Genomic DNA, 57,671 nt, shown 5'->3' on the forward strand with positions numbered 1-57,671 from the left:
CGGCGTCCTCGGCGGCGCCGGTCGCCAGCGCCCGCCGGGCGTCGGTGACGGCGGCCCGCAGCCGGGTGGCGTCGCGCGGTGAGCGGCCGGTGGTCAGCTCCTCGTAGCTGACGCCGAGCCGGTCCGCGAGATGGCGCAGCGCGGCCTCTGAGGGGCGCACCTTCCCGGCCTCGAGGGTGGAGACATAGGCGGCGGTGTACGCGGGCTCGGCCAGCTGCCGCTGGGTGAAGCCGCGTTCGGTACGCAGTCTGAGCACCCGGCGTCCTATCTCGGCGGTCGACTCCGCCCCGGCCGCCCCCGTCGCCGTTCCCGCCGTCCGCCCGTCACCGGCGCTTCTGTCGGCCACCGTGCCCTCTTCTCCCCGGCGGTAACTTAATCGCCGAGCTAAGTCCATTTAACGTGAGGATTGAAGGATGCAGCAGGCAAGCACAGCGGTACCGGCCGGGCCGGGCGCCGTGACGACCGTCCGTCAGCCGGAACTGCTCCTCGCCGACTATCACTTCGACGTACCGCTCGACCATAAGGCTCCCGAGGGCGCGCTGATCCGGCTTTACGCACGAGAGGTCGTCGCCGCGGGCAAATCCGCCGCCGAGCGCGAGCGGCTCCCCTGGCTGGTCTACCTCCAGGGCGGGCCCGGCTGTGGCGCGGACCGCCCGGTGGGCCGCTCCGGCTGGCTGGACCGCGCGCTGGACGAATACCGCGTGCTCCTGCTCGACCAGCGCGGCACCGGCCGCTCCACCCCGGCCAACCGCCAGACGCTGCCGCTGCGCGGCGGACCCGGGGAACAGGCCGAGTACCTCTCCCACTTCCGCGCCGACGCGATCGTCCGCGACTGCGAGCTGATCCGGCACCGGCTCATGGGGGACCGCCCGTGGACCGTGCTCGGCCAGAGCTTCGGCGGCTTCTGCGCCGTGAACTATCTGTCCCACGCGCCCGAGGGGCTGGACGCGGTAGTGCTGGCCGGCGGACTGCCCGCGATCGACCCCGGCACCGACGCGGACGCCGTCTACCGGACCGCCTATCCGCGGATGGAGCGCAAGACCCTCGCCCACTACGCCCGCTATCCGCGGGACGCGGAAACCGTACGGGCCCTGGTGCGGCATCTGGCCGACCACGAGGAGATCCTGACGGACGGCACCCGGCTCACCGTCCCCGCCCTCCAGCAGCTCGGCTTCCTGCTCGGCACCGGCGACGGCTCGCACCGGCTGCACTACCTCCTGGAGGACGCGTTCGTGCCCACCGCCGACGGGCCGCGGCTGAGCGACGCCTTCCGCGAGCAGGTGGCGGCCGTGCTCTCCCGCGCCGCCACCCCGCTCTTCAGCCTCCTGCTGGAGTCCACCTACGCCCAGGACGGCCGGGCCACCGACTGGGCCGCGGAGCGGGTCCGCGCCGAATTCCCCGCGTTCGACGCCGGTAAGGCGGTCGCGGAGGACCGCCCTGTGCTCCTTACGGGCGAGACGGTGCACCCCTGGATGCTGGACACCCACGCGGCGCTGCGCCCGCTCGCCCGCACCGCCGAACTGCTCGCCGCGCGCACCGGCTGGGGCCCGCTGTACGACACCGAGCGGCTGGCCCGTAACACCGTGCCGGTGGCCGCCGTGATCTACCACGACGACCTTTACGTGGACACCGAGCACTCCCTGGCCACCGCGCGGGCGATCCGGGGCGTGCGCACCTGGGTGACGGACGAGTTCGAGCACGACGGGATCCGGGCCGGGGGCCGCCGGGTGCTGGACCGGCTGCTGCGGCTGGCGCGCGACGGGAGGGGCTGAGCGGGGAGGGGAGGAGCGGCAGGTCGGGAGGGGGCGAGCGGGTGGTGGAAGGGGCTGAACGGGAGGGGTCGGGCGGGGTACGGGACGGGGCGCGCGGGAGGGGGTCAGCGGGAAGAGGGGAGGGGCTGAGCGGGGAGCGCGCCGCATGGTTGTGCGGTGCCCGATTTCCTAGCCACTTCCCTAATTCCCATTGCCCCCGACACCCGGACCCCTTAGGTTGAGCGGCGAATTAATCCTGCTTAACTGGCCGCTTATCGCGAGGACTTCGGGAGTCACCGTGCGCAGACGCATACGGAGCCGCATACGCAGCCGCATCACCCTGCGCACCGCGGCCGTCGCCGGAGGCATCGCCCTGGCGGCGGCCGCGGCCATGACCGCGCCGGCCACGGCGTCGCCGGGAGCGTCCGGCTCGACCGCCGCCGCTGACGCCGCCTCGTCGCGGAGCGCCCTGGACGTGGAGTACTTCACCGGACCGGGCGGCCACCCCCGCCACACCGAGGTTCCGGCCGCCACTCCCGAGCGGCTGACCCGCGCCGCCCGCTCCCTGTCCGCCAAGGAGGCCGCCGCCGACGGCCAGGTCGGTTCGGTCGTCGACAACGGCACCACGGCCGACAAGCTGGACGTCGTCTTCATCGGCGACGGCTACACCGCGGGCCAGCAGGAGGACTTCCACGCCGACGCGCGCTCCAAGTGGGAGCAGATGTCCGCCGTGCAGCCCTACGCCTCGTACAAGGACCTCTTCAACGTCTGGACGGTGGACGCGGTCTCCAACCAGTCCGGCGTCTCCGGCGACCCGTCCAAGGACGTCGTCAAGGACACCGCCCTCGGCTCGTACTTCTGGTGCGACGACATCGAGCGGCTGCTGTGCGTCGACACCGCCAAGGTCGAGTCGTACGCGGCCAAGGCGCCGCAGGCCGATCTGGTGGTCGTGCTGTCCAACTCCACCAAGTACGGCGGCGCGGGCTACACCCTCACCTCGCAGGTCGGCTATGACGGCATCGCCACCGCCGCCTCGGACCACGCCGACTCCGACCAGATCGCGGTCCACGAGACCGGCCACTCGCTCGGCAAGCTGGCCGACGAGTACTTCTACCCGGAGTACGGCACCTACACGGGCGCCGAGCCCGACGAGTCCAACGCCACCAAGCTGAGCGCGGCGCAGCTGACCGCCCAGCAGAAGAAGTGGTACCGCTGGATCGGCCAGACCTCGCCCGACGGCGGCACGGTCGGCGCCTACGAGGGCGGCCGCTACTACCCCAAGGGCATCAACCGCCCCACCGACAACTCGATCATGCGCACCCTGGGGCGGGAGTTCAACCTCCCCGGCCGCGAGGCGATGATCGCGGGCTTCTACCGCCACGCCAGCGCGCTCAGCAGCCGTACGGCCACCGCGACGGCCGTCAAGCGGTCGGCGGGCATCGAGGTGGACGTGCCCAAGGGCGCGTCGCTGAAGTGGTACGTGGACGGGGCGGAGGTCACCGCCGCGAACGGTAAGACGAGCGTGACCCCGGCGGCGCTGGGCGTCCCGAGCGACGGGACGACCCACAAGGTCACCGCGAAGGCGACGGACGCCACGAGCGCGGTGAAGGACCCGGCCCTGCGGAAGCTGCTCAGCGGCTCCCGGACGTGGAAGGTCACTGGCTGACCAACCCACTGACTGGCGCCCCGTCTATGGCGCCCCTCTGACTGGCCGCCCCGTGGACCCCCGCTGCGGGGCGGCCCACTTTTCTCGGCTGCCGTAGAGCTTCCGGCCCATGGGGCTTACCGGCGAGTGAGCCGAAGGGGCGCGTCGCTGTCGTAAGGGAGACGCGCGCAGGGAGCGAGGGCTCCGATCGATATGCGGCTCCGCCGCGCGGGCGACCGAGCACGGTCGACCGTCGACAGGGGGCACCTCCCAGCGGTAGCTGGGGGAGGCTGAAGCGCCCCGGAGGCGAACCGAGCCCTCAAAAAAGGGGGGCGGCCGCGGTCCGCCCCTCTAACATCGGCGGGTCCCAGACTTCCGTATGGCGCGCCCGTGCTCAATCGCCCGTGAGGGCGGGTCGGCGGTCCGGTGTTCGAGGGCCTCCGTGTCGTGAGGCAAGATGAGCCCATGGGTACCGGGGGAGAAGGCCGTCTGATCGCCAACCGCTACCGGTTGGCCACACGGCTCGGACGCGGCGGAATGGGCACGGTCTGGCGGGCCGTCGACGAGTTGCTGGGCCGCGATGTCGCGGTCAAGGAACTCCATGTGGACGAGGGGCTCACGGCCTTCGACTCGCAGTTGCGCGGTGAGCGCACCCTGCGCGAGGCCCGGACCGTCGCACAGATCAAGCATCCGAACGTGATCGTCCTCCACGATGTGATCGAGGAGGACGACTGCGCCTGGATCGTCATGGAACTGGTCGACGGGTGCTCGCTCGCCGACCGGCTGGGCGCGGACGGCCCCGTCGGGGCGCGTGAGGCGGGGCGGATCGCGACCGCGCTGCTGGGCGCGTTGCGCGCCGCGCATGTGCGCGGGGTGCTGCACCGCGACATCAAGCCCGCCAACGTGCTGGTGGAGTCGGGCACCGGCCGGGTCGTGCTGACGGACTTCGGGATCGCGCAGGTCACCGGGTCCACCACGATCACCGAGACCGGCTCGTTCGTGGGCTCGCCCGAATACACCGCGCCGGAGCGGATGTCGGGGCGGCGGACCGGGCCGGAGTCGGACCTGTGGTCGCTCGGGGTGCTGCTCTGCACGCTGGTGGGCGGTGAATCCCCGTTCCACCGCGAGTCGCTGGCCGGGGTGCTGCACGCCGTCGTCTTCGACGAGATCCCCGTGCCGGAGGCGGCCGGGCCCCTGACGCCGGTCATCGAGGGGCTGTTGCGACGGGCCCCGGAGGAGCGGCTGAGCGCCGACGAGGTCGAGCGGATGCTGCTGATGGCCCAGGAGGTGGGCGACACTCCGGAGATCCCGCTGGAGTACACCCCGACCCAGCCCAGCGTGCCGTTCGGGCCGGACGGCCGCGGTTCGTCGGCGTCCGTACCCGTACCGCCCCCGGTGTCCTCCCGCGCGCCGTTCCCCCCTTCCGCGCCCCCGGCGGCGTCCGCCCCCGCGTCCGCCCCCGCCGCCCCCGCCGCCCGGTCCCGTTCCGGCCGTGGCGGGCGCCGCCGTACCGTCCTTATGGCGGCCGCGGCGGTGGTCGCGCTCGCCGGTGTGGCCGCGGGCGCCGTGGCACTGCTGGACGACGGGGGCGGTGACGGCGACGCGTCGCTGGGCGGGCGTACGAGCCAGAGCGCCGACAAGGGGAGTTCGCGGAGCCCGAGCGCCCCCGAGAAGGCGCCGCAGCGGCCCGTGAAGGACTCCGAGCCCACGGCGCGCCCGTCGGACCGGATCCCGGACGGCTATGAGCTGGTCAAGGACCCGGTCGGCTTCTCGCTCGGGGTGCCCGAGGGGTACGCCCGCGAGTACAAGGCGCCCCGGGTCTACTACAACTCGCCCGGTATGGAGTTCCGGATCGGGATCCACGTCCAGGAGCAGAGCCCCGAGGGTCCGCTCGGGCTCAGCCGTAAGGCGGACGCCAAGGGCCCGCAGGACTATCCGGGCTACCGCAGCGGCCAGGTCATCGAGACCGAGCACAACGGCCGCCCCGCCGCATTGTGGGCGTTCATCTGGAACGGCTCGGCCGACGACGGCGGCTCACGGCAGACATACGACCTGAGCTGGAACGAGAACGGCAAAATGTACGACCTGTGGCTATCCGCCCCCGTGGGTGAGAAATCCCTGGGCAAGCGGCATTTCGACACCGCCGCCGCCACGTTCGCGCGCCTCGGCGCGGAGAACTGAGCGACGTCGCAACGGCTTTGTCACGAGCGCCCACGGCGTCTCCACAGGGGTGCCGCCGACTGGGTAATGATGGGCGCATGACGAACGACGGGGGACGGGTGAACGAGCCCACCAGCTACAGCCTGCGGCCACCGCACGCTCCGGCCGCCCCGGTGCCGGCGCCGCAGCCGCCACCCGAGGCGGCCGAGGCACATGAGGCGCCCCAGGGGTCCCAGCGGACCCAGGGGGCCCAGCGGCCGGGCCAGGAGGCCGAGGCCGGGGCGGCGGGGCCGTCGCGGGGCGCGTACGAGCCGACGCAGTTCGCCGATCCGCGCGGCGGCGCCCAGCCGCCCGCCGGACAGCGGCCCGCCGAAGAGCCGCCCGCCGGAGACCGGCCCGCCGCGCAGGACCCGAGCAGCGGGCGGCTCATCGGGGGCCGCTATCAGCTCGTCTCCCGCCTCGGTCACGGCGGTATGGGCACCGTCTGGCGGGCGCACGACCAGATCGTGGACCGCGATGTCGCGGTCAAGGAGCCGCGCGTCCCCGACCATCTCCCCGAGCGCGAGCGGCAGACCGTCTATCAGCGGATGGAGCGCGAGGCGCGCGCCGCGGCGCGGATCGACCACCCCTCCGTCGTGACCGTCCACGACGTGGTGGTGGAGAACGGCCGCCCCTGGATCGTGATGGAGCTGGTGCGCGGCCAGTCGCTGGGCGACCGGCTGACGGAGGGCACGCTGGATCCGCGCGAGGCGGCCCGGATCGGCCTCGCCGTGCTCGGCGCGCTGGCGGCGGCCCATGAGGCGGGCGTGCTGCACCGCGATGTGAAGCCGGACAACGTACTGCTCGGCCGGAGCGACCGGGTGGTGCTCACCGACTTCGGCATCGCGCAGATCGAGGGCGAGCAGCGGCTCACCGAGACGGGCGGCTTCGTCGGCTCGCCCGAGTTCATCGCGCCCGAGCGGGTGCTGGGCCAGCGGCCGGGGCCGGAGTCCGACCTGTGGTCGCTCGGCGTCGTGCTGTACGCGGCAGTCGAGGGCATGTCGCCGTTCCGCCGCTCCCACGCCCCCGCGACCCTCCAGGCCGTGCTCGGCTCCGAACCGCAGGTCCCCGCGCGGGCCACCGGCCCGCTCGCCACGCTGATCATGCAACTGCTGCGCAAGGACCCGGCGATGCGCCCGGCGGCGCCGGAGGTGCGGCAGGCCCTGGCGGCGGCGGTGCGGGAGCCGCAGTCGGTGCCCACCATGCTCGCCACGGCCGGATACCCGCCGGGCGGCGGACGGTCCACGGGCAGCCGCTTCGTGCCGCCGATCCTGCACAAGAACCGTAAGGCGCAGCTCGGGCTTGCCGGCCTGGTGCTGGTGGTGGCTGCCGCCCTGGTGCTCACGATCATGAAGCCGTTCTCCAGTGAGGGGCTGCCGCCGGGCTGGACGGTCCGGGAGGAGCGCGATGTCGTGGGCGCGTCCCTGGCCGTGCCGGGCGAGTACCGGCGGGTCCAGGACGACAGCGACTCGGACAACCCGGTGGTCACGTACTACGACCCCAGCGGTGTCTTCAGCGTCTCCCTGCGGCGGTCCACCCCCGACGGCGAGAACGACCCCGCGGACCTCGACGCGGCGGCGGACCAGATCGTGGCCTTCTACAAGGACGGTGGCGGGGCGACGGTCGAGGAGGCCAAGAGCGAGAAGGCCGGGTCGAAGCAGCAGGGGAAGGAGGCGCGGGACGTCACCACCTCCTATCTGCCGTACGGCACCAGCAGCAACAAGAACCCCATCCGGTATGTGAAGCACGATCACCTCTACGTCAACAAGGCCAAGGTCGCCTGGGATCTGACGGTCTCCATGCCCGCCAACGGCGACGCCCAGAGGGACGGCGAGGAGCTCTACGAGCGGATCGTGCGGAATCTGAAGATCGACAAGCTCTGAGGGAGTTGGCCGGGTCCGCCCGGGCCGGGGGACGAAAGTTGTTACCGCCGGGTACCCAAAGCCGCCGGGCGCGCCTACTCTCGCCCCCATGACGGACTCGCACATCACGCAGGGCGGCGCCGGCAACCCGGTCGCCCCCGAAGGCACCCGCACCGCCGCCGACGTCGTCACCCCCGAGCTGATCGCCCGGCTCACCCGGGGCGTCGGCGGCAGCGGCACCACCGTCAGCCACACCCCGTTCACCGGGGAAGTCCTCGCCGCCGCCCTGCCCGAGTCCACCCCCGAGGACGTCGCCACCGCCTTCGAGAACGCCCGCGCCGCCCAGCGGGCCTGGGCCGCGACGCCCGTCCGCCGGCGCGCCGCCGTCCTCCTCCGCTTCCACGACCTGCTGCTGCGCCGCCAGCCGGAGGTCCTGGACCTGATCCAGCTGGAGACCGGCAAGACCCGGCTGCACGCCCAGGAGGAGGTCCAGGGCGTCGCCATCGTGGCCCGCCATTACGGCCGTAAGGCGCCCGCGTATCTGCGTCCCAAGGGGCATCTGGGCGCGGTGCCCACCCTCACCAAGGTCACCGAACTGCGCCAGCCGCGCGGGGTCGTGGGCCTCATAGCGCCCTGGAACTACCCCCTCCAGCTCTCCGTGGGCGATGCGATCCCCGCCTTCGTGGCGGGCAACGCCGTGGTGATGAAGCCCGACACCGAGACCGCGCTGTCCGCCCTGTGGGCGCGCGAGCTGATGGTGGAGGCCGGACTTCCGGCCGGGGTGTGGCAGATCGTGATCGGGGACGGCCCGGTGGTGGGCCCCGCCGTGGTCGAGCGCGCCGACTACGTCGCGTTCACCGGCTCCACCCGCACCGGCCGCGAGGTGGCCCAGGCCGCCGCCGCCCGCCTGGTGGGCTGCTCCCTCGAACTCGGCGGTAAGAACGCCATGCTGGTGCTGCGCGACGCCGACCTCGCCCGCGCGGTCGACGGCGCGGTGCGCGGCAGCTTCGCCTCCGCCGGGCAGCTGTGCATCTCCATGGAGCGGCTGTACGTCCACGAATCGATCGCGGACGACTTCCTGGAGCGCTTCGCGGCCCGTACGAAGGCCATGCGGCTCGGCACCGCCCTCGCGTACGGCGCGGAGATGGGCTCGCTCGTCTCGGAGCGCCAGCTGGAGACCGTCACCCGCCATGTGGACGAGGCCGTCTCCAAGGGCGCCACGGTGCTCGCCGGCGGCCGCGCCCGCCCCGACATCGGCCCGTACTTCTACGAGCCGACGATCCTGGACGGCGTGGAGCCCCCGATGGCCGTCTGCACCGAGGAGACCTTCGGCCCGGTCGTCTCCGTCTACCGCTTCCGCGACGAGGACGAGGCCGTCGAGCGCGCCAACGCGACGTCCTACGGTCTGAACGCCAGCGTCTGGACCAAGGACTCCCGGCGCGGCCGCGCGATCGCCACCCGGCTGCGCGCGGGCACCGTCAACCTGAACGAGAGCTACGCCGCCGCCTTCGGCAGCGTCGCGTCGCCCATGGGCGGCATGGGCGACTCCGGACTCGGCCGCCGCCATGGCTCCGAGGGCATCCTCAGGTTCACCGAACCGCAGACGGTCGCCCAGCAGCGGCTGATGCCGCTCGGCCCGGCCTTCGGGATGACGGACGAGAAATACGCGGACTTCATGACCCGCAGCCTGCGTGCGCTCAAGGCACTGCGCCTGCGCTGATCAGCACATTTCAATGGAGGTACCAGTGTCAGGGGAGAGGTCTGCCCAAAAGCGGGTGCGAGAGCCCGGCCACGACGAGGACTTCGCCGACGATCTCAACGCCCGTGCCGGCGCCCATGCCGAGGTTGACGCCGAGATCGACGCCGCCGCCGACGACGACGGTGACTTCGACTACGACGTGATCGTGATCGGCTCGGGATTCGGCGGATCGGTATCGGCCCTGCGCCTGACCGAGAAGGGCTATCGGGTCGGCGTCCTCGAGGCGGGCCGCCGGTTCACCCCCGAAACCCTGCCCAAGAGCTCCTGGGACCTCCGCAACTACCTCTGGGCCCCGGCCCTCGGCTGCTTCGGCATCCAGCGCATCCATGTCCTGGGCAAGGTCATGGTGCTGGCGGGCGCCGGGGTCGGGGGCGGCTCGCTCAACTACGCCAACACCCTCTACGTACCGCCCGAGCCGTTCTTCCGTGACCGCCAGTGGGGGCACATCACCGACTGGCAGGAGGAGCTGAGCCCGTACTACGACCAGGCGCGGCGGATGCTCGGGGCGCGCCTGAACCACACCCTCACCCCGTCCGATGTCCACCTCAAGGCGGCCGCCGAGAAGATGGGCGTGGGCGACACCTTCCATATGGCGCCCGTGGGGGTCTTCTTCGGGGACGGCCACGACGCCGACGGCACCACCAAGGCCGCACCGGGCGGGCCCGTTCCCGATCCGTACTTCGGCGGCGCCGGCCCGTCCCGTAAGGCGTGCACGGAGTGCGGTGAGTGCATGACCGGCTGCCGCCACGGTGCCAAGAACACCCTCAACGAGAACTATCTCCACCTCGCCGAGCGGGCCGGAGCCGTGGTCCACCCGATGACGACCGTCGTCGCCCTGCGCGACGACCCCCACGGCGGGTATACGGTCACCACCGTCCCGACCGACAACCGCCGTAAGGGCAAACCCAAGGCGCTGCGCTCCCGGTACGTCGTCCTCGCCGCCGGTACCTACGGCACCCAGACGCTGCTGCACACGATGCGGGACAAGGGGCTGCTGCCGCGCCTCTCGGAGCGGCTCGGCATCCTCACCCGCACCAACTCCGAGGCCCTGGTGGGCGCGCAGACCACCGACCGCCGCTACCGCCGCTCGGGGGGCGGGGAGGGGCGGGCGGACTTCACCCGGGGCGTCGCGATCACCTCGTCCATCCACCCGGACGAGAACACCCATATCGAGCCCGTGCGCTACGGCAAGGGCTCCAACGCGATGGGGATGCTCTCCATCCTGCAGATCCCGCACGGCGGGCGTGTTCCGCGCTGGCTGCGCTTCCTGGGCGCCAACCTCCGGCACCCCACCCTGGCCGTGCGCTCGCTGTCCAACCGCCGCTGGTCGGAGCGGACCATCATCGGCCTGGTCATGCAGACGCACGACAACTCGCTGACCACCTACCGCAAGCCGAAGGGGCCGGGTAAGGGGCTGCTCACCGCCCGCCAGGGCCACGGCGAGCCCAACCCCGACCACATCCCCGAGGGCGCCGAGGCCGCCCGCCACATCGCCGACTCGATCAACGGCTTCGCGGGCAGCAATGTCGGCGAGCTCATGGGCACCCCGCTGACCGCCCACTTCCTCGGTGGCTGCCCGATCGGGGCGTCCCCGGAGGAGGGCGTCATCGACCCGTACCACCGGCTCTACGGCCATCCGGGCATCCATGTGGTCGACGGCGCCGCCGTCTCGGCCAATCTGGGCGTCAACCCGTCTCTGACCATCACGGCACAGGCCGAGCGGGCGATGTCCCTGTGGCCCAACAAGGGCGAGTCCGACCCGCGTCCGGCCCCGGAGGCGCCGTACGAGCGCCTGCGGCCCGTGCCGCCGCGCAGCCCCGCCGTACCGGCGGACGCCTTCGGGGCGCTGAGGCTCCCGCTGCTGCCGGTGCCGGAGGTCCCGCCGCGCGCCTGATCGCCGGGCAGCTGCTCGCCGGGCAGTTGAGCGCGGGCGCCTGAGCGCCGGGCGCGCCTGAGCGCCGGGCGCCGTACGGGCCGGAGACCAGCCCGTACGGCGCCCTCAGAACGTCGCGAGGACCGTCAGACCGTGGCGCGACGGCGGCGGACCACGAAGACCGCGCCTCCGCCCGCGGCCATCGCCACACCGCCGATCACGGCGATCATCGGCAGCGCGGAGGAGGAACCCGTTTCGGCCAGGCTGCCCTTCGGGCTGATCTCCGTGTCGCCCTCCGGCTTGTGCGGCAGCGGCTTCTTGCCACCCTGCGGCTTCGGGTCGGCCGGCGGCACATGGCCCGGCTCCGAACCCGCCTTCAGCACGTCGAACTCGTAGTACTCACCGGTCGAGTAGACGCAGTTGCCCTCGTCGTCCGCGTACACGCCGACGCTGATGGCGTAGCCGAAGCCCTCGGGCGCGCTCTTGGCGACGCTCAGCCGGAGGTCGACCGTAAGGGTCTCGTGGGGGCGCACATCGGTGTAGCCGATGTAGCCGGAGCCCGGGTCGCTCTCGTCGGTGGAGATCGCCTTCCAGGCGCCGGACTTGGGGTCCTTGTACTGCAGCGTCAGGTGCTTGCCCGTCCCGTCCGGGGCGGACTCGTGCACCGTGCCCGCGAAGACCCCGAAGTCGACCCGCTGGTAGGCGCGGTCCGACTCGTTCTTCACCTGGAACTTGAAACCGTGGAAGCCGCTGCCCGCCACGACCTTCGACGGCAGGCCGACCAGGGTCGTGCTGAGCTCCGGGTCCTCGTTGTAGTCCCCGTCGTCCGCGCACTCGCCGTCGCCCGGCTCCTCGGTCGAGGTCGAAGTCGGGGTCGGGGTCGGGGTCGGGGTGGCGGTCTCGGTCGGGGTGGACGAGGGAGTGCCGCCGGGGTCGCCCGGGGTCGGAGCCTGGGTGGCGCTCGTGGACGGTGCCGGGGTGGTCGGCGTGGCCTCGTCGGTCGGGGTCTCCGACGGCGCCGGGTCCTCCGGGGACGGCGTCACGGTCTCGGAGGCGGACGGCGACGGGCTCTCGCTCGGCGTCTCCGCGAAGGCAGCGGGGGCCGCGAGAAGCGCGGCGGGGGCTATGGCGGCCGTCGCTGCGGCGGCCGCCAGGGCGCGGCGAAGCTTCATGAAGACCTCTCTGGGTCCGTACGTATCCCCTGGGGGCGATACGCGTGTGGAAGGCCGTCGCGGTGGGGCGCGGGATGGCCGTGCGTTTGCACGTACATGACCAGGCGAATGGCTGAAAGGTTGCCTTCACAGTTGCTCACAGAATGGTCACAGAATCCGCGACAGGCGCCCTGCCTCGCACGTCATCACCCGTACGGCGCGTGACCGGCCCGCGCGCGGGCTCGTTGTGCCCGGTGCCGCGCCAGCCAGGAGCGGCCCGGAAAATCCACGCGTGGCTCAGTTCCGCCGCAGCGATGAGACGCGGCCCCTGTGGTGATTCAGGCGGCGCGTCGTGGGACCTCGCTCCGGCGAGGTGACCGGTCGGCAGGGGACAGCAGCCCGGTCACCACCTAAGGGCGGTCGGCCCCGGGGACGCCTGGGGCCGACCGTATCCGGTCGAAACGGTTGCGCCCGGCGCTCCGCATCCACCACGATGCTGAGAGGGAAAACGCCCCCGGTCACACCCCGACATTGGTCCGACCACGCGGGCGTACGCCGTTCAGACACCCCTGACATACGGGCCCCATAAGCCAGCGGCGCAACCCCCCGGCGCCGCCTCTCAGCACCGGCGCTGCCCTGACGCCGGTGCTGACCGCCTAGGGCCCCGGGGGCGCCCGCCTCGTTCGGGCGCTCCCGGGGCCCTTCGCCTGCCCGTGGCCGCGAAGGCGGAGGGATCTAGACGCGGGGGATCTGGACGCGGAGGGATCGGACGCGGGGATCAGACCCGGCCCCGGCACAGCTCCAGCAGCGTCATGGCGAGCGTCGTACCGGGCTTGCCCAGCCGCTGCCGGTAGCGGTCGAGGATCTCCATCTCGCGGGATAGGTGCACCCGCCGTCCGCCCGCCGCGATCCGTGCCTCCTGGACGGTGGCCGAGACGGCCATCCGCTCCCGGACGAGATCGAGGATCTGCCCGTCGAGGGCGTCGATCCGCTCCCGCGCGGTGCCGATCACATGGGCGGCCTCTGTGGCCGAAACGCTGCTGCTCATATCCGTATCTCCTGGTCCGTTTCGCGGGGCCCTGGAGCCCGGTCGAGGCCCGGAGACAAGACAGAACGCCCCGGGCCTTTGCCGGCCCGGGGCGCCTGGGAAGTCGCTGTCAGTGTTTACGCAGCACGACCATGGCAGCCGGACGGGCCGGTGCCATAGGTAAAGACGAACGTCATGCGCGTGGACATGACGTCGATTATGGGCCCGTTAGAATCGAAAGTCCAAACCTGCGGTCCCGCCCCGAAGCCGTGGCCCCGCCGCAGCCTTGTCCCACGTTCCACCGCACGCCACCACCGCCGGAAGGCCGCCGAAGTGCCATCAGCGTCCCCTGCTGCCGCCCCCGACACCGTCCTGGTCGTCGACTTCGGCGCGCAGTACGCCCAGCTCATCGCCCGCAGGGTCCGTGAGGCCCGGGTCTACAGCGAGATCGTTCCGTCCACCATGCCGGTGGCCGAGATGCTCGCCAAGAACCCCAAGGCGATCATCCTCTCCGGCGGCCCCTCGTCGGTCTACGCCGAGGGCGCGCCCACGCTCGACCGCGCGCTCTTCGAAGCGGGCGTCCCCGTCTTCGGCATGTGCTACGGCTTCCAGCTGATGGCCAAGTCGCTCGGCGGCACCGTGGACAACACCGGGGCGCGGGAGTACGGCCGTACGGCGCTCACCGTCACCAAGCAGGGCTCGATGCTCTTCGCGGGCACCCCCGAGGAGCAGCAGGTGTGGATGTCGCACGGCGACGCCTGCTCCCAGGCCCCCGAGGGCTTCACCGTCACCGCGTCCACCGACGTGGTGCCGGTCGCGGCCTTCGAATGCGACGAGCGCAGGCTGTACGGCGTGCAGCACCACCCCGAGGTGATGCACTCCACCCACGGCCAGCAGGTGCTGGAGCACTTCCTCTACCGGGGCGCCGGCCTGGAGCCCACCTGGACCACCACCAATGTGGTCGAGGAGTCCGTGGCCGCGATCCGGGAGCGGGTCGGCAGCAAGCGCGCGATCTGCGGGCTGTCCGGCGGTGTGGACTCCGCCGTGGCCGCCGCCCTCGTCCAGAAGGCCATCGGCGACCAGCTGACCTGCGTCTACGTGGACCACGGGCTGATGCGCAAGGGCGAGTCCGAGCAGGTCGAGAAGGACTTCGTGGCGGCCACCGGGGTGCAGCTGAAGGTCGTCGAGGCCGAGGAGCGGTTCCTTACCGCGCTCGCCGGGGTCTCCGACCCCGAGGAGAAGCGGAAGATCATCGGCCGGGAGTTCATCCGGGTCTTCGAGCAGGCGCAGGCCGAGCTGGTGGCCGAGGCGGGCGCGGCCGGTGAGGACGTGGAGTTCCTGGTCCAGGGCACCCTCTACCCCGACGTCGTGGAGTCCGGCGGCGGCACCGGCACCGCCAACATCAAGTCCCACCACAATGTGGGCGGGCTGCCCGACGACATCGAGTTCCAGCTGGTCGAGCCGCTGCGCCGGCTGTTCAAGGACGAGGTGCGGATGGTCGGGCAGGAGCTCGGCCTGCCGGACGAGATCGTCCACCGCCAGCCCTTCCCGGGCCCGGGCCTGGGCATCCGCATCATCGGCGAGGTCACCAAGGAGCGCCTGGACCTGCTGCGCGAGGCCGACGCCATCGCCCGCGAGGAGCTGACCGCCGCCGGTCTGGACCGCGACATCTGGCAGTGCCCGGTGGTCCTGCTCGCCGACGTCCGCTCGGTCGGCGTCCAGGGCGACGGCCGCACCTACGGCCACCCGATCGTGCTGCGCCCGGTCTCCTCGGAGGACGCGATGACGGCGGACTGGTCGCGGCTGCCGTACGACGTGCTGTCGCGGATCTCCACCCGCATCACCAACGAGGTGGATCAGGTGAACCGGGTGGTGCTGGACATCACCAGCAAGCCGCCCGGCACCATCGAGTGGGAGTGACCGGCGTCGAGTGTCGAGTGGGGGTGACCGGCGTCGAGTGGGGGCGACCGGCCCGCGCCGCGGCCCGCCCCGGACCGTCCTGACTCTGGCCTCCTGCGATACCCAGAGGTAGCTTCCGCTCCAGCACACCTGAGGAGCGGAGCTGCCGATGACGAACCAGCCGCAGACCCCCACCCCGATACCGACCGACCAGCTGCGGTTCACCATGCCCCCGCAGCACACCTCGCCCCATGACGAGCGCCGCTACCGCAAGGAGCGGCTGGCCGCGGCGCTGCGCCTGTTCGGGCGGTTCGGGTACGAGGAGGGGGTCGCGGGCCACATCACCGTGCGGGACCCGGAGTTCACCGACTGCTACTGGGTGAATCCGTTCGGCATGCCCTTCGGCCACATCACCGTGAGCGATCTGCTCCTCGTCAACCAGGCGGGCCAGGTGGTCGAGGGGCGCGCCCACGTCAACCAGGCGGCCTTCGTCGTTCACTCTTCCGTGCATCAGGCGCGGCCGGACGTCGTGGCCGTCGCGCACAGCCGATCGGTGCACGGCCGCGCGCTGGCCGCGCTCGGCGAGCCGCTGGAGCCGATCACCCAGGAGGTCTGTGCCTTCTTCGAGGACCACGCGGTCTACGGGGGCACCACGGGGGTCGTCGTGGACGAGGACGAGGGGCGCGCGATCGCCGCCGCGCTCGGCGGCCACAAGGCCCTCATCCTGCGCAATCGCGGTCTGCTGACGGTCGGGGACTCGGTCGACGCGGCCGCGTGGTGGTTCATCACGATGGAGCGGGCCGCCCAGGTCCAGCTGACCGCGAAGGCGTCGGGCAAGCCGGTGCCCATCGACTACGCCGACGCGATGCGGACGCGTGAGCAGCTGGGAAACGATCTTGTGGCGTGGATCAACTATCAACCTCTGTATCTGCAGATCACCCGCGATGAGCCGGACCTGCTGAGCTGACACCCTCCGCGGTGCGGCACAATCCCCTCTCAACACATGTCAGTTGGGCGGTGCCGTGCGAACCCGCGGTCCCGTACGGAACGAGTGAACGACGGAGCGACCCGCGTGGCGGTGGAACAGGCGGAGAACGCCACGACGGCAGAAGGACAGCACCTTCATGGGCACCCACACGGCCACAAGGGCTGTGAATGCCCTCAGGGGGCCCGTGAGGGCCACCGGAGGGCCGTGGCCACGTTCGTGGCCCTACGGGAGCGTTTCGCGGCCGGAGAGGGCCTTCCCAGGGCTCTCGCCCACTCGGCCGGGGCGTCCCGGCAGTGGGTCTCGGACGAGCTGGCCCACGCGGCCCGCTCGGTGGCCGACAGCGGCCGCGCCGAGACCCCGGCCTGGCGCCACCGGGTGTGGCTGCGCACGGTGTTCGTGGTGTGGGGCGCGGCCGGGGCGCTGCTGATCGGCCAGTTGGCCACGGCGATCGGCGCGGGCTGGTCGGTCGCGCGGACGGCCGGGCTCACCGCCGCCGTGATCACCGCCGCGCTGCTGACCCTCGCCGCCCGGCTGCACCGCGCGGACGGCGGCCCGCTCGCCCCGCTCGTCGGCGAGGACAACCGGCTCTCCACCTCCCGTACCGTCGCCGCCGCCTGGCTGCTGGTCGCGGTCTTCGCGGTGCTGGTGCTCGGCGTCGAGCTGGCCGTGGCCCCCGGTGACCGGCAGCGGCTGACCGACGGGCTCGCCCTCGGCCGCACCGCAGGGCTCCTTACGGCCGCCGCGCTGACGTGTGCGGCCGCGGTGCTGGCACGGCTCGTCGTGGCGGCCCGGGTGCGGGCGCAGCGGCTCCAGAAGGTGCGGGCCGTGCGCCCGCGCGCCGCCGATCTGCTGACGGACGACGCGGGCCGCGGCAGCTTCGCCGATGTGCAGTACATCGTCGTCCACACCGTGGCCCTCGCCTTCACCGCGGTCCGCCTCGCCCGCGAGCCGTGGCGGCTGCCCGATGTGCCGTGGGGCCTGGCGCTGCTGGCGGCCGTGTCGGTGGTGATGTACCTGACCGGGAAGTACGCCGAGGGCGGCCGCCCGACCGTGCTGTCCGTCGTACGGGCCCTCCCCGAGGAGGGCGCCATCGACCGCGACGCCCCGATCCGCACCGGCGACGACATCGAGATCCGCGGCAGCGGCTTCGTCCCGCCGGGCGCCCAGGACCCGGACCGCCTGGCCAAGCTGGTGGTCCGCATCGGCGCGGTGCACGTCCATGTCCCGCTGGTCCCGGTGGCCGGGGGCTTCAGCAGCCCCACGGACACCGCGCTCACCGTGCCGGTCCCGGTGGACGTGGAGCCGGGCCGGGTGGATGTGCAGGTCGTGACGGCCTCGGGGGCGGAGACCAACCGCTATCCCATCGATGTTATGGACTGAGTCGTTCCGGTCGGCCGCTCCGTATGGTTTCGTCGAACGCGCAACCAAACGGCGGTGCGACGGGAGAGGCGGGCGGCATGAGACACGCGGATCGTATGGCCGGTTCGGGAACGGCGGGCAGTGGCGGGAGCGTGCACGGTATGGGCGGTATGGGTGGCGTGAGCGGCATAGGCGGGCAGCCGCAGCCCGTGGGGATCAGGGCCACCGCCGCCCGTTACGCGCTGCTGCCGCTGCGGATCTTCCTCGGCGTCACCTTCGTCTACGCCGGAATCGACAAGCTCACCGACTCGGCCTTCCTGTCCGACTCGGGCTCGGGCTCGATCGGCGAGCTGATGCGCCAGGTGCGGGACACCTCGGCCATGCCCTGGCTGGTCGACCAGGCCCTCAAGGACCCCACCGCCTTCGGCTACGCGATGGCCTACGGCGAACTGGCCGTCGGCCTCGGCATCCTGGTGGGCCTCCTCTCCCGCCTGGCCGCCTTCGGCGGCGCGCTGATCTCGCTGAGCCTGTGGCTCACCGTCAGCTGGCATTCGGACCCGTACTACTACGGCAACGACCTGGCCTATCTGATGGCGTGGCTGCCGCTGGTGCTGGCCGGGGCGCCGTATCTCTCCCTGGACGTCGTCATCTCCCGGCGCCGGCGCCGGCAGGGCTCGCAGCTCTTCACGTAGCCCGCGGCTCTTCACGCGGCTCGTGGCTTCTCACGGGGGGCGCGTCTCTTCCCGGGGCGCGTCTTCCCGGGGCGCGCCTCTTCGAGCAGGTCGTCGTCCCGGGCCCGGGGGCCCGTCATTTGATGATGCGGAAGCCGTCCCGTACCTCGTCGAAGATCGGCCGGTAGGTGCTCCAGTCCGCGTCCGGGGCGCTCAGGTAGATCGCGTACTCCTTGTCGCCCTCGTTGCCGAAGCCGAGGTCGATCGCGCGGAACATCCGGACCTCGCCCCGGAATTTGAACTCCCAGATCGCGGCGGGCATGCCCTGGTACTTCGTCTCCTGCAGCCGCAACCGCTCGTAGATCGGGTACTCCCTCTTGTCCTTGAAGGCGACCTCGAGGTCCTCGAAGTGCTGGACCTGGTTGCCGGAGGCGAAGTCCAGGACGTTGATCCGGAAACCGGCCAGCCCGTTGGGGTCGAGGTAGCGGACCTCCTGGGTGCGGTCGACCGTGTTGCCGTCGGGGTCGTTCTGCTCCTGGCGGGTCCAGCCGTCGGGGATGGGGAGGGAGAAGCCGAACTTCTTCTCCTTGACGATGTGATAGCCGGACGGCGGGGTGTACGGCTTGGTCACGGGGGCCGACGGGTTGCCCGAGGCGGAGGATCCCCCGCCGTTCCCCCCGCCGTTGTCGTGGTCGAGGCCGAACACATAGATGCCGCCCGCCACGGCCACGACCGCCAGGGAGGTCGCCGCGGCGGTCCACACCGCCTTACGGCTCTTGCGCGCCGGAGCGGGCGGGGGCGGGGGCACCGGCGTCTGGGCGGTCATGGACGGCGTCGACGCGGTGAACGGCGTGGCGGTGGGCGGGGTGTGCTGCACCCCGGGCGTGTTCCCGGTGCCCGGGGGGTGCGACGGAAGCCGTGGGTCCGACGGGTGCGGTGTGCTCGGAGTGTGCGACGCGTTCAGCGGGTTGTGCGGAGTGCTGGTCGCGTTGTGCGGAGTGCTCGTCGTGTTGTGCGGAGTGCTCGGTGTGTGGGTCGTGTGTTGATACGGGGTCGGTGTCGTGGGCGCGTTCGGCGCGGCGTGCGCGTCCGTGCCCGTGGCCCGGTCCGAGCCCGTACCGGAGTCCCGCCGCGTCGACAGGTTCATGGTCGCGTCGAGCGGCGGATTCTTGGTGGTCGTATCGAGCGGCGGGGTCTGCAGCGAGGACGTCTCGGGCTCCGAGGCCGGGAGCCGCAGCGTCCGTTCGGTCTCCTCGGCCGTGGGCCGCAGCTCCGGCTCCTTGGCCAGCAGGCTCTCGATCAACGGGGTCAGCGCGCCCGCCCGTACGGGAGGGTCCAGCGGATCGACGGCGATCGCGTAACCCGTCTCGATCGCCGTGGCCTTGCGGAACGGCGGCCGCCCCTCGACCGCCTGATAGAGCGTCGCCCCCAGCGCCCAGAGGTCCGACGCGGGGCCGGGCTTGCGGCCCCTCACCCGCTCGGGCGCGATGTAGTCGATGGAGCCGACGACCTCGCCGGTCTTGGTCAGCGTCGAGGTGCCGGTGGCCATGGCGATGCCGAAGTCCGTGAGCACGACCCGGCCTTCGGGGCCGAGCAGCACATTGCCGGGCTTGACGTCCCGGTGCAGCACCCCGGCCGCGTGCGCGGCGCGCAGCGCGGCGATCATGCCGCGGCCGATGCGGGCGGCCTCGTCGGGCGAGACGCGTCCCCCGTCCTTCAGCAGGTCGGCGAGGGTCGTGGAGGGCACGTACTCCATGACGATGCACGGCAGTCCGTGGTGGTCCACCACGTCATGGACCACTACCACGTTGGGGTGGGTGATGCGGGCCGCGCTGCGCGCCTCGCGGCGGGTGCGTTCGTGCAGGGTCGTCAGCTCGTCATCGGCTAGGTGCGGAGAGACGTAGAGCTGCTTGACCGCGACCTGGCGGCCCAGCAGTTCGTCCTCCGCGCGCCACACCTCGCCCATGCCACCACGGCCGATCTTCTCGACCAGGCGGTAACGTCCGGCTATCAGGTGGCCTTCGTCCGACACCGCTCTCCCCTCCCGCACACGTTCGATGCGACACGATAGCCGCCGTGACCCCCGGGGAGATCTCAGGGAAGACCTAGGGGCATGCCGGATGTCGCGAGTACGGCCCTGTTGTCACCATGGACGTATGACCGAAGCACCCACCGTGGCGGACGAGGCCGAGGCCGCGTCCGGTTCCCGCCTGTCACAGACGCCCCTGCGGCGCAGTCGTGACCATAAGGTGATCTCGGGGGTCTGCGGAGGGCTCGGCCGCTACTGCGACCTGGACCCGGTGATCTTCCGGGTGGTGCTGTCGGTACTGGCCGTCGCGGGCGGCCTCGGTCTGATCGTTTACGGGTTCTGCTGGCTGCTGATCCCGTTCCACGGCGAGGACGAGAACGAGGGGCGCAGACTGCTCTCGGGCCGGGTCGAGGGCCCTGGGCTGACGGCGGTGCTGGTGGCGCTGGTGGGCTGTGGGCTCTTCCTGTCGATGCTCAACAACGGCGGCGTCATGTACTTCTCGTTCATGCTCGCCCTCGCGGCGGCCGGTGCGGGCTATTGGTCGCACCACCGGCGGCAGGCGGAGAGCGTGGGCGCGGTGGACGCGGCCACGGCCCAGGCCGTCGCCGACGCGCCGCCCGAGACCAAGGCGCCGCCCACGCGCGGCGGCCCCGGCCCCTCCTGGTGGCGCGACCCGATCGTCAAGGACGGTACGACCGGGCCGCTCGGCGCCGGGGCCGGGTCGCGGACCGGCTATCTGTGGGGGCCGGACGACGGCCCGTACGACAAGCGGGAGGCGAGGGCGGAGCGGGCCCGCCGGGTGCCGGACCGGGCCTCGATCGGCGGCTGGGCCTTCCTGGTGGCGGTCGCCGCCGCCGTGGTGGGGGCGCGGGCGGGGTGGTCCTCGCAGCCGCTGGGCACCAGCCTCGAGATCGGGTTCGCCTGCGCGCTGGGCGTCTTCGGGCTCGCCCTCGTCATCAGCTCCCGCTGGGGGCGGGCCGGCGGCGGCACGGTGTTCCTCGCGCTGCTGACGAGCGCGCTGCTGGCGGGCGCGGCCGCCCTCCCCGACGCCGTCACCCCCGACTGGGCGCGGCGCACTTGGGCCCCGACCTCGGTGGCGTCGCTGCGCGACGGCTATGAGCTGGGCGGCGGCGTCGCCGAGTTGAAGCTGGACCGGCTGCCCCTGAAAGCGGGCAGCTCCGTCTCCAGCCGGGTCGAGATGGGCGCGGGCAAACTGGCCGTGAAGGTCCCGCGCGACGCCCGGGTGAGGCTGGACATCGAGGTCGGGATCGGCGACATCTGGCTGCCGGGCGAGAAGCGGGACAAGCACAACGTCGACATCGGCCCGGGCCGGGAGCGCAAGCTCACGCTGGAGCCGGTGGGCGGCGGCAAGGCCGAGGGGACGGTCTCGCTGAAGCTGGAGATGGGGCTGGGTGCGGTGGAGGTGAAGCGCTCATGAGGCGCCGTTCACGTTCGTTCGGTCATCGGTTCGGGCATCGGGTCGGTGATCGGTTCGGTGATCGGTTCGGCCATGGGGTCGATCACGGGGCCGATCACGGGGCCGGGCATCGGTTCGGCGACCGGTCCGGGCATGGGGCCGGTGATCGGTTCGGGCATCGGGTCGGCGATCGGTTCGGTCATCGGTTCGGGCATGGGTTCGACCACTCGCGCGGTCACTCGCTGGGGCATGCGGCCCCCGACCGGTCCCGCCATCCGTTCGAGCCGGGCAAGCTGGTGGCCGGGCTGGTGATCCTTGGCGTGGCCGCCGCGTACGGGATGGACGCGGCCGGGGAGTGGGACGTCCGCCCGGAGATCGCCCTCCCAGCCCTCCTGTGCGGCCTTTGCGTCGCGGCCCTGGCCTCGGCCCTCACGTACGCGTTCCGCCGCCGGTCGGGCAGGGCGACGCCGGACGACTGAGGGGCCCCGGGCCCCAGGTCGGGGAACGATCAGGGGCGACCCTGATACCCGTTGTCGGCCATGCGTGTGACGATCGAGCCATGACCGCCGCAGTGCCCCCCACGGCCCCCGAGCCACCCCCGCGCAAGCTCTACCGCAGCGCCGAAGGCCGCCTCCTCGGCGGTGTGGCGCGCGGGCTCGCGGGGCATCTCGGGCTGCCGGTCGCCTGGGTGCGGATCGTCTTCATCGCGCTGTTCATGGCAGAGGGGTTCGGCGCGCTCGTATACGCGCTCTTCTGGTTCATCGTCCCGCTCGGCGTCGGCGGCGTGGAGACGACCGCCGGGCGCCCGCTCACCGCCGTGGGCCCCGACGGCCGCCGCCGGATCCTGGCCCGCAGGCCGGAGCGCGGCCAGATCATCGCCCTGGTCGCCCTCCTCGTCGGCACGGGGATCTTCGTCCAGGGCTTCCAGCTCGGCCGCGCCAACACCTACATCTGGCCACTCCTCCTCATCGGCGCGGGCGTCGCCCTCTTCTGGCGCCAGGCGGACAACGCCCGCCGCGCCCAGTGGGTCGAGCTCAGCCGCAGCAAGCGGGTCCTGCCGCTGGCCCGTGGCGCCACGGGGGTCGTTCTGGTGGCGGCCGGGGTGTCCGGGATCGTCGTCCTCCAGGGCTCGGCCAAGCACCTGGGGGCCGTACTGCAGGCGGCCCTGGCCGTCCTTGTCGGCATCGCGCTGCTGGTGGGCCCGTATGTGGTGCGGATGACGCAGGACCTCTCCGAGGAACGGTTGATGCGCATCCGCGCGCAGGAGCGGGCGGAGGTGGCGGCCCACGTCCATGACTCCGTGCTGCACACCCTCACCCTGATCCAGCGCAGCGCGGAGGACCCCCGCGAGGTGGCCCGCCTCGCCCGTGCCCAGGAGCGGGAGTTGCGCGCGTGGCTCTACCGGCCGGAGGGGACGGGCAAGGACGAGGCCGAGGAGCCGGACACCCTCGCGGAGGCGGTGAAGAAGACGGCGGCGGAGGTCGAGGACCACCATGGCGTCCCGATCGAGGTGGTGGTGGTCGGCGACTGCCCCCTGGACGAGAAGCTGGGCGCCCAGATACAGGCGGCGCGCGAGGCGATGGTCAACGCGGCCAAGTACGGTGGCGACGGCGGGGCCGTCCAGGTCTTCGCGGAGGTCGAGGGGGCCACGGTGTTCATCTCCGTGCGCGACCGCGGCCCCGGCTTCGACGTGGACGCGGTGCCGGAGGACCGGATGGGCGTACGCGAGTCGATCATCGGCCGGATGCAGCGGAACGGCGGCACGGCGCGCCTGAGATCCGCGCCGGACGGGGGCACGGAAGTGGAGCTGGAGATGGAGAGGGCGGCGACGACATGACCGACGCTACGGGCGGTACGAACGCGACGGGCGGCCCCGGGGCGCAGGGCGTGCCGGGCGCCGCGCCCGGCCCTGCGGGGGCCCGAGGTTCCGGGGGTTCCGGGGCTTCCGGGGCGGACGGCGCCGAGACGGAGCGGCGGGTGCGCGTGGTGCTCGTGGACGACCACCGCATGTTCCGCACCGGGGTACAGGCCGAGATCGGGGAGACGGCCCGGACCGGCGTCGAGGTGGTCGGCGAGGCGGCCGACGTCGACCAGGCCGTGACCGTGATCACCGCGACCCGCCCCGAGGTCGTGCTGCTGGACGTCCACCTCCCCGGCGGGGGCGGCGTCGAGGTGCTGCGCCGCAGCGCCTCGCTGATGGCCGACCAGGACCGCCCGGTGCGCTTCCTCGCGCTGTCCGTCTCGGACGCCGCCGAGGACGTCATCGGCGTCATCCGCGGCGGCGCCCGCGGCTATGTGACCAAGACCATCACCGGCACCGACCTCGTGGACGCGATCTTCCGGGTCTCCGAGGGCGACGCGGTCTTCTCCCCGCGCCTCGCCGGTTTCGTCCTCGACGCCTTCGCCTCCACCGACGCCCCGCCCGTGGACGAGGACCTGGACCGGCTCACCCAGCGCGAGCGCGAGGTGCTGCGCCTGATCGCGCGCGGCTACGCGTACAAGGAGATCGCCAAGCAGCTGTTCATCTCGGTGAAGACGGTCGAGAGCCATGTCTCGGCGGTGCTCCGCAAGCTCCAGCTCTCCAACCGCCATGAGCTGACCCGCTGGGCGACGGCCCGCCGCCTGGTCTGAGCCTGGGAAGCGGGAAGCGGGAAGCGGGAAGCGGGAAGCGGGAAGCGGGAAGCGGGAAGCGGGAAGCGGGAAGCGGGAACAGGACGGTCGGGGCGGCGGCTCAGCCCGGCACCCCCATCCGCTGCGTGCCGACGACCGACAGCAGCCGCAGCGCCTCCTCGGCCGGTGAGCCGGGGTCGGCGGTGTAGATGATCACCCGCTGGTCCCGGTCGGCGATGTCCAGCACATCGCAGTTGACGGTGATGGGCCCGACGAGCGGATGGTGCAGCATCTTGCACAGGGTGGGCTGGGCGGACACATCGTGGGACTCCCACAGCCGGGCGAACTCCTCGCTGCCCGAGCGCAGCTCGGCCACCAGCTCGGTCACCTCGGGGTCGTCCGGGTAGCGGGCGGCCGCGGCGCGCAGCCCCTGGGCCGAGGTCTGGGCGAACTCGTCCGCGTCCGACACCCCGTACAGCCGCCGCCCGTCCGGGTGCGGCCCGAGGAAGGCACGGCGGACGAAGTTGCGGTCGCGGCGCGAGAGGGCGGAGAAGTCCTCCATGAGGGCGGCGGCCAGATCGTTCCAGGCGATCACCTCATATGTCGCGGAGAGCACGATCGCCGCCGCGTTCGGCAGCCGCCGCAGCAGGTTCGCGATGCTCGGCCGCACCTCGCGGGAGGGCCCGGCCGGCGGGCCCGGCGGGGCGCCCGCGAGATGGTGCAGATGATCGCGCTCGATGTCGCCCAGCCGCAGGGCGCGGGCCAGTCCGGTCAGCACCTCGCGGGACGGGCGCGGGGCGCGGGCCTGCTCCAGCCGCGTGTAGTACTCGGTCGAGATGAACGCCAGCTGCGCCACCTCCTCGCGCCGCAGCCCGGGCGTCCGGCGCCGCGTCCCGGCGGGCAGCCCCACATCGGCGGGCGTGATCCGCTCACGTCGGCTGCGCAGGAACGCCGCCAGCTCTCGTCTGTCCACGCCTTCAGTGTGCGTGGGCGGCCGGGGGCTCAGCCAGGTACAGCCGGTGCCTGGTTGCGTCCCCGACACCCGCAGCAGCCTCGGGGATATGAACGACACACCGAACACCTCCCCCCTCGGCACCACCCCTCTCGACACCTCCCCCCTCACCCCGGCCGCCGGCCTCCTGGCGGGCAAGGTCGCCTTCATCACCGGCGCCGGGCGCGGCATCGGTGCCGCCGCGGCCCGCCTCTTCGCCCGGGAGGGCGCCCGGGTGCTGCTGGCGGCGCGTACGGAGGCCCAGCTCAAGGCGGTCACCGAGGAGATCCGCGCGGCCGGCGGCACCGCCGATCACGTGGTGTGCGACCTGGCCGACGCGACGAGCGTCCGCGCCGCCGTCGACCGGGCCGTGGAGCTGTACGGCAGGCTCGACGTGGCCTTCAACAACGGCGCGACGATCCAGCAGCCGGGCCCGATGGACCAGCTGCCGCAGGCCGACTTCGACCACGTCTACGCCGTCAACCTCCGGGGCCCCTGGCTGGCCATGAACGCCGAGGTCGCCGCCATCCGCGCCACCGCCGGAACCGGCGCCATCGTCAACAACTCCAGCGTCGGCAGCCTCATGGGCAACCCCGAACTCCCCGCCTACGGCGCCATGAAGCGCGCGGTCAACAGCCTCACCGAGTCCGCCGCCGTCACGTACGGCCCGGAGGGCATCCGCGTCAACGCCATCGCGCCCGGTGGCACGCTCACCGAGATGATCCGCGAATGGGAGGAGGCATCCCCCGGCGTCGTCGAGCGGATCACCACCCACACCCCGCTGCGCCGCGCCGCCGACCCGGCCGAGATCGCCCAGGCCGCGGCCTGGCTCCTCAGCGACCGCGCCTCGTATGTGACCGGCGTGGTCCTCCGGGTGGACGGCGGCACCCGGGCCTGAGAACACCGGTAACGCCGTTGGGAGACGACCCGCTCCGGCGAATAAACCACCCGATCCGGTGACTTCATGTGATCACCCCATCACAACTGATTTCCGCGCTCTAGCGTTCGTCACGTGCGGACAGCGATTGCCACCGCAGCCCGCGTACCGAAAGGAAGCGCGAATGACCGTGCAGGACGCACCGCCCGATGTCGGGGCAGTATGGGGGCGAGGAGGCGAAGCCATGACCCCCAGCACCGCTGACCGGCCGGAGATGGGCATCGAGGAATTCGAGGAGCTCGCTCGCACGGCGCCGGAAACCGTGAGGCTCGAATTCATCGATGGGAAGCTAGAGGTCAAGCCCGTGCCGGACGGGGATCACGACGAGATCATCATGTGGGTCCAGGAACAGTGCATGCAGCACCGTCCGGATCTGCGGCTGTACCGGGAGCGGGGCCTTAAAACGGAGGGGTACCGGCAGGGGCGCGCTCGTCCGGACGGCACTCTCGCGCCTCGCAGGCATTTCGCCGGACATGGAGAGTGGTCCGACCCGAAGGGTGTCGTGATGACCGTGGAGGTCACCTCGCGGGAAGGGGACACGAACCGGCGGGATCGCCTGGACAAGCGGGTCGGCTACGCGAGCGCCGGCATCCCCGTCTACCTCCTCATCGACCGGGACGACTGCACGGTCAACGTCTTCAGTGAGCCGGAGGACGGCAGGTATCGGAGCCTGACCTCGCGGCCGTATGGGGTCGCCATTGAGCTCCCGGACCCCGTCGGGATCACCCTCGACACCGGGGAACTCAAGGACTACGCGTCCTGATCGCCCAGCCTCACGCCGGGCCGAACCGCGGTTCGAGCCCCGTCAGGTCGTGGCTTGCCGACCACAGGTGGGCCGCGACTTCCGCGTCCGCAAGATGACCTCGGACGGGGCGGCGGCGGGGGGTGCCGCGGAGGGCGAAGTGGCGGGGGGTCCATAGTTCGCCGCCGCTGATGGACGGGTCCAGGACCGCTCGTACGGCGGGCCAGGCGGCCGCGTCCTTGCCCTGGACGAGGATTCCGGCGGGCAGGCCGCGCAGCCGTTCGCCGGGCGTGCGGACGTGCAGGGGCGGGCGGGACGGGGTGAGGGAGTCGAGCGCGCCGCCGGGGTGGGTGACCACGCTCCGCACCGTGCTGCCGACCGCCTTCAGCCGTCGGTCGAGTTCGAAACCGAAGAGCATCTGGGCCAGTTTCGAGCGCCCATAGGTGCGCTCGGGCTCGTAGTCGCGGGTGCTCTCGAGGTCGTCCAGGTCCAGCCGTTCGGACATGGCCGCGAAGCTGCCCGTGGTGATGACGCGGCCCTCGGGGGCGGCCGTGAGCAGCGGTGCCAGCCAGTGGGTCAGCGCGAAGTGCCCGAGGTGGTTGATGCCGAACATCGCCTCATGGCCGTCCCCGGTCTCTCGGCGCGGCGGCTGGTCGAACTTCACCCCGGCGTTGTGGACGACCGCGTCCAGACGGTCCAAGCCCAGCGCTTCCGCGGAGGCTTCGAGCGAAGAGAGATCGGCGAGGTCCAGCCGGATATGCCGCACCCGGGCGCCGGGCACGCGGGAGCGGATCGAGGCCACGGCGGCGTCCGCCCTGCCCGGGTCCCGGCTGCCGAGGACGACGGTGGCTCCCGTACCGGCGAGCTGTTCGGCGACGAAGTACCCGATCCCCGCGTTGCCTCCGGTCACCAGAAAGGTCTTTCCGCCGGCCCGTGGAAGGCTGTGGACATCCCACCGCTCGGTCGGGGATTCGGTGGGGGATCCGGTCGGGGCTGCGGAAGGCATGCGGGGGCTCCTTGCGTTCGTGAAGGCGGGGACGGTGTCCAATGGGGGCTCGCGCTGAACGCGTGTCAGCCTTACGGTCGTCACCGACGCCTCGCCGACAGAGCGCCGTCACCCCGCGCGCCTCGCCGACAGAGCGCCGTCACCCCGCGCGCCCCGCCGACAGAGCGCCGCTCAGGCGAACCCGTAACCCACCGGCCCCGCCACATCCAGCGTGTCCTTCACCATGGCGAGGGCCGCGCCCAGGGGGCTGGAGCGGCCGCCGCTCACCGTGATGTCGCCCGCGTCGGGGCAGCCGTAGACGGCGGCCTTCTCGGGACCCCTGAGGGCATGCAGCGGGTCGCCCGGTTCGGTCTCCTCCAACGCGACGCGGACGACGAGCGGTTCGTCGGCGGTCGCGGTCGCGACCGACCGCAGACGGCGGCCCCGCGCGGCGGCCGTACAGGCCGCCTCCGCCGTCCCGGCGTCGATCCCCGGGCCGGCCTCCGTCCTTACAGCCGTCGCGTCCCACCCCCACAGCAGCGCCGCCAGCAGCCGTACCTTCACGGCCGCGTCGGCGCCGGAGAGGTCGGCCGTCGGGTCGGCCTCGGCGATACCGCGCCGCTGGGCCTCCGCGACCGCCCCGGGCAGCGCGTCGCCGTCCGCCAGCCGGTCCAGGACGAAGGTGGCGGTGCCGTTGGGGCAGGCGCGCAGCGTACGGCAGCCGAGGCCGCGTACCCCGATCCGGGCGAGGTCGGCGGCGGGGAGGGCGGCTCCGGTGGCGCCCGAGATCCGGATGCGGCTGCCGCCCCCGGCCGCCGCCCGGCCCAGCTCGCCCCAGTGGCTGAGCAGATGGCTCTTGGTGGCGGTCACCACATGGACGCCCCGGCGCAGGGCCGACAGCGCGTCCGCGGCGGCCTGTTCGCGCACCGCCGGGGACGACGGCACGGCCTGGGCCAGCACCGCCGCCCCCGTACGCTCCAGGGTCTCGGCGAGCGGCGGCAGCGGGCCCCAGCCGGTGCGCGGCTCCGGCGGCAGCCCCTCGGCCGCGCTGGTGCGCACGGCGGCGAGCCGCAGCGGCAGCGCGCCGCCGATCAGCCGCTCGGCGTAGGCCCGGCCCACCGGCCCGTAGCCCGACAGCACGACGGAGGGTCCGGGCCCGATTTCGGCTTCGCGTGGCATGCGGCCAGTCTGCCTTGTGTCACCAGGTCGGGACCGGCGACCGCTAAGCCGGGCGGGCCGCTCCCGCGAAGGGCATGTCCGCCACCGAGGCCAACCGGACCGGGGCCCCGGGATGCGGGGCGTGGATCATGCGGCCGCCGCCGATGTAGAGGCCGACATGGCTGATGCCGGAGTAGAAGAAGACCAGGTCGCCGGGGGCGAGTTGATCGCGGGTGACGCGCTGTCCGGCGTTGATCTGGGTGTAGGTGGTGCGGGGCAGGGCGACCCCGGCGGCGCGCCAGGCGGCCTGGGTGAGCCCCGAGCAGTCATAGCCGTGGGGGCCGGTGGCGCCCCACACGTACGGCTTGCCGAGGGCCGCGTACGCGTAGGAGACGGCGCGGGCGGCGCGGCCCGCGGCGGGGGCGAGGGAGCCGACGGCCTTGTCGCCGCCCCGCGCCGCCAGCAGGCGCTGCCGCTGCTCGAGGGTCAGCCGGTCGAGGAGGCGATCGGCGGCGGCGAGCTTCTCCTGGACGGTCCGCTTGTGGTGGGCGGCGGCCGTCCGGGCTGCGCGCAGAGCGGCGAGGCGGTCGGCCGCCTCGCCGCGGACCTGGCGTAATTTCCGCTCCTGACGGCCGATCGTGGCGATCAGGGCGGCCTGGCGGCTCCCCGCGCGCTCGGCGAGCGAGGCGCGCTGCAGGTACTGGTCGGGGGAGGAGGACAGGGCGAGCTGGAGGGCCGGGGCGATCGTCCCCGAGCGGTACTGGGCGGTGGCGAAGGCCCCGAGGGCGTTGCGCGCGGTGTTGAGCCGGGTGGTGCGGCGGGCGGCCTGGTCGCGCAGCGCCTCCAGCGTCCGGCGGGCCTTGTCGGCCTTCTCCCTCGCGCCGTTGTACTTCTCGGTGGCCTCCTCGGCCTCCCGTTGGTACTCGTCGACCTTCGCCTTGACCTGAGCGGGGGTGAGGCGGTTCTCGGCATGCCCGGTGCCGTCGAGGAGGGTGGCGGACGCGGCGCCGGCGAGGGCGAGGAGCGCGGCCGCGCGGGCTGTGCCGCTGGTGAGCGAGCGCTGCTTGGGCTTCCTGTGCGACGCCACTGCGGCGGTTCACCTGGTCTTTCTTGGGCAATCCAGTTTGGGCAATCCAGGACATTCCGCAGATCCTGGACCCTTGTGGGGAGCGGACGGGCAGATGGCAGTCCGCCATGAGGCGGGGACCCTCGGTTGACGGGAAGCGGACTGCCACCTGGAGGAGGAAGTTAGGCCGGAAAGCGGGGGTCGTGCGGGGGATTGAACGGGAGTGCACGGATTTTTTCGGTCCCGTGACGGCTGCTGATCGCCCGGCGAGTGGGGTGGTCGGAAGTGTGGGGCGGCCGTGATCGAAGCGGCGATAGGGCCCCACCCGAGTGCCGGGCGATGATATGCGCGGGGCTAGTCTCCGGAGCCATGGACGTACTCATTCACGTGTTCGTCGGCCTCCACGTCGTCGGCATCGGCGCGCTGCTCGGCGGCTTCTTCTCGCAGCTCAAAGCCGCGCGCGCGGGCGAGGCCCGGATGATCCCGGTGATGCTGCACGGCGCGCTGACCATGCTGGTGACCGGTGTGGCGCTGGTCGGGCTCAATCAGGCGGACGACAACAGCGTCAATACCGTCAAAATCGGTGTAAAGCTGGCGCTATTGGTCGTAATTCTCGGCCTGGTCTATGTGAAGCGCGACGAGGAGAAGGTAGGGTCGGCCGCCTTCGGCGCGGTGGGTGCCTTGACAACGGCAAACATCTTCATCGCCGTGCTGTGGACCTGACGAACGAGTGTTCTGGGGGTAATCCCAAGGCAATTGCACACGATCCCGAGGCAACCGTTTGCACTCGCGAGCTGTCTTAGTAAAGAGCGAGGCAGTCGAGAGGAGTGGCCAATGGGGGTAGTGGGGGCAGTCAGAAGTCATAGGCGGCGCGTGGGCGTCGCGCTGGGGCTGGCGGGGATGGCGGTGCCGCTCGCGGTGGCCGTCGCCGGTCCGGCGCAGGCTCAGACACGGCCGCTGGGCCGGTCGGCCGGCACGGTGACACCGGTGAGCATGGCCGCGTCGTCGTGCACGACCACCGCGGGGCCGTACCAGAAGCAGGCCGAGCGGTTCCTGGGCCGTCCCGTGGACGGGCGGCAGTCGCGGGCGGACTGTCTCGCGATCCAGAAGTTCCAGATCGATCACGGCATCAGCCCGACGATCGGCTACGCGGGCCCGATCACCTCGGGCGTGATGAGCCTCATCAGCGCCCAGAAGGCCGCCGGGCACAATCCGAACGCGGCGAGGAAGTGCCCCACCAACAAGGGCCGTATCGCCTGCGTGGACCTCACCCGCCAGCTGAGCTGGGTCCAGGACGGCTCCCGGCTGGTCTACGGACCGGTGCCGGTGCGGTCCGGGCGGAACGGCTTCGAGACCCGCACCGGGCTGAAGAGGGTCTACTGGCGGAACATCGACCACTGGTCGACGCTCTACAAGGTCGCCATGCCCTACAGCCAGTTCTTCGACGGCGGCCAGGCGTTTCACTCGATCGCCGGCAGCGTATGGTCCCCGCCCGGCTCCCACGGCTGCGTCAACATGCGTAAGGGCGACGCCAAGAAGTACTGGAGCCTGCTGAAGAACGGCGACGACGTGTACGTCTACGGGCGCAAGCCCGGCACCTGAGCCACTGACGGCGCGTGAGCCGCTTACGGCGCCGTGGGCCATGGACGGCGCCGCGACGCGCTGACGGCGCCGCTGAGCCGAAGACGATGCCGCCGCCCGGGGCCCGGCCCCGGGCGGCGGCATCGTCAGGCTCAGGGCCCTACGAGGGCCGCACGCTCCCGTAGATGGGCATCTCCGTGATCGGCGCCTTCTTCACCACGTCGCCCGGCTTCGGCGCGTGGATCATCATCCCGTCGCCGATGTAGAGGCCGACATGGCTGATGTCGTCGTAGAAGAAGACGAGATCGCCCGGCTGGAGTTGGGACGTCGAGACGCGCGTACCGGCCTTCACCTGGTCCCAGGTGGTGCGCGGCAGCGAGATCCCGGCGGACTTCCAGGCCGCCTGCGTCAGCCCCGAGCAGTCGAAGGAGCTCGGGCCGGTGGCGCCCCAGACGTACGGCTTGCCGAGCTGCGCCTTGGCGAAGGCGATGGCCTGGGCCGCCTTGGAGCTGTTGGCCGGGACGGAGGGCGTTGAGGGCGCCGTCGAACCGGAGTCACCCGCGTTCTGCTCCTGCTGCTTCTTGCGCGCGGCCGCCTCCTGCCGCTGTTTCTCGGCCAGCTCGGCGGCCTTACGGCGGGCCTCTTCCGCCTTCTTCTTCTCGATCGCCGCCAGCCGCGCCTTCTCCTTGGCGGTCAGATTCGCCAGCAGCCGCCGGGCCTCGGTCAGCTTGTCCTGGACGGTCTTCTTCTGGACCTTCAGCTGCTTCTGGGACGCGGTCAGCGAGGCGAGGCTCTCGCCGGCCTTACCGCGCTCCTTGGCGGCCTTCACCCGCTGCTTCTGGAAGTCGTCGACGGCCTGCTTCTGCCGGCCGGTCATCCGGTCCATCAGATGCGACTGGTCGAAGACGTCCTGCGGATCGTTGGAGAACAGCAGGGTCGCGGCGGAGCGGGCCATTCCGCCCTCGCGGTACTGGGCGGTGGCGTAGGCGCCGAGCATGCGCCGGGCCTCGTTGAGCTTCTCGGTGCGCCGGGCGACGGAGTCCAGCAGCTTGTCGACCTTGGCCCGCTGCTGGTCGGTGCGCTCCTTGGCGGCGTTGTAGCGCTGGGTGGCGGTCTCCGCCTGGTGGTAGAGGGTGTCGACCTTCTCCTTCACCTTCTCGATCGACTGGGCGGCCGGCTTGGGATCGGTGGGCGCGGCGTTGGCCGACTGGGAGAGCAGGGTGACGGATGCGAGGGCGGCCGTGGTGAACCCGACGGCCGTACGGCGGCTGTGACCCGTGAGCGAGGCGGGTATTCGGCTCCGCGGCTTGCGGTGCGACGCCAAGGGTGGCGACTCCTTCCGTGGACCGCCTACCGGGTTAGCTGTCGGGTTCGGGCGGTACGGAAGGTTGCCCTACGGCCGTGTCCGGACGGCACTGTCCGTGCCGTACCGTTTCGGGCCGATTCACCCCGGTCTTGCGTTGTTGGGTCCCCGGCTCCGGGCGCCTCACGGCGTACCGGACTCGGCGGAGGCCGCCCGTGCCGACGTGGTTCGCCGACGGATCTTCCGGGCCGCCTGACGCAGGACGGTAGCCAACACGTGGGGCTCCTGTGAAGACTGGTGGCCGTTTTGCCCGAAACCGTTTCGTGATGTTCGGACGTCGGCTGTCAGTGGGGCGGCCTAGACTCGGGGAGCGATGAGCAGCCTCTTTGACGACAGCTTCCTGGCGGACCTCGGGCCTTCTCCGGACGAGGAGCGGCCACCGCCGCCCGAGGATTCGGCGCACCCTGGCCACGGTGGCGCCGAGGACGTGCCGCATCACCTCTTCAGCGGCGATTTCGAAGCGCCCGTGCCGCGGGAGGCCCACTACCGGGACGGCGCGGCCCGGCCCGCCGTGGACCCGTCCGCCCTGCTCGAGGGGTTGAACGAGCAGCAGAGGGCCGCCGTGGAGCACACCGGCTCGCCGCTGCTGATCGTCGCGGGCGCCGGCTCCGGCAAGACCCGGGTGCTCACCCACCGCATCGCCTATCTGCTCGGCGCCCGCTCCACCCACCCCGGCCAGATCCTCGCCATCACCTTCACCAACAAGGCGGCGGGCGAGATGAAGGAGCGCGTCGAGGAGCTCGTCGGCCCGCGGGCCAACGCCATGTGGGTGTCCACCTTCCACAGCGCCTGCGTCCGCATCCTGCGCCGGGAGTCGAAGAAGCTGGGCTTCACCTCGTCGTTCTCGATCTACGACGCGGCCGACTCCAAGCGGCTGATGTCGCTGGTCTGCCGGGACCTGGATCTCGACCCCAAGCGGTTCCCGTCGAAGTCCTTCAGCGCCAAGATCTCCAACCTCAAGAACGAGCTGATCGACGAGGAGACCTTCGCCGGGCAGGCTACGGAAGGTTTTGAGAAGACGCTGGCCGAGGCGTATGTGATGTACCAGGCGCGGCTGCGCGAGGCCAACGCGCTGGATTTCGACGACATCATCATGACCACGGTCAATCTGCTCCAGGCGTTCCCGGACGTCGCCGAGCACTACCGCCGCCGCTTCCGGCACGTCCTGGTGGACGAGTACCAGGACACCAACCACGCGCAGTACACACTCGTGCGCGAGCTGGTGGGCACCGACACCGAGGAGACCACTGCCGCCGAGCTGTGCGTGGTGGGCGACGCCGACCAGTCGATCTACGCCTTCCGGGGCGCCACGATCCGTAACATCCTCCAGTTCGAGGAGGACTACCCCACCGCGCGGACGATCCTCCTCGAGCAGAACTACCGCTCGACCCAGACCATCCTGAGCGCGGCCAACGCGGTCATCGAGCGCAATGAGAACCGCCGCCCCAAGAACCTGTGGACGGACGCCGGCGCCGGGGCCGAGATCATCGGCTATGTGGCCGACACCGAGCACGACGAGGCCCAGTTCGTCGCCGACGAGATCGACCGGCTGACGGACGCGGGCGACGCCAAGGCCGGGGACGTGGCGGTCTTCTACCGCACCAACGCCCAGTCCCGTGTCTTCGAAGAGGTCTTCATCCGCGTCGGGCTGCCGTACAAGGTCGTCGGCGGCGTGCGCTTCTACGAGCGCAAGGAGGTCCGGGACGTCCTCGCGTATCTGCGGGTGCTGGCCAACCCCGAGGACTCCGTCCCGCTCCGCCGGATCCTGAACGTGCCCAAGCGCGGCATCGGGGAGCGCGCGGAGGCCATGATCGACGCGCTGTCGCTGCGCGAGAAGATCACCTTCCCGCAGGCGCTGCGCCGGGTCGACGAGGCGTACGGCATGGCGGCCCGCTCGGCCAACGCCGTCAAGCGGTTCAACACGCTCATGGAGGAGCTGCACACCATCGTGGAGTCCGGGTCGGGCCCGGCCACCGTCCTGGAGGCGGTGCTGGAGCGCACCGGCTATCTGGCCGAGCTCCAGGCGTCCACCGATCCGCAGGACGAGACCCGGATCGAGAACCTTCAGGAGCTCGCCGCCGTGGCCCTCGAGTTCGAGCAGGACCGAGGCGAGGAGAACCCCGGCACCCTCGCGGACTTCCTGGAGCAGGTCGCGCTCGTCGCCGACTCCGACCAGATCCCCGACGAGGACACCGAGGGGTCCGGCGTGATCACGCTGATGACCCTGCACACGGCGAAGGGCCTGGAGTTCCCGGTCGTCTTCCTCAGCGGCATGGAGGACGGCGTGTTCCCGCACATGCGGGCGCTCGGCCAGACCAAGGAGCTGGAGGAGGAGCGGCGGCTGGCCTATGTCGGGATCACCCGGGCCCGCGAGCGGCTCTATCTGACCCGCTCGACGATGCGCAGCGCCTGGGGACAGCCCGCGTACAACCCGCCGTCCCGCTTCCTGGAGGAGATCCCGGACCAGTATGTGCGCTGGCGGCGCACCGGGCCCGCCACCCCGTCCGCGTCCATGGGCGGCATCGCCTCGACCCCGTCGTCGGGGCTGTCGTCCGGTCTGTCGACGTCGCGTTCGCGCACCGGAGGCAGCGGGTTCGCCACCCGGCGGGCCAAGGAGCGCCCGGTGGTCGCCCTGGCCATCGGTGACCGGGTCACCCATGACTCGTTCGGGCTCGGCACGGTGGTGGCGGTCAAGGGCAGCGGGGACAACGCGGAGGCGACGATCGACTTCGGCGACGAGAAGCCGAAGCGGCTGCTGCTGCGGTACGCACCGGTGGAGAAGCTGTAGGTGGAGAGGTTGTAGCTGTGGAGAGGCCGTAGCGGGGCCCGGCCGGGGCTGGGCGCCGAGGCTGTAGCGCGCCGGTGGGCGCGCTACAGCGGTGCTGTCGGCGGCCCTGGCCGGATCAGGTCGGGTCGAGGCCCTTGCCGCGCAGCCAGGGCAGCGGGTCGATGGCCGCGCCACCGCCGGGGTGGACCTCGAAGTGCAGATGCGGGCCGGTGGAGTTACCGGAGTTCCCGGAGTACGCGATGGTCTCCCCGGCCTTGACGGTCCCGGAGCGGATCTTGGCGCTGCTGAGGTGGCAGTACCAGGTCTCCGTGCCGTCCGGGCTGGTCAGAACGACCATATTGCCGTAGGCGTCGTTCCACTGCGTCCTTACGGTGCCATCGGTGGCGGCCATCACGGGCGTCCCGTAGCTCACCGGGAAGTCGATGCCGGTGTGCACCGACATCCAGTTGATACCGGCCTGGCCGAACTGGGCGCTCAGGCCGTGCTGGGCGACGGGCAGCGCGAACTTCGGGCGCAGCGCTTCCTTGCGCGCCGCCTCGGCCGCCTTGCGCTTCTTCTCGGCGGCCTGGCGCGCCTGGAGGTCGATCCGCTCCTGGGTGCGGCTGGCGCGGTCGCGGAAGTCGTCGGCGCCCTCCCGGACCCCGGCGAGCTGGGAGTCCAGCTTGCTGTTGGCGACGGAGGGCTTCACGGGGGCCGCCGCGGTGTCGGGGGCGGCCTGAGTGGTGGACTCGTCCTTCTTGTCGCTCCCCACGCCGCTGACCGAGGCGGCGGCCACGGCGGTGACGCCCAGGGCGCAGACGGAGGGGACGGCGACGGTGAGCAGTGCGGAGCGCTTGGGACGGGGCGAGGGGGTACGGCGGCGGCCGCGGTTCGCCTCCCGGCGAGGGGAGGGGGCGGATTCCCGCATGACCGCCGCCTCGGGTTCAGGTTCGGCTTCGGGGCCGGGGCCGGAGTCGTACGGCTGGTCGGGCTCGTTGACCGGCTCGAAGACGGCGGTGTGCTCGAACGCGCCGGGCTGCTCGGGGATGACGGCCTGCTCGAACGCGGCGGTCTGGTCGTAGGCGTTGGGCTCGTGCTCGGGCTGGTCGAGCCCTGCTTGATCGAAGCCGGAGTGGTGGTCGAACCCCTGCTGGTCGAGCCCCTGCTGGTCGAACCCCGGATGGTTCAGCCCCGAGTGGTCGTACTGCGCCTCGTCCACGGTCCCGTAGACGGAGGTGTCCCAGACCTGGGTCTGACCGGTGTCCACGCCCGAGGCGTACGCCTCGGCCTCGTACCCCGCCCCGTGCTCCCACTGATCCGGTACCTCGGTGTGGCCGGTGGCGCCCGTGTCCCAGGCGCCGATGTCCCACTGGGCGCCGGTCTCGGCGTCCTGCTGGGCGGGGATGCCGGTGGGCAGGTGATAGCCGGAGGCGGCCCACATCGCGGTGGTGTCGTAGGAGCCGGAGTCGTAATGGGCCGTGTCGTAGTGGCCGGTGTCATGGTGGCCGGTGTCATGGCCCAGGTCGTAGTGGCCGGTGGCGTACGACCCCGTCTGGTGGTGCTGGTCGGCCGTGGCCCACTGCGAGGCGTCGTACTGACCGCTGTGGGCGCCCTGCCCGCCGTCGTACGCGCCCGGAAGCGCGCCGAAGAGCGGATCGCTGTCGCCGTAGAGCGGGTCGCCGTCACCGTAGGCGGTGGCCAGGTGGGCGAAGTTGCCGGTGGAGTACCCGTCGTACCCGACGTAGCCGTGCGCTGTGTCCTGCCGCTGACTGTAGGCCTCGCCGTACGGATACGAGGCGTCGGGAGCGGGGACGGTCGGAGAGGCCCCCGACGGGTGACGGTCGTTCACCACCACTTCTCTTTCGCCTCGGCTGCAGGAGAATTAGCGGCGACTGTACCCGGCAGTACGCGGCAGCGACAATCTTCCGTGAGATTTGAGCATCTCGGCAAAGGGCATTTGGCCGTCTTTCGGCTGACTGTACGTGCTTCCTTGGCCGGATGTTCGATTGACGTTCGGCAATTCCGAGGCTTCTGAACCATCGGGAACCGCGCCGGAGGCGTCCGCCGGCGCCTCGTCGGCGGCGTTCAGGGCCTCACGGATGCGGGCCGCCACGGAGAAATGCACCGCCAGGGCGAGATGTCCGATTCCGTTGACGCGGATGTTCTGGGAGATCACATCCGGATGGTCTATCCGAACCGTCTCCTTCGGGATCATCAACTGATCCACATCGCTCCAGAAAGCGATGAATCGCGTACGGCAATCGGGGGCAGGCTGCCGCAACTCCGTTATCACCGAGGAGTCCGGGCGCATCTGACGCACGAGTGGATGTACGGACAACAGGGGCGCGATACGTGTGCCGCCGTGCGGGGTGCCGAGCGTCACCAGGGTGTGGACGCGGGCGTCGCCGCCGAGACGCTGGACGTAGTAACGGGCGATCAGGCCGCCCAGGCTGTGCCCGATGACGTCCACCTGGCCGTGGCCGGTGCGGGCGCAGGCCTCCTCGATATGGCGGCCGAGCAGCGCGGCGGCGGTGCGGAGGTCGCACGGCAGCGGTGAGTAGTTGAGCGCCTCGATGTGCTGACGGCCGTGGCGGCCGGCCTCCCGCGACGCGGCGCGCGGGAGGCGGCTGGAGGCTCCCCCGAATGCCCTCATGGGCAGCCGGTCGCTTCGGTCATGACGCAGGACCGCCCGTCGCACCGCGGCGCCGTGCGGCTCGCGGCGGCGCTGCGCGGTGCGACGGTCCCCGCTGCGGCTCCCCTGATGTGGCCGGCCCGAGCGTATGCGGCGTCCGCGCGGATGCGGATGCAGGTACGGGTGCAGGTACGGGTACGGGTGCGGCCTTCAGTGAACGTGTCCCACGTGTGACTTCCCCCTCGCTGCGCGCCGCGAAACTGCCCGGTAGGGGATCCTGGAGATAACGTTCGTTCACGTCAATATGGGTAAGTGTGTGACGGCTTGGAGGCTGCGATGGGTGTGACCGGTCCGATCCGTGTGGTGGTGGCCAAGCCGGGGCTGGACGGCCATGACCGTGGGGCGAAGGTGATCGCGCGGGCGCTGCGCGACGCGGGCATGGAGGTCATCTACACCGGGCTCCACCAGACCCCCGAGCAGATCGTCGACACCGCGATCCAGGAGGACGCCGACGCGATCGGGCTGTCCATTCTGTCCGGTGCCCATATGACCCTGTTCGCCAAGGTGCTGGAGCTGCTGCGGGAGCACGACGCGGAGGACATCAAGGTCTTCGGCGGCGGGATCATCCCCGAGGCGGACATCCCCCCGCTCAAGGAACAGGGCGTCGCCGAGATCTTCACCCCGGGCGCGACCACGACAGCCATCGTCGACTGGGTCCGCAAAAACGTTCGCCCGGTAGCCGCCTGACCCGCCGCACCGCTCTCGCCCCGGGCCCGTCGCACTGCTCTCGACCGGGGCCTGAGGCCCTGGCCCTGAGCCAAGCCGGGATGCCGGAGCACGGCCGGAGCCCGTGGCATCCACGGCCGGAGCCCGTCGCTCCGCCGACGCCGTGGGACGGACGTCCGAACGCCGGATCAACCGGCCGCGAGCACGCCCCGAGCCCAGGGCGTCCCACGAGCCGGAAGCCGGTCCGGGTCAGCTCGGGTCGAGCTCTGCTCGCATCGCTTCCCTCAGCCGGAGTGTGCCGACCAGTCGTTGGAACGCTTCCGCCCAGTAGCCTCCGGCTCCCGGCGCCGCTCCTTCCCTCTCGTCCGGTATCGCCGTCAGCACTTCGAGGCGGTCCGCCTGGGTCGGGTCCAGACAGCGCTCGGCCAGGCCCATGACGCCGCTGAAGCTCCAGGGGTAGCTGCCCGCGTCGCGGGCGATGTCCAGGGCGTCCACGACGGCCCGGCCCAGCGGCTCGGCCCAGGGCACCGCACACACCCCGAGCAGCCGGAATGCGTCGGACAGCCCGTGGGACGCGATGAACTCGGCGACCCACTCCGCCCGTTCCCGGGAGGGCAGCGCGGAGAGCAGCTTCGCCGGGTCCCGCCAGGCGGCGGGGGCCGCCTCCCCGGCGGTGACCGGCGCGACCGCCGGGGTGCCGAGCAGCGCACGGCACCACTCGGCGCTGCGCTGCCGCACCGCCGCCCGGCACCAGGCCGCGTGCAGATCCGCCTGCCAGCCGTCCGCGACGGGCAGCGCCACGATCTCGGCTGGACGCCGTCCGCCGAACCACTCGGTCCAGCGGTCCAGCGGGGTCGCCTCCACCAACTGGCCCAGCCACCAGGACCGTTCCCCCCGGCCGGAGGGCGGCTTGGGCACGACGCCGTCGCGCTGCATTCCGCTGTCGCACTCGTCCGGCGGGCGGACGGTTATCCGGAGTGTCCGTCCGTCGGCCGCCAGCCCGTCTCCGGTCGGCCTGTCGCCGGTTGCCTCGGCGGTCAGCCCATCTGCGGTCGGCCCATCCGCGGTCAGCGACACGCAGCCCCGCGACCGCTCGGCCATGCGCGTGGCGAGGGCCGAGTCGGGGAGTGCGGAGAGCAGCTCGGCGGCGGTCGCCCGGACGTTCCGGCTGCGGTCGGACAGCGCCTGTTCGAGGAATGGCTCGTCGGAGGGGGAGAGATCGTCGCGCAGCGAGTCCAGGAACATCAGCCGGTCCTCGGCCCGCTCGGTCGGCCAGGTGCCGCTGAGCAGCGCCAGCCCCGCCGCTGGGTCGCGGTGGCGGGCCGCCGACAGCAGCGACACCCGCTCGGCGAACAGCCCCTCCTCCCACAGCCGCTGTTCCTCGTCCGGTGCGGGGGCCGCCCCGGACGGCTCCGAGAGCGATGCGGACGCCCGGCCCGCCGCGCCCCGCAGCGCGAACTTCCAGCCCGGGTTGAGCCGGGCCAGCCACAGCGCACGCGGCCCGCCCAGCGTCAGCGCCTCGGCCCGCAGATCGGTGCGGGCGCGGGCCGCGTCGAGCAGCGCCGGGAGCAGCGCGTCCGGCACGCGATAGCCGTGGTGATTGGCCAGCGCGAGCCACTGAGGCAGCAACTCGGCGAGGTCGGGCGCGGAGCGCGAACCGCCGCGCCCCGGCGCCGAACGGTCGGCCAGCAGCAGCGCGAGCCTGCTGCGGGCGGCCGCGGGCAGCGCCGGGCGCGGGTCCTCGGGCGCCCGGCCCGGCCCCGGCCGGGCGGGCGCGGGCCGCAGCCCGGCCCGCCGCCGCACCGTGCTGAGCGCGGCCGCGTCCAGCAGGGCGGACGGCACGTCCTGCCCGGGGCGCGGCGCGACGGGCGGGGTGCGCCGCTCGGTGCCGAGCAGCGCGGCCGCGACGAGATCGTCCCAGGACGCGGTGGACGCGGTGGACGTGCTGGACGCGGTGGCTGCGACGGACGTGCTGGCCGCGACGGGCGTCGTACTGGTCAACGGGTGCCTCCCTGCGCTGCCGTGCCGATGAGCGAGACGGCGGTCGGATCCCAGGTGGTGATGGGGGAGAAGCCGGCGTGGCCGCACTCACCGAAGACGGTGACCGGGCCACCGCCGGATATCGACATCAGCTGCCACAGATCGGTGCGCCCCGCACAGCGCGGATCGACGGGCAGCGCCGAGCCGCTTCGCTCGTCCGCCAGCTGCCATCCGTCGTCGCCCCCCGGGACGGGCACCACATCGGTGAGCACCACCGGCCAGCCGTCCAGCCACGGATCCTCCCCGAGCGCCGTCCCATAGGCCGCGAGCGCGGTCTCGACATCGCACCCCTCGGGGGCTCCAGGCACCTCGCACCCCTCAGCGGTCGGAGGCGCCACGGGAGGCAGCGCCTCCGCCGCCTCCCGCAGCTCCTCGTGGTGCTGGGGGCGGAGCGCCGCCCGCAGCGGCCGGGCCGCGGGGTAATACGTGAGGTCCGCGTCGAGCACCAGCCCGGTGGGCAGTGCGAGCTCGGGGGACTGGCCGGGGGCGCTGAAGGAGAGCAGCAGCGCCATACGGTTCGTACGCTCGCCCCGCAGCCAGATCCGGCGCGTGGTCAGCCTGCCGTCCGTGCCGTCCTGGCGGCCCAGCACCAGCCAGCGGTCCCGGATCGCCTCCTCCGTCGCCAGCAGCTCGGCCACCGGTGTCGTGAGGCCCACGCGGGTGCGCGTGGTGGCGGCCAGCTTTTCCGGGATGCCGTCCAGGTGGAGAAAGCCCTGGTTGAGCAGGTGGGCCAGCGCGCACTCCTCCAGCAACCGGCCGGGCCACCCCGGACCGGACGACGGAATCGCGGCCAGCTCCCGCACCCGCGCCTCAAGGCCCGGTGCCTGGGCGTCGATCATCCGCGCGGCCGTTTCGTCCCACGCCCCGTACCCGGCGCGGTCGGCGGAGGCCAGACCGTCGCGGAGCAGATCGGCGAGCCGCCGCTCCAACTCCGTGGCGCCCGCGGCGATGCGCTGGGTCCGCCGCTCGGCGCGGCGGCGCGCCGCCTCCGGATCGGCCGCGCCTCCGCTCCCCCCTTTCCCCGCGCCGTCCCCCGTCCCGCCGCCGGGGCCCGGGCCCCCATCCCGGGCCCCGGCGGCGAGCTTTTCGGCCCGCTCCCGCCGGTCGCCGAGCCACTGCCCGGCCCACTCCGGCGGCTCCCCGCCCGCGGGCACGCCCCCCTCGCCGGACGTCCACAACAGCAGCAGCCCCAGCGCGTGCTTGCACGGGAACTTCCGACTCGGGCAACTGCACCGATATCCGGGCCCGTTCAGATCGACCACCGTCTGGTACGGCTTGCTGCCGCTGCCCGAGCACAGCCCCCACACCGCCCGCCCGTGCGCGCCCGCGCCCGACCACTTGCTGGCCGCGGCGAGCTTGCCGCCCGCCGTGCGCGACGCGGTGTCAGGAGCCAGGGCCAGCACCTGCTCCGCCGTCCAGCGTTCCCCCTGCGGATTCATGTCTGCGACGGTACGGGCACCCACTGACAATCGCTCTGACCTGTGCATTCGCTGACGGGCAGCCGGTTGTCAGTGGGGTGGTGCAGTGTGGTTCACGCGTCCGGAAACGGAGCGAGGAAACGAGTCGTGGGGGAGCTGTGACCGTCACTGTGCCCGGAACCGAATCCACCGATACGAGCGGGGCGGCAGAGGCCGCCGGAGCCGCGGAAGCGTTGCGTCCACATGCGGAGGACGCCTTCGCCGTCGAGCTGAGCGCACTGGCCGCGGCCGACGACCGCCCGCGTCCCGCACGATGGCGGCTGTCGCCGTGGGCGGTCGCCACCTATCTGCTCGGCGGCACGCTGCCCGACGGCACCGTGATCACACCCAAGTACGTGGGCCCGCGGCGCATCGTCGAGGTCGCCGTCACCACCCTCGCCACCGACCGCGCCCTGCTGTTGCTGGGCGTGCCCGGCACCGCCAAGACATGGGTCTCGGAGCATCTGGCGGCGGCGGTCAGCGGTGACTCGACCCTGCTGGTCCAGGGCACCGCCGGGACGCCCGAGGAGGCCATCCGGTACGGGTGGAACTACGCCCAGCTCCTCGCCCACGGCCCGAGCCGGGACGCTCTCGTGCCGAGCCCGGTGATGCGCGCGATGGCGGACGGCATGACCGCGCGCGTGGAGGAGCTGACGCGCGTCCCGGCCGATGTGCAGGACACGCTGATCACCATCCTGTCCGAGAAGACGCTGCCGATCCCGGAGCTGGGGGAGGAGGTCCAGGCGGTCCGCGGCTTCAACCTGATCGCGACCGCCAACGACCGCGACCGCGGGGTCAACGAACTCTCCAGCGCTCTGCGCCGCCGCTTCAACACGGTCGTGCTGCCGCTGCCCGCGACCCCGGAGGACGAGGTCGACATCGTCTCCCGCCGCGTCGCCCAGATCGGCCGCTCGCTGGAGCTCCCGGAGCTCCCGGAGGGCGTCGAGGAGATCCGCCGGGTGGTCACGGTCTTCCGCGAGCTGCGCGACGGAGTGACCGGTGACGGCCGTACGAAGCTGAAGTCGCCCTCGGGCACGCTGTCCACGGCCGAGGCCATCTCCGTGGTCACCGGCGGCCTCGCGCTCGCCGCCCACTTCGGCGACGGCGTGCTCAGGTCGGGTGATGTGGCCGCGGGCATCCTGGGCGCGGTCGTCCGCGACCCGGCGGCCGACCGCGTGATCTGGCAGGAGTACCTGGAGACGGTGGTCCGTGAGCGCGAGGGCTGGAAGGACTTCTACCGCGCGTGCCGAGAGGTGACCGCATGACGGGCGCCCCACGGGCGCGGGCCGCCGGCCCGCTGCTGCTGGGCGCGCGGCACCACGGGCCCGGGTCGGCGCGTGCGGTGCGGGCCGCGCTGGAGGCGTGCCCACCGCGCGTGGTGCTGATCGAGGGGCCGCCGGAGGCGGACGCGATCGTGGGGCTCGCCGCAGAGAAGGACATGCGCCCGCCGGTGGCGCTGCTCGCCCATGCCGCGGACGATCCGGGGCGCGCCGGATTCTGGCCGCTGGCCGGGTTCTCCCCGGAGTGGGCGGCCATCCAGTGGGCGCTGGCCCATGAGGTTCCGGTGCGGTTCATCGATCTCCCGGCGGCCAACTCGCTGGCCATGGCGGCGAAGAGGCCCCCGGCGCCCTCGCCCGCCCCGGCCGGTCCGGCGAACCCGCACACCCCGGTTGATCCGGCTGATCGGGCCGATCCGCCCGCCCCGGCCGACCAAATCGACCCGGGTGACCCGGCCGCCCCGGGCGGCCAAGCGGCTCCGGTCGCCGACCAGGCCGAGCGGATGCGTGTCGATCCACTGGCCGTGCTCTCCGAGGCGGCCGGATACGACGATCCGGAGCGCTGGTGGGAGGACGTCATCGAGCACCGCGGCACCGGCGGCGCTGAGGCGTTCACGGCCGTGGCGGAGGCCATGGGGGCGCTGCGCGCCGAGTACGGGCACGGCGGGCACGAGGACGACGCGGTGCGCGAGGCCCATATGCGGCTGCGGCTGCGCGAGGCCCGGCGGGAGTTCGGGGACGAGGTCGCGGTCGTCTGCGGGGCCTGGCACGTACCGGCGCTCGGGGAGCGGACCACCGTGGCCGCCGACCGGAAGCTCCTCAAGGGGCTGCCCAAGGTCAAGACCGAGATCAGCTGGGTGCCGTGGACCCACCGGCGGCTGGCCCGGCACAGCGGATACGGGGCCGGCATCACCTCGCCCGGCTGGTACGACCATCTCTTCCACGCCCCGGACCGGCCCGTCGAGCGCTGGCTCACCAAAGTCGCCGGGCTGCTGCGGGACGAGGATTTCGCGGTCTCCTCGGCCCATGTCATCGAGGCCGTAAGGCTCGCCGAAACCCTGGCCGCCATGCGCGGACGCCCGCTCGCCGGGCTCGCCGAGACCCTCGACGCCGTGCGGGCGGTGATGTGCGACGGCTCCGATGTGCCGATCGCGCTCGTCCAGGACCGGCTCGTGGTCGGCGACACCCTGGGCGAAGTGCCCGAGTCGGCTCCGGCGGTGCCGCTCCAGCGCGATCTGACGCGCACCCAGCGCTCGCTGCGGCTCAAGCCCGAGGCGCTGGAGCGCGAGCTGGAGCTGGACCTGCGCAAGGAGACCGACGCGGGACGCAGCCGTCTGCTGCACCGGCTGCGGCTCCTCGGGGTCGGCTGGGGCACCCCGGCCGTCTCGCGCGGCAGCACCGGCACCTTCAGGGAGACCTGGCGGCTGCGGTGGGAGCCGGAGCTGGCCGTGCGGGTCGCCGAGGCGGGGGTGTGGGGCACCACAGTGCTGTCGGCGGCCACCGCCAAGGCGGAGACCGAGGCCCGGAGCGCCAAGGGGCTCGCCGAGGTCACCGAGTTGGCCGAGCGCTGTCTGCTCGCCGGGCTCTCCGGGGCCCTCCCCATCGTGATGCGCTCGCTCGCCGACCGGGCCGCGCTCGACGCGGACGTCGGCCATCTCGCCCAGGCCCTGCCCGCCCTGGTGCGCTCGGTGCGCTACGGGGACGTACGGGGCACCGGAACGGCCGCGCTCGGCGAGGTGGCGGTCGGGCTGGCCGAGCGGATCCTGGTCGGGCTGCCGCCCGCCTGTGTCGGTCTCGACGCCGACGGCGCCGCCGAGATGCGCCGCCATATGGAGGCCGTGCACCGGGCGATCGCCCTGCTGTCGGAGACAGAGTCGGCCGGGACAGAGGCAGGAACCGGGACAGAGTCGGCCGGGACAGAGATGGGAACCGGAACAGAGACCGGGACGCAGCCACACACGTGGACCGACATGTCGACTATGGACTTGTCGACAGCCGAGACGCGGGCGGCCGAGCCCCGCGCCGCCGACGGTCTACGGGCCCGCTGGGCCGCCATGCTGCGCAACCTCGCCGGGCGGGACGGCACCCCCGCCACCCCCGGGCTGATCCGGGGCCGCGCCGCGCGGCTGCTGCTGGACGACGGCCGGCTCGCCGAGGACGAGGCGGCCCGGCTGATGGGGCTCGCGCTCTCGCCCGGCACCCAGCCGCCCGAAGCGGCCTCCTGGATCGAGGGGTTCATCGGCGGCGGCGCGGGCGGCGGCATGCTGCTCGTCCACGACGAGCGGCTGCTCGGCCTGGTCGACCGCTGGCTGGTATCCGTTCCCGCCGAAGCGTTCACCGACGTCCTGCCGCTGCTGCGGCGCACCTTCTCCGCGTACGACACCGGCGTGCGCCGCACCCTGGGCGAGCTGGTCCGCCGGGGCCCCGCGGTCGACGGGTCCACCGTAGTCGGCGGCCAAGGCGCCCCCGCCGCACCCGGCTTCGGCCCCGGGCTGGACCCGGACCGAGCGGCGGCCGTCGTACCGACGGTGCGGCTGCTGCTGGGCCTCGATCCCGCCCCGCACGCCAACGACTCCATGGAGGCAGCCCGATGACGCACGGCGCCCCTTACGTCGATGCCGAACCCCTCGTCGATGCCGAACCCCACGGCGGTGCCGACCCCCACGGCGACCCCGCCCCCAACCACGACAGCCCCCAGAGCGACCATGCCCACCCCCGGACCGACCAGGAACGGCTGCGGCGCTGGCGGCTGGTGCTCGGCGGCCAGGGCGCCGACGGCACCGGCTGTTCGCTCAGCGGGGCCGACGCCGCCATGGACCGCACGCTCGAGGCCCTCTACGGCTCCGGAGGTGGCGACGGCGCGGGCGGCAGCGGCACGGCCGTCGGGCGCAGCGGCGGCTCCCAGGGTGCCGGGAGCGGCGCGCGCTCCGGTGGGCTCGGCGGTTCCGCGCCGCAAGTGGCCCGCTGGCTCGGTGACATCCGTACGTACTTCCCCACCTCCGTCGTCCAGGTCATGCAGCGCGACGCCATCGACCGGCTGGGGCTGTCCGCCCTGCTGCTGGAGCCGGAGATGCTGGAGGCCGTGGAGGCGGACGTCCATCTCGTGGGCACTCTGCTGTCCCTCAACAAGGTGATGCCGGAGACGACCAAGAACACCGCGCGGGCCGTCGTCCGTAAGGTCGTCGAGGATCTGGAGAAGCGGCTGGCGACCCGTACCCGCGCCACCCTCACCGGGGCGCTCGACCGCTCCGCCCGGATCAGCCGCCCGCGCCACCGGGACATCGATTGGGGCCGCACCATCCGGGCCAACCTCAAGAACTACCTGCCCGACCACCGGACGGTCGTCCCCGAGCGGCTCATCGGATACGGGCGGGCGGCCCGCGGGGTGAAGAAGGACGTGGTGCTGTGCGTCGACCAGTCGGGGTCGATGGCCGCGTCCGTGGTCTACACCTCGGTCTTCGGCGCCGTGCTCGCCTCGATGCGCTCCCTCGCCACCCGGCTGGTCGTCTTCGACACCTCCGTGGTCGACCTGACCGAGGAGCTCGACGATCCGGTGGACGTCCTCTTCGGCACCCAACTCGGCGGCGGCACCGACATCAACCGCGCGCTGGCCTACTGCCAGTCGCAGATCACCCGCCCCGCCGACACCGTTGTCGTCCTCATCAGCGACCTCTACGAGGGCGGCATACGCGAGGAGATGCTGGGCCGGGTCACCGCGATGAAGGCGTCCGGGGTGCAGTTCGTGACGCTGCTCGCGCTGTCCGACGAGGGGGCGCCGAGCTACGACCGCGAGCACGCGGCGGCCCTCGCCGCGCTGGGCGCGCCCGCCTTCGCCTGCACCCCCGATCTCTTCCCGGACGTGATGGCCGCGGCCATCGAACGACGTCAACTGCCTATACCGGACATGGCGATGCATCAGTGATCCGGGGCTTGCGCCGACCCCTGTGGGTCGTGCAAGGATCATCCCCGTCGCCCAGGACATGAATCCAGCCATCCGGTTGGCGATGTCGTCCTGTTCCGGCGGCCCACAAGCCATATCGCCACGCTTACGTGCCCGTTGTACGACTCGTACTCAGGGAAGGCCCCGCTCGTGTCTGTCACGTCCGCCATGCCTGTCGCCGTGCGCCTGCCGCGCACGGTGGCCGCGCGGCGGGCCCTGCTGGCGGCGCTCTTCCTCGGTGGCTTCCTCGCCCTGGGGTTCCTCTTCGGCGGCAGCGCTCACGCCGCCGAGCGGAGCGACCAGGGCGCTGCCGTCGGTGCGACGAGCGAACAGGCCGGTGTCTCTGCCGACCGCTCCGGTGTCTCCCGGCTGCTCGACCCCTCGGGTGTCGAGCGGGCGCGGCAGCAGGTGGAGCGCACCACGCACAAGGCCCAGGACGTCGTACAGGAAGCCGTGCGGCCCATCCAGGAGCCGGTCGAGCGCCAGGCGCAGAAGATCACCAAGCCGATAGACGACCTGGTCGGCGGCGCCACCAGCGGCGAGCTGCCGGTGCGCCTTCCCGAGGTCGGCATCGGTGACGCGATCGGCGTGGGTCCCCAGGACTCCGCGGCGCACCACGGCCCGGCCGCCGGGCACCACGCGGCCAGGGCCGAACCGGCGACCGTGCACGAGGCGGCGCCCGCGGCGCCAGAGCCGATGGGGCCCGGGGCACACGCCCAGGCCGTCATCGCACACGCCGACGCGGCCGTCTCCCGCGACGGGCACGGGCCCGTCGTCCGGGCGGCCGTCTCCGGCACCGGCCCGGACGGTGGCGCCCCGGCGCCGCTGCCCCTTCCGCGGTCCCCGCTCGGGGCCACCTCCCAGTACACCGGCGACAGCGGCGCTTCCCGTGGCGGGAACACCCAGGCCGCTCTTCCGCCGTCCGGCGTGCCGTCCTTCGGGCTGAAGCCCGGTACGGTCCGCGCGGAGAGCTCGGCGCCGACGCGCGAGCGGTTCAACGAAGTCCTCGAATTCCCCGGCTAGGGCAGACCTCACCCCCGTCTGTATGAGACCTGCCGCGCGGGGGCGGGTCAGGTCTGCCCGTCCGAAACCCCTCTTGACTTTCGAAGGACTTCCTCCACCATGCGCAACAACCTTCGCCGCTCCATCCTCGTAGCCGCTGCCGCCACCGGTATCTGGGCCCTCGGCTCGGCCGCCGCCTCCGCCGCCGAGAACCCGGCCGTCCCCTCCACCGACGGTGTCACCAGCACCGTGGACGGCGTGACCAAGACGGTCGACGGTGTGACCGGCGGCGTGGCCGACACCTCCAAGGTGACCGACACCGCGAAGAAGACCGTGGACGGCGCCGCCTCCACCGTCGACGGCGTCACCGCCCCGGTGCGGGACCGCGTCCCCGGCGCCGAGAACCTGCCGCGGGTCTCGGATGTCACCAAGACCGTCGAGCACACCACCGACGGCCTGACCGGCGACGTCGCCGGCAAGCCGGACAAGGTCGTCAAGAAGGCCCACAAGGCGGTCAAGGGCGTCGAGAAGACCGTCAAGAAGACCACCGACCTCGACCTGCCCACCGGCGAGGTCCCCGGCGTCGTGCCCAGCCTGCCCGGCCTCGGCTCGCTGCCGACGACCCTGCCCGACACCTCCACGCTGCCCACCGGCTCGCTGCCGAACGTCGACGGCGTCACGGGCCAGCTGCCCACCGAGCTCCCCGCCACCCCGAAGCTGCCCACCGCCCCGGGCTCGGCCAATGACCTGCTCGCCTCCCTCTCCGGCGCCGGGATCCGCCCGGAGGAGCTGACCGGCAAGGTGCAGGGTGTCGTCGGCACCACCAAGCCGGCCGTGGACGGTGTGGCCTCGGACGTGCTGCCGCCCGCCGTGTACCGCCTCGTGGTCAAGGTCGTCCCGGTCGCCGAGCGGACCGTGGGTGACACCGGTGCGCTGGCCGACGACGCCGTCGCCCGCACCACCCCGTACGTGGACGTCGTGACCGGCAGCGCCGAGGGCTTCGCGCTGGGCACCGCCTCCAACGTGGTTCCGGCCGCCCAGGACACCGTCGACCGCCTGGTGCCGGTGGTGGTGAGCGTGCCGTCCACCGCCGTGCCGTTCGCGCAGGACGTGGCGGGCACCACCGTGCCGTTCGCCCACGGGCTGGCCACCGGCGTGGTCGGGAACGCCCAGACCACCGTGGGGAACGCCAAGGACGGTGCGCTGAGCCTGCTCCCGGCGGTGCCCACCGACCTGACCGACGTCGCCAACATCCCGGCCCTCCCGGTGCTCCCGGCGGACCTGCCGCAGCTCCCCGCGGACCTGCCGACCGTCCCGGCCGACCTGCCGCAGCTCCCCGCCGAGCTCCCGCAGCTCCCCACCGACCTCCCGCAGGTCCCCGCCGACCTGCCGCAGCTCCCGGCGGACCTGCCGCAGCTTCCCGCGGACCTGCCGCAGCTCCCGGCCGACCTGCCGCAGCTCCCGACCGTTCCGGCCGACCTGCCGCAGCTGCCGGCTGACCTCCCGCAGGTTCCGGCGGACCTGCCCTCCGTCCCGGTCCAGCTGCCGACCGTTCCGGGCACGCTCCCGACCGTCTGATCGCTCCGGCGGGCGTCAGGCAGTCAGGCCGTGAAGGCCATGAAGGCAGCGAAACCGTAAAACCGTAAGGCAAGCGACATCGACCGGGCGGCCCTCGTTGGGGAGGGGGCTGCCCGGTTGTCGTACGGAGATAGATGGAAACGGTCGCGATCTGTGACCGTAATCACCGCTCCAGTGTGATCTGCGATTTAGGGCCGCACGGCCCACGGAGATAACCTGCGAGACGGACATGCCGCGTACCCGGCGATCGTGTGCCGCCCTCGTTAAAGATCGCGTCCTCACGCTGCCCCCGCGGCACGCCCGCGCTGATAACGACCGCGATATCCATGGAAAAGGGACGGACGCGCGTGGACCTGTTCGAATACCAGGCGAGGGACCTCTTCGCCAAGCACGGTGTACCGGTGCTGGCCGGTGAAGTCATCGACACGCCTGAGGCGGCGCGCGGGGTGGCCGAGCGCCTGGGCGGCCGCGCGGTCGTCAAGGCGCAGGTCAAGGTTGGCGGCCGCGGTAAGGCGGGCGGCGTCAAGCTGGCCTCCGACCCGGCCGATGCCGTGGAGAAGGCGACCCAGATCCTGGGCATGGACATCAAGGGCCACACGGTCCACAAGGTGATGCTCGCCGAGACCGCGGACATCAAGGAGGAGTACTACGTCTCCTTCCTGCTGGACCGCACCAACCGCACCTTCCTCGCCATGGCCTCCGTCGAGGGCGGCGTGGAGATCGAGGTCGTCGCGGAGCAGAACCCCGAGGCGCTCGCCAAGATCCCGGTGGACGCCATCGAGGGCGTGACCCAGGAGAAGGCCGCCGAGATCGTCGCCGCCGCGAAGTTCCCGGCCGAGATCGCGGACCAGGTCGTCGCGGTCCTGCAGAAGCTGTGGGTCGTCTTCATCAAGGAAGACGCCCTGCTCGTCGAGGTCAACCCGCTGGTCAAGACCGAAGACGGCAAGGTCATCGCGCTGGACGGCAAGGTCTCCCTGGACGAGAACGCCGCCTTCCGGCAGCCGGAGCACGAGGCGCTCGAGGACAAGGCCGCGGCCAACCCGCTCGAGGCGGCCGCCAAGGCCAAGGGCCTCAACTACGTCAAGCTCGACGGCGAGGTCGGCATCATCGGCAACGGCGCGGGTCTGGTCATGTCCACCCTGGACGTCGTCGCCTACGCGGGCGAGAGCCACGGCAACGTCAAGCCCGCCAACTTCCTCGACATCGGTGGTGGCGCCTCCGCCGAGGTGATGGCCAACGGTCTCGAGATCATCCTCGGCGACCCGGACGTCAAGTCGGTCTTCGTCAACGTCTTCGGTGGCATCACCGCCTGTGACGCGGTCGCCAACGGCATCGTCCAGGCCCTGGAACTGCTGAAGTCCAAGGGCGAGGACGTCAGCAAGCCGCTGGTCGTGCGACTCGACGGCAACAACGCGGAGCTGGGTCGCAAGATCCTCACCGACGCCAACCACCCGCTCGTATCGCAGGTGGACACCATGGACGGCGCGGCCGAGCGTGCCGCCGAGCTGGCTGCGAAGTAAGGGACGAGGTCACCAGAAACCATGGCTATCTTCCTCACCAAGGAAAGCAAGGTCATCGTCCAGGGGATGACCGGGTCCGAGGGGCAGAAGCACACCCGTCGGATGCTTGCCTCGGGCACCAACATCGTCGGCGGCGTGAACCCGCGCAAGGCCGGCACCACCGTGGACTTCGACGGCACCGAGATCCCGGTCTTCGGGTCCGTCAAGGAGGCCATCGACGCCACCGGCGCCGATGTCACGGTCATCTTCGTCCCGGAGAAGTTCACCAAGAGCGCGGTCATCGAGGCGATCGACGCCGAGATTCCGCTGGCTGTCGTGATCACCGAGGGCATCGCGGTCCACGACACCGCCAACTTCTGGGCCTACGCGGGCAAGAAGGGCAACAAGACGCGCATCATCGGCCCGAACTGCCCGGGTCTGATCACGCCTGGTCAGTCGAACGCGGGCATCATCCCGGCCGACATCACCAAGCCCGGCCGGATCGGTCTGGTGTCGAAGTCCGGCACGCTGACCTACCAGATGATGTACGAGCTGCGGGACATCGGTTTCTCGTCCTGCGTGGGCATCGGCGGTGACCCGATCATCGGCACCACCCACATCGACGCCCTCGCCGCCTTCGAGGCCGACCCCGACACCGACCTGATCGTGATGATCGGCGAGATCGGCGGCGACGCCGAGGAGCGGGCCGCGGACTTCATCAAGGCCAACGTCACCAAGCCGGTCGTCGGCTATGTGGCGGGCTTCACCGCCCCCGAGGGCAAGACGATGGGCCACGCGGGTGCCATCGTCTCCGGCTCCTCCGGTACCGCCCAGGCGAAGAAGGAGGCCCTCGAGGCCGCGGGCGTGAAGGTCGGCAAGACCCCGTCCGAGACCGCGCGCCTGGCGCGCGCCGCGCTGGCCGGCTGACGCCGCGAGGCTCGATGCCGCGGGCCCGTACCACCCCATGGTGGTGCGGGCCCGCGGCGTTCCCGGGCGACGGATACCCGGGCGGAACGCGGCAAGCCACCCATCCGTCCCACCACGCTATAAAAGACGCATAAGCGGACTAGCCGCGACACGGCGACCAAACCTTGATGTAGGGATGAAACGGCTGTTATTGGCAGCATGGTCACGTGACGCAAACGACCGATCGCAGCCCGTCGGTGTCCGCACGCGACCGCTCAGCGCCCCGGCGCTCCTCCGCCATCAGGGAGGCGTTCCTCGGCGGAGTGGTCGCCGCGGGGCTCGGCCTCGGCACGCTCGCCGTGGTCGTACTGCTGCTGTGGATCACTTCCTCGTCCCCCGAGAGCAGCCCCGACGGGGCCCTGCATGTCGCCGCCGACCTGTGGCTGCTCGGCCATGGCGCCGACCTCGTGCGCACCGAGACGCTCTCCGGCCACACCGCGCCCGTCGGGCTGACCCCGCTGCTGCTCAGCGTGGTGCCGTGCTGGCTGCTCTACCGGGCCGCCCAGCACGCCGTCTACCAGGGGGAGCCCGACGAGGGCGACGGGCAGTGGGTGCCCGAGGAGTCCGTCGTCGATCCGCGCACCGCCTTCGCCTGGGTCACCGGCGGCTATCTGCTGGTGGGCACCGCCGCCGCGGTGTACGCCTCGACCGGGGCGCTGCGGGTCGACCCGCTCAGCGCGCTGCTGCATCTGCCGGTCGTCGCCGGGGCCGTCACCGCGCTCGGTGTGTGGACGGCCGACGGACGGTTCCCGCTCCGGCTGCCGGGACGGGTGAGCGAGAGACTGCGGCGGCTCCCCGGCGCCGACTGGACCGTAAGGACGGCCGTCTCCCTGGCCGCGCGCAGCTGGTGCCGGCGCCGCCGGCTGACCGCCGCGCTACGGGCCGGGACCAGCGGTCTCGTCGTCCTGCTCGGCAGCGGTGCGCTCCTTACGGCGACGTCGATGCTGAGCCACGCGGGCGCCGTGCAGGTGACGTTCCTCAACCTCAGCGATGTGTGGTCGGGGCGGTTCGCGGTGCTCCTGGTGAGCCTGGCGCTGCTGCCGAACGCGATCGTCTGGGGCGCCGCGTACGGGGTCGGGGCGGGGTTCACGGTGGGCGGCGGCAGTGTGGTCGCGCCGCTGGGCATCACCTCCTACCCCCAGCTGCCGCACTTCCCCCTGGTCGCCGCGCTGCCCACGGACGGCTCCGGCGGTCCGCTGGTCTGGCTCACGGGGATCGCGGCCGGGGCGTCGGTGGCCTGGTTCATCGGGGTCGCGGCGGTGCGGCGACCCGGCAAGGGCGAGCCCAGGCCGCCCTGGGGCTGGGCCGAGACGCTCGTGCTCGCCGCGCTGGCGGCGGTCGGCTGCGCCGCCGCGATGGCGCTGCTGGCCGGGGTCTCGGGCGGACCGCTGGGCATCGGCATCCTCGCCGGCCTCGGCCCGAGCTGGTGGCGCACGGGCATGATCACGCTGGCCTGGACGGGAGTGATCGGAGTGCCGGGCGCGATGGTGCTGCGCTGGTACCGGCTGTGCGTCCCCACCAGAGCCTCCTGGCCGGAGTGGAAGGCGGCGCGGGCGGAGCGCCATATGGCCCGCGTGCAGGCCCGTACGGCGGCCAGGGAGGCCCGTACGGAGGCCAAAGCCGCCCGTGCGGCGAGGGCCGCGGCCGAGGCGGAGGCGCGGGCGGCGGTGCTGCCCACGGTGTCGCCCATGGAGTCGGCCGAGGTGCGCGAGGCGATGGCCGAGCCGTGGTGGCAGTGGCTGCGCCCCGGGGCGCCGGGCGCCGACCGCAAGCGGAACCGTAAGGCGGGACCCGGTCCCAGTGCTGAGCCGGGGCGGGAGACCGGACGCGAGACCGGGGTGGGCACGATGGCCGGGCTCGCGACCCCGGCGGGCACCCCGGACGCCGCCGGGGCGGCCCGTCCGCGGCGCTGGGCGCTGAGCCGGAAGCGTGCTCCCGAGCCGCAGCCGCCCGCCGAGTCCCAGCCCGCCCCGAACCCCGTCCGCACGGAGCCCTCACCGCGGCCGTCCCCGCCGGACGACGCCCGCCGCGAACCGTAAGGCGGACGGCAAGCGGGTGCGAGCCGTCCGCCGCGCGGGCCCGGCGCCGTCAGTCCTGCGTGCTCAGCAGGGGGCGGAGCTGCTCGGGGAGCAAGGTTTCGCAGTCGTGGCGCGAGGTCTGCGTAAGGGCGTCGTCCACGCAGGTGTAGTAGTCGCTGTAGACGACCTGGAAGCTGAACGTCGCCGCGACGATCGCGAGCGCGAGCCCGCCCGTCACCAGACCGCTGATCGCCGCCGTCGACTGCGGCTTCGACGGGCCGCTGCCGGGCGCGGGCAGCGCCGCCCGGGCGGCGCCCGGAGGCGGGGGCGGGGCGTTCAGGGGCGCGGCGGCGGCCGGGGACGGCGCCGTACGGCGCGGCTTGGCCCGCAGCGAGCTGATGCCCCAGTACAGGGCCAGCACCCCGAGCAGCAGCGCGATCTGCGGCAGACTGAAGAGCGCGAAGAAAAACGCCCACATGCCCGACAGCAGCGCGTACCGGGCGCGCCGCTGGGCCGGGTCGTTGGGGTCCCAGCGCGGGCCGCCGGGTCCGCCGGGGCCGGAGGGGCGGTTGGAGCCCGGGGCGCCGCCGAAGCCGCCGCTCTGGCGGCCGGGCTGGCGGCTGCTCCACTGGCTGCCCCAGGCCGGGGGCTGCTGCGGCTGCTGACCGCCCTGGTCGCCGTCCGGCCCGTCCGGCCCGTCCTGGCCGTCCTGGGTCCCTGGGCGGCCCTCGCCGCTCTCGCCGCCGGAGCCGTCCGGCCGGTGCCGGGGCCGCCAGGGCTGGTCCGGCCTGCCCTCGGGCGGTGGGGCGAACGGATTGTCCTCGTGCTGGTCCCCGTTCGGCCCGCCGGGGGCGGACGAGGACGAGGAGGACGAGGAGGGCGACGACTGCTGCTCCCGGAGCAGCGGCGTCGTACGCGACATGCGGGCGCGCCTCATCGCCGCCCCCGGGCCTGGGCGGGGGGCGGAGTGAGGCGATGAGCCGCGCGGCGGCGTCGGTCCGGCATGTGGAGTGTGTCTTCCCCTTGTGTCGTCGTCCTGCACGCCGGGGCGGGTACGGCCTGGTGCCGTACGGCGCGGGTACGGCCGGTGCCGTACGGCTCGGGGCGCGGGTACGGCGGTCGTTCCCACGGCGTCAGTGGCGTCAGTTGCATTCGCAGTCCAGACGCTACCTCCCGTGCCCGCCCCCGTCCCCTGGGGGCCGCTTCGTGTGCCGGTATCGTTGCTGACGGTCGGCGGCTTCGTAGAGTTCCCCGGAATTGATGAGTCCGCGACCTTGTACGACCACACAAACGGCAGCACCGCCCGCGAGAAAGAACCCCGCCGTGGCCTCCCCGCCTCCCCCCGCCAGTCCTGCGCGCCCCGGGCGCCCGGTCCGCCTCGTCGTCCTCGTCTCCGGCTCCGGTACGAATCTCCAGGCGCTGCTCGACGTCATCGCCGCCGAGGGCGTGGCCCGCTACGGCGCCGAGGTGGTGGCCGTGGGCGCCGACCGCGACGGCATCGAGGGCCTGGCGCGCGCCGAGCGCGCCGGGATCCCCACGTTCGTGTGCCGGGTCAAGGACCACGCCGGCCGTGCCGAGTGGGACGCGGCCCTGGCCGAGGCCACCGCCGCCCACGAGCCGGACCTGGTGGTCTCGGCCGGGTTCATGAAGATCCTGGGCCAGGAGTTCCTGGCCCGGTTCGGCGGCCGCTGTGTCAACACCCATCCCGCGCTGCTCCCCAGCTTTCCCGGCGCCCATGGCGTGCGCGACGCGCTCGCGCACGGTGTGAAGGTGACCGGATGCACCGTCCACTTCGTCGACGACGGCGTCGACACCGGCCCGATCATCGCCCAGGGCGTGGTCGAGGTCCGGGACGAGGACGACGAGTCCGCTCTCCATGAGCGGATCAAGGAAGTCGAGCGCTCGCTGCTCATCGAGGTCGTGGGGCGTCTGGCCCGTCACGGCTACCGCATAGAGGGACGAAAGGTAAGGATCCCGTGACCGCCGAAGGTACCAAGCGGCCCATCCGCCGCGCGCTGGTCAGCGTCTACGACAAGACGGGTCTCGAGGAGCTGGCCCGAGGGCTGCACGCGGCGGGTGTCCAGCTCGTCTCGACCGGCTCGACGGCCGCGAAGATCGCCGCCGCCGGGGTCCCGGTCACCAAGGTCGAGGAGCTGACCGGCTTCCCCGAGTGTCTCGACGGCCGCGTCAAGACGCTGCACCCGCGCGTCCACGCGGGCATCCTGGCCGACCAGCGGCTGGACTCCCACCGTGAGCAGCTGCGGGAGCTGGGCGTGGAGCCCTTCGAGCTGGTCGTGGTCAACCTCTATCCGTTCCGCGAGACGGTCGCCTCGGGTGCCGCGCCGGACGAGTGCGTCGAGCAGATCGACATCGGCGGCCCCTCCATGGTCCGGGCCGCCGCCAAGAATCACCCGTCCGTGGCCGTGGTCGTCAACCCCGAGCGGTACGGCGACGTCCTCGAGGCAGCCGCGGAGGGCGGTTTCGACCTGGATGGGCGTAAGCGGCTGGCGGCCGAGGCGTTCCAGCACACCGCCGCCTACGACGTGACGGTGGCCAACTGGTTCGCGGCCGCCCGCGGCGGAGCCGCTGATGGACACAGCGCGGCGGCGGACGACTCCGCCTTCCCGGACTTCCTGGGCGCCACCATCACCCGTAAGAACGTGCTGCGCTACGGCGAGAACCCGCATCAGCCCGCAGCCCTCTACA

At 72.4% G+C, this 57,671-nt stretch carries 44 protein-coding genes, 1 pseudogene and 1 riboswitch (2 of these 46 running past the window's edge); of the genes and pseudogenes, 30 read left to right on the forward strand and 15 right to left on the reverse strand.

Going from position 1 to position 57,671, the window contains the following annotated elements; translation table 11 throughout:
* A protein-coding gene (locus tag LIV37_RS28585) for a helix-turn-helix domain-containing protein (RefSeq protein ID WP_020870565.1) crosses the window boundary here: on the reverse strand, positions 1 to 346 show its 5' end (the start). 1,157 nt of this gene lie to the left of the window's left edge; only the first 346 of its 1,503 coding nucleotides appear in the window; it begins with the start codon at positions 344 to 346; the stop codon falls past the left edge of the window.
* Between the two features lie 67 nt (positions 347 to 413).
* Between LIV37_RS28585 and LIV37_RS28590 the strand changes: the two genes are divergently transcribed.
* The 6 genes from LIV37_RS28590 to LIV37_RS28615 all read left to right on the forward strand — a co-directional run bounded on the left by LIV37_RS28590 (position 414) and on the right by LIV37_RS28615 (position 11,110).
* Positions 414 to 1,772 (forward strand): alpha/beta fold hydrolase, encoded by a 1,359-nt coding sequence (locus LIV37_RS28590; RefSeq protein ID WP_020870566.1) that lies wholly within the window; start codon positions 414 to 416, stop codon positions 1,770 to 1,772.
* A gap of 277 nt (positions 1,773 to 2,049) precedes the next feature.
* A complete protein-coding gene (locus LIV37_RS28595; RefSeq protein ID WP_020870567.1) occupies positions 2,050 to 3,417 on the forward strand; it encodes a M64 family metallopeptidase in 1,368 nt (455 codons plus the stop codon).
* A 444-nt stretch (positions 3,418 to 3,861) separates the two neighbouring features.
* Positions 3,862 to 5,577 (forward strand): serine/threonine-protein kinase, encoded by a 1,716-nt coding sequence (locus LIV37_RS28600; RefSeq protein ID WP_020870568.1) that lies wholly within the window; start codon positions 3,862 to 3,864, stop codon positions 5,575 to 5,577.
* Positions 5,578 to 5,654: 77 nt separating this feature from the next.
* A complete protein-coding gene (locus LIV37_RS28605; RefSeq protein ID WP_020870569.1) occupies positions 5,655 to 7,478 on the forward strand; it encodes a serine/threonine-protein kinase in 1,824 nt (607 codons plus the stop codon).
* Positions 7,479 to 7,566: 88 nt separating this feature from the next.
* Positions 7,567 to 9,177 (forward strand): succinic semialdehyde dehydrogenase, encoded by a 1,611-nt coding sequence (locus LIV37_RS28610; RefSeq protein WP_020870570.1) that lies wholly within the window; start codon positions 7,567 to 7,569, stop codon positions 9,175 to 9,177.
* 13 nt (positions 9,178 to 9,190) lie between these two features.
* Positions 9,191 to 11,110, forward strand: coding sequence for a GMC family oxidoreductase (locus LIV37_RS28615; protein WP_214663076.1), 1,920 nt, complete (start codon positions 9,191 to 9,193; stop codon positions 11,108 to 11,110).
* Between the two features lie 125 nt (positions 11,111 to 11,235).
* On the opposite strand, the gene LIV37_RS28620 is transcribed toward LIV37_RS28615, so the two are convergent.
* Both LIV37_RS28620 and LIV37_RS28625 read right to left on the reverse strand, forming a co-directional pair.
* Positions 11,236 to 12,261: an LAETG motif-containing sortase-dependent surface protein gene (locus tag LIV37_RS28620; RefSeq protein ID WP_020870572.1), complete on the reverse strand. Its 1,026-nt coding sequence runs from the start codon at positions 12,259 to 12,261 to the stop codon at positions 11,236 to 11,238.
* Between the two features lie 757 nt (positions 12,262 to 13,018).
* Entirely contained in the window at positions 13,019 to 13,288 is a 270-nt protein-coding gene (locus LIV37_RS28625) for a chorismate mutase (RefSeq protein ID WP_020870573.1), read from the reverse strand.
* Between the two features lie 312 nt (positions 13,289 to 13,600).
* Between LIV37_RS28625 and guaA the strand changes: the two genes are divergently transcribed.
* The 4 genes from guaA (at position 13,601) to LIV37_RS28645 (ending at position 18,205) form a co-directional block, all read left to right on the forward strand.
* Positions 13,601 to 15,187, forward strand: coding sequence for a glutamine-hydrolyzing GMP synthase (guaA, locus tag LIV37_RS28630; protein ID WP_020870575.1), 1,587 nt, complete (start codon positions 13,601 to 13,603; stop codon positions 15,185 to 15,187).
* A 148-nt stretch (positions 15,188 to 15,335) separates the two neighbouring features.
* Complete coding sequence (locus tag LIV37_RS28635; protein ID WP_020870576.1) at positions 15,336 to 16,133, forward strand: class II aldolase/adducin family protein; 798 nt, start codon at positions 15,336 to 15,338, stop codon at positions 16,131 to 16,133.
* A 105-nt stretch (positions 16,134 to 16,238) separates the two neighbouring features.
* Positions 16,239 to 17,534: a hypothetical protein gene (locus tag LIV37_RS28640; RefSeq protein WP_121825210.1), complete on the forward strand. Its 1,296-nt coding sequence runs from the start codon at positions 16,239 to 16,241 to the stop codon at positions 17,532 to 17,534.
* 140 nt (positions 17,535 to 17,674) lie between these two features.
* Positions 17,675 to 18,205 (forward strand): DoxX family protein, encoded by a 531-nt coding sequence (locus LIV37_RS28645; protein ID WP_020870578.1) that lies wholly within the window; start codon positions 17,675 to 17,677, stop codon positions 18,203 to 18,205.
* 115 nt (positions 18,206 to 18,320) lie between these two features.
* On the opposite strand, the gene LIV37_RS28650 is transcribed toward LIV37_RS28645, so the two are convergent.
* Positions 18,321 to 20,216, reverse strand: coding sequence for a serine/threonine-protein kinase (locus LIV37_RS28650; RefSeq protein WP_020870579.1), 1,896 nt, complete (start codon positions 20,214 to 20,216; stop codon positions 18,321 to 18,323).
* A 124-nt stretch (positions 20,217 to 20,340) separates the two neighbouring features.
* Here LIV37_RS28650 and LIV37_RS28655 point away from each other — a divergent pair, with 124 nt between their 5' ends.
* Positions 20,341 to 21,651 (forward strand): PspC domain-containing protein, encoded by a 1,311-nt coding sequence (locus LIV37_RS28655; RefSeq protein WP_020870580.1) that lies wholly within the window; start codon positions 20,341 to 20,343, stop codon positions 21,649 to 21,651.
* Positions 21,652 to 21,659: 8 nt separating this feature from the next.
* Here the strand turns inward: LIV37_RS28655 and LIV37_RS28660 are convergent, their stop codons facing one another.
* A complete protein-coding gene (locus LIV37_RS28660) occupies positions 21,660 to 21,833 on the reverse strand; it encodes a hypothetical protein (RefSeq protein WP_167525766.1) in 174 nt (57 codons plus the stop codon).
* Positions 21,834 to 21,938: 105 nt separating this feature from the next.
* On the opposite strand from LIV37_RS28660, the gene LIV37_RS28665 reads away from it, so the two are divergent.
* The 3 genes from LIV37_RS28665 (at position 21,939) to LIV37_RS28675 (ending at position 24,261) form a co-directional block, all read left to right on the forward strand.
* Positions 21,939 to 22,109, forward strand: coding sequence for a hypothetical protein (locus LIV37_RS28665; protein ID WP_243146148.1), 171 nt, complete (start codon positions 21,939 to 21,941; stop codon positions 22,107 to 22,109).
* An 80-nt stretch (positions 22,110 to 22,189) separates the two neighbouring features.
* A complete protein-coding gene (locus LIV37_RS28670; RefSeq protein ID WP_020870583.1) occupies positions 22,190 to 23,467 on the forward strand; it encodes an ATP-binding protein in 1,278 nt (425 codons plus the stop codon).
* Positions 23,464 to 24,261 carry a LuxR C-terminal-related transcriptional regulator gene (locus tag LIV37_RS28675; RefSeq protein ID WP_121824396.1) on the forward strand — a complete coding sequence of 266 codons (798 nt, stop codon included), beginning with the start codon at positions 23,464 to 23,466 and terminating at the stop codon, positions 24,259 to 24,261. Before LIV37_RS28670 ends, LIV37_RS28675 begins: the two co-directional genes overlap by 4 nt.
* Positions 24,262 to 24,361: 100 nt before the next feature.
* Here LIV37_RS28675 and LIV37_RS28680 read toward each other — a convergent pair whose 3' ends face one another.
* Positions 24,362 to 25,213 (reverse strand): helix-turn-helix transcriptional regulator, encoded by an 852-nt coding sequence (locus LIV37_RS28680; protein WP_020870585.1) that lies wholly within the window; start codon positions 25,211 to 25,213, stop codon positions 24,362 to 24,364.
* An 88-nt stretch (positions 25,214 to 25,301) separates the two neighbouring features.
* Here LIV37_RS28680 and LIV37_RS28685 point away from each other — a divergent pair, with 88 nt between their 5' ends.
* Positions 25,302 to 26,129: an SDR family NAD(P)-dependent oxidoreductase gene (locus tag LIV37_RS28685; protein ID WP_020870586.1), complete on the forward strand. Its 828-nt coding sequence runs from the start codon at positions 25,302 to 25,304 to the stop codon at positions 26,127 to 26,129.
* A gap of 223 nt (positions 26,130 to 26,352) precedes the next feature.
* Positions 26,353 to 26,931 (forward strand): Uma2 family endonuclease, encoded by a 579-nt coding sequence (locus tag LIV37_RS28690; protein ID WP_020870587.1) that lies wholly within the window; start codon positions 26,353 to 26,355, stop codon positions 26,929 to 26,931.
* Between the two features lie 10 nt (positions 26,932 to 26,941).
* Here LIV37_RS28690 and LIV37_RS28695 read toward each other — a convergent pair whose 3' ends face one another.
* The 3 genes from LIV37_RS28695 to LIV37_RS28705 form a co-directional block, all read right to left on the reverse strand.
* Positions 26,942 to 27,916 carry an SDR family NAD(P)-dependent oxidoreductase gene (locus LIV37_RS28695; protein ID WP_020870588.1) on the reverse strand — a complete coding sequence of 325 codons (975 nt, stop codon included), beginning with the start codon at positions 27,914 to 27,916 and terminating at the stop codon, positions 26,942 to 26,944.
* A gap of 171 nt (positions 27,917 to 28,087) precedes the next feature.
* Positions 28,088 to 29,074 carry a homoserine dehydrogenase gene (locus tag LIV37_RS28700; RefSeq protein ID WP_121824395.1) on the reverse strand — a complete coding sequence of 329 codons (987 nt, stop codon included), beginning with the start codon at positions 29,072 to 29,074 and terminating at the stop codon, positions 28,088 to 28,090.
* Positions 29,075 to 29,117: 43 nt separating this feature from the next.
* Positions 29,118 to 30,140 carry a C40 family peptidase gene (locus LIV37_RS28705; RefSeq protein WP_020870589.1) on the reverse strand — a complete coding sequence of 341 codons (1,023 nt, stop codon included), beginning with the start codon at positions 30,138 to 30,140 and terminating at the stop codon, positions 29,118 to 29,120.
* Positions 30,141 to 30,488: 348 nt separating this feature from the next.
* Here LIV37_RS28705 and LIV37_RS28710 point away from each other — a divergent pair, with 348 nt between their 5' ends.
* Both LIV37_RS28710 and LIV37_RS28715 read left to right on the forward strand, forming a co-directional pair.
* Positions 30,489 to 30,842: a hypothetical protein gene (locus LIV37_RS28710; protein ID WP_020870590.1), complete on the forward strand. Its 354-nt coding sequence runs from the start codon at positions 30,489 to 30,491 to the stop codon at positions 30,840 to 30,842.
* Positions 30,843 to 30,953: 111 nt separating this feature from the next.
* Positions 30,954 to 31,721, forward strand: a complete 768-nt coding sequence (locus tag LIV37_RS28715) for a L,D-transpeptidase (protein WP_121824394.1) — start codon at positions 30,954 to 30,956, stop codon at positions 31,719 to 31,721.
* Between the two features lie 139 nt (positions 31,722 to 31,860).
* On the opposite strand, the gene LIV37_RS28720 is transcribed toward LIV37_RS28715, so the two are convergent.
* Positions 31,861 to 33,024: a C40 family peptidase gene (locus LIV37_RS28720; RefSeq protein ID WP_020870592.1), complete on the reverse strand. Its 1,164-nt coding sequence runs from the start codon at positions 33,022 to 33,024 to the stop codon at positions 31,861 to 31,863.
* Positions 33,025 to 33,032: 8 nt separating this feature from the next.
* A riboswitch (cyclic di-AMP (ydaO/yuaA leader) is annotated at positions 33,033 to 33,218 on the reverse strand.
* Between the two features lie 158 nt (positions 33,219 to 33,376).
* On the opposite strand from LIV37_RS28720, the gene pcrA reads away from it, so the two are divergent.
* A complete protein-coding gene (pcrA, locus tag LIV37_RS28725) occupies positions 33,377 to 35,851 on the forward strand; it encodes a DNA helicase PcrA (RefSeq protein WP_020870594.1) in 2,475 nt (824 codons plus the stop codon).
* 115 nt (positions 35,852 to 35,966) lie between these two features.
* On the opposite strand, the gene LIV37_RS28730 is transcribed toward pcrA, so the two are convergent.
* Together LIV37_RS28730 and LIV37_RS28735 are read right to left on the reverse strand one after the other, a co-directional pair.
* Positions 35,967 to 37,679 (reverse strand): M23 family metallopeptidase, encoded by a 1,713-nt coding sequence (locus LIV37_RS28730; RefSeq protein ID WP_121825207.1) that lies wholly within the window; start codon positions 37,677 to 37,679, stop codon positions 35,967 to 35,969.
* Between the two features lie 198 nt (positions 37,680 to 37,877).
* A pseudogene (locus LIV37_RS28735) lies at positions 37,878 to 38,435 on the reverse strand (alpha/beta fold hydrolase); the annotation flags it as partial.
* A gap of 363 nt (positions 38,436 to 38,798) precedes the next feature.
* Here LIV37_RS28735 and LIV37_RS28740 point away from each other — a divergent pair.
* On the forward strand, positions 38,799 to 39,209 hold the full coding sequence (locus LIV37_RS28740) for a coenzyme B12-dependent isobutyryl CoA mutase small subunit (protein WP_020870598.1): 411 nt from the start codon (positions 38,799 to 38,801) through the stop codon (positions 39,207 to 39,209).
* 228 nt (positions 39,210 to 39,437) lie between these two features.
* On the opposite strand, the gene LIV37_RS28745 is transcribed toward LIV37_RS28740, so the two are convergent.
* Both LIV37_RS28745 and LIV37_RS28750 read right to left on the reverse strand, forming a co-directional pair.
* A complete protein-coding gene (locus LIV37_RS28745; RefSeq protein ID WP_254807121.1) occupies positions 39,438 to 41,189 on the reverse strand; it encodes a DUF5691 domain-containing protein in 1,752 nt (583 codons plus the stop codon).
* Positions 41,186 to 42,667: an SWIM zinc finger family protein gene (locus tag LIV37_RS28750; RefSeq protein WP_254807122.1), complete on the reverse strand. Its 1,482-nt coding sequence runs from the start codon at positions 42,665 to 42,667 to the stop codon at positions 41,186 to 41,188. Before LIV37_RS28750 ends, LIV37_RS28745 begins: the two co-directional genes overlap by 4 nt.
* Before the next feature lie 137 nt (positions 42,668 to 42,804).
* Between LIV37_RS28750 and LIV37_RS28755 the strand changes: the two genes are divergently transcribed.
* The 8 genes from LIV37_RS28755 to LIV37_RS28790 all read left to right on the forward strand — a co-directional run bounded on the left by LIV37_RS28755 (position 42,805) and on the right by LIV37_RS28790 (position 54,986).
* Complete coding sequence (locus LIV37_RS28755; RefSeq protein WP_020870603.1) at positions 42,805 to 43,950, forward strand: ATP-binding protein; 1,146 nt, start codon at positions 42,805 to 42,807, stop codon at positions 43,948 to 43,950.
* Positions 43,947 to 46,556 carry a DUF5682 family protein gene (locus LIV37_RS28760; protein ID WP_020870604.1) on the forward strand — a complete coding sequence of 870 codons (2,610 nt, stop codon included), beginning with the start codon at positions 43,947 to 43,949 and terminating at the stop codon, positions 46,554 to 46,556. The genes LIV37_RS28755 and LIV37_RS28760 overlap by 4 nt, the downstream gene beginning before the upstream one ends.
* Positions 46,553 to 47,884, forward strand: a complete 1,332-nt coding sequence (locus tag LIV37_RS28765; protein ID WP_020870605.1) for a VWA domain-containing protein — start codon at positions 46,553 to 46,555, stop codon at positions 47,882 to 47,884. Before LIV37_RS28760 ends, LIV37_RS28765 begins: the two co-directional genes overlap by 4 nt.
* A gap of 168 nt (positions 47,885 to 48,052) precedes the next feature.
* Positions 48,053 to 48,925: a hypothetical protein gene (locus LIV37_RS28770; protein ID WP_148717791.1), complete on the forward strand. Its 873-nt coding sequence runs from the start codon at positions 48,053 to 48,055 to the stop codon at positions 48,923 to 48,925.
* Positions 48,926 to 49,024: 99 nt separating this feature from the next.
* Positions 49,025 to 50,482 (forward strand): hypothetical protein, encoded by a 1,458-nt coding sequence (locus tag LIV37_RS28775; protein ID WP_020870606.1) that lies wholly within the window; start codon positions 49,025 to 49,027, stop codon positions 50,480 to 50,482.
* Positions 50,483 to 50,829: 347 nt separating this feature from the next.
* Entirely contained in the window at positions 50,830 to 52,002 is a 1,173-nt protein-coding gene (gene sucC, locus LIV37_RS28780; RefSeq protein ID WP_020870607.1) for an ADP-forming succinate--CoA ligase subunit beta, read from the forward strand.
* 21 nt (positions 52,003 to 52,023) lie between these two features.
* Complete coding sequence (gene sucD / locus LIV37_RS28785) at positions 52,024 to 52,908, forward strand: succinate--CoA ligase subunit alpha (protein ID WP_020870608.1); 885 nt, start codon at positions 52,024 to 52,026, stop codon at positions 52,906 to 52,908.
* Between the two features lie 206 nt (positions 52,909 to 53,114).
* Positions 53,115 to 54,986, forward strand: coding sequence for a cell division protein PerM (locus LIV37_RS28790; protein WP_148717790.1), 1,872 nt, complete (start codon positions 53,115 to 53,117; stop codon positions 54,984 to 54,986).
* Between the two features lie 49 nt (positions 54,987 to 55,035).
* On the opposite strand, the gene LIV37_RS28795 is transcribed toward LIV37_RS28790, so the two are convergent.
* Positions 55,036 to 55,887 (reverse strand): hypothetical protein, encoded by an 852-nt coding sequence (locus LIV37_RS28795; protein WP_121824390.1) that lies wholly within the window; start codon positions 55,885 to 55,887, stop codon positions 55,036 to 55,038.
* A 401-nt stretch (positions 55,888 to 56,288) separates the two neighbouring features.
* On the opposite strand from LIV37_RS28795, the gene purN reads away from it, so the two are divergent.
* The gene (gene purN / locus LIV37_RS28800) at positions 56,289 to 56,945 is read left to right on the forward strand and encodes a phosphoribosylglycinamide formyltransferase (protein ID WP_020870609.1); all 657 of its coding nucleotides are present in this window, start codon (positions 56,289 to 56,291) and stop codon (positions 56,943 to 56,945) included.
* Positions 56,942 to 57,671, forward strand: partial view of a bifunctional phosphoribosylaminoimidazolecarboxamide formyltransferase/IMP cyclohydrolase gene (gene purH, locus LIV37_RS28805; RefSeq protein WP_020870610.1) — the beginning only. It continues 860 nt past the right edge of the window; 730 of the gene's 1,590 nt are visible here — the first part of the coding sequence; the start codon lies at positions 56,942 to 56,944; its stop codon lies off the right edge, out of view. The genes purN and purH overlap by 4 nt, the downstream gene beginning before the upstream one ends.

The sequence above is a fragment of the Streptomyces rapamycinicus NRRL 5491 genome (assembly GCF_024298965.1).
Taxonomy (GTDB): domain Bacteria; phylum Actinomycetota; class Actinomycetes; order Streptomycetales; family Streptomycetaceae; genus Streptomyces; species Streptomyces rapamycinicus.

Coding starts and splice junctions, on each gene's coding strand:
- LIV37_RS28590 (WP_020870566.1), top strand. CDS start 414: ATGCAGCAGGCAAGCACAGCGGTACCGGCCGGGCCGGGCGCCGTGACG.
- LIV37_RS28600 (WP_020870568.1), top strand. CDS start 3,862: ATGGGTACCGGGGGAGAAGGCCGTCTGATCGCCAACCGCTACCGGTTG.
- LIV37_RS28605 (WP_020870569.1), top strand. CDS start 5,655: ATGACGAACGACGGGGGACGGGTGAACGAGCCCACCAGCTACAGCCTG.
- LIV37_RS28610 (WP_020870570.1), top strand. CDS start 7,567: ATGACGGACTCGCACATCACGCAGGGCGGCGCCGGCAACCCGGTCGCC.
- LIV37_RS28615 (WP_214663076.1), top strand. CDS start 9,191: ATGGAGGTACCAGTGTCAGGGGAGAGGTCTGCCCAAAAGCGGGTGCGA.
- LIV37_RS28620 (WP_020870572.1), bottom strand. CDS start 12,261: ATGAAGCTTCGCCGCGCCCTGGCGGCCGCCGCAGCGACGGCCGCCATA.
- LIV37_RS28625 (WP_020870573.1), bottom strand. CDS start 13,288: ATGAGCAGCAGCGTTTCGGCCACAGAGGCCGCCCATGTGATCGGCACC.
- LIV37_RS28635 (WP_020870576.1), top strand. CDS start 15,336: ATGACGAACCAGCCGCAGACCCCCACCCCGATACCGACCGACCAGCTG.
- LIV37_RS28645 (WP_020870578.1), top strand. CDS start 17,675: ATGGGCGGTATGGGTGGCGTGAGCGGCATAGGCGGGCAGCCGCAGCCC.
- LIV37_RS28655 (WP_020870580.1), top strand. CDS start 20,341: ATGACCGAAGCACCCACCGTGGCGGACGAGGCCGAGGCCGCGTCCGGT.
- LIV37_RS28660 (WP_167525766.1), bottom strand. CDS start 21,833: ATGACCGAACCGATCGCCGACCCGATGCCCGAACCGATCACCGGCCCC.
- LIV37_RS28670 (WP_020870583.1), top strand. CDS start 22,190: ATGACCGCCGCAGTGCCCCCCACGGCCCCCGAGCCACCCCCGCGCAAG.
- LIV37_RS28675 (WP_121824396.1), top strand. CDS start 23,464: ATGACCGACGCTACGGGCGGTACGAACGCGACGGGCGGCCCCGGGGCG.
- LIV37_RS28685 (WP_020870586.1), top strand. CDS start 25,302: ATGAACGACACACCGAACACCTCCCCCCTCGGCACCACCCCTCTCGAC.
- LIV37_RS28690 (WP_020870587.1), top strand. CDS start 26,353: ATGACCCCCAGCACCGCTGACCGGCCGGAGATGGGCATCGAGGAATTC.
- LIV37_RS28695 (WP_020870588.1), bottom strand. CDS start 27,916: ATGCCTTCCGCAGCCCCGACCGGATCCCCCACCGAATCCCCGACCGAG.
- LIV37_RS28700 (WP_121824395.1), bottom strand. CDS start 29,074: ATGCCACGCGAAGCCGAAATCGGGCCCGGACCCTCCGTCGTGCTGTCG.
- LIV37_RS28710 (WP_020870590.1), top strand. CDS start 30,489: ATGGACGTACTCATTCACGTGTTCGTCGGCCTCCACGTCGTCGGCATC.
- LIV37_RS28715 (WP_121824394.1), top strand. CDS start 30,954: ATGGGGGTAGTGGGGGCAGTCAGAAGTCATAGGCGGCGCGTGGGCGTC.
- pcrA (WP_020870594.1), top strand. CDS start 33,377: ATGAGCAGCCTCTTTGACGACAGCTTCCTGGCGGACCTCGGGCCTTCT.
- LIV37_RS28740 (WP_020870598.1), top strand. CDS start 38,799: ATGGGTGTGACCGGTCCGATCCGTGTGGTGGTGGCCAAGCCGGGGCTG.
- LIV37_RS28750 (WP_254807122.1), bottom strand. CDS start 42,667: ATGAATCCGCAGGGGGAACGCTGGACGGCGGAGCAGGTGCTGGCCCTG.
- LIV37_RS28760 (WP_020870604.1), top strand. CDS start 43,947: ATGACGGGCGCCCCACGGGCGCGGGCCGCCGGCCCGCTGCTGCTGGGC.
- LIV37_RS28765 (WP_020870605.1), top strand. CDS start 46,553: ATGACGCACGGCGCCCCTTACGTCGATGCCGAACCCCTCGTCGATGCC.
- LIV37_RS28775 (WP_020870606.1), top strand. CDS start 49,025: ATGCGCAACAACCTTCGCCGCTCCATCCTCGTAGCCGCTGCCGCCACC.
- sucD (WP_020870608.1), top strand. CDS start 52,024: ATGGCTATCTTCCTCACCAAGGAAAGCAAGGTCATCGTCCAGGGGATG.
- LIV37_RS28795 (WP_121824390.1), bottom strand. CDS start 55,887: ATGTCGCGTACGACGCCGCTGCTCCGGGAGCAGCAGTCGTCGCCCTCC.